The organism is Thalassolituus sp. UBA2009, from assembly GCF_002335285.1.
GTDB classification, from domain to species: domain Bacteria; phylum Pseudomonadota; class Gammaproteobacteria; order Pseudomonadales; family Oceanobacteraceae; genus Venatoribacter; species Venatoribacter alkanivorans.
Genome location: NZ_DDCJ01000043.1, coordinates 27315 through 84985 on the forward strand (window position 1 = coordinate 27315; position 57671 = coordinate 84985).

Annotated in this window: 56 protein-coding genes (1 of these 56 only partly in view); 30 read left to right on the plus strand and 26 right to left on the minus strand. The window is 53.1% G+C overall.

Annotated elements, in window-relative coordinates; translation table 11 throughout:
• A partial coding sequence (locus B3P58_RS04790) for a DUF917 family protein (RefSeq protein WP_286716356.1) occupies nt 1–1175 on the minus strand: 1175 nt, incomplete at its 3' end.
• A gap of 359 nt (nt 1176–1534) precedes the next feature.
• Here B3P58_RS04790 and B3P58_RS04795 point away from each other — a divergent pair.
• From B3P58_RS04795 to hemW, 7 genes are all read left to right on the plus strand, one after another.
• Nucleotides 1535–3145 carry an ATP-binding cassette domain-containing protein gene (locus B3P58_RS04795; RefSeq protein ID WP_286716357.1) on the plus strand — a complete coding sequence of 537 codons (1611 nt, stop codon included), beginning with the start codon at nt 1535–1537 and terminating at the stop codon, nt 3143–3145.
• 107 nt (nt 3146–3252) lie between these two features.
• A complete protein-coding gene (metX, locus tag B3P58_RS04800) occupies nt 3253–4413 on the plus strand; it encodes a homoserine O-succinyltransferase MetX (protein WP_145466993.1) in 1161 nt (386 codons plus the stop codon).
• Nucleotides 4410–5012 (plus strand): methionine biosynthesis protein MetW, encoded by a 603-nt coding sequence (metW, locus tag B3P58_RS04805; RefSeq protein ID WP_145466992.1) that lies wholly within the window; start codon nt 4410–4412, stop codon nt 5010–5012. The genes metX and metW overlap by 4 nt, the downstream gene beginning before the upstream one ends.
• A 2-nt stretch (nt 5013–5014) precedes the next feature.
• Nucleotides 5015–5482 (plus strand): DUF4426 domain-containing protein, encoded by a 468-nt coding sequence (locus B3P58_RS04810; RefSeq protein WP_286716358.1) that lies wholly within the window; start codon nt 5015–5017, stop codon nt 5480–5482.
• On the plus strand, nt 5479–6093 hold the full coding sequence (gene rdgB, locus B3P58_RS04815) for an RdgB/HAM1 family non-canonical purine NTP pyrophosphatase (RefSeq protein WP_286716360.1): 615 nt from the start codon (nt 5479–5481) through the stop codon (nt 6091–6093). The genes B3P58_RS04810 and rdgB overlap by 4 nt, the downstream gene beginning before the upstream one ends.
• Before the next feature lie 79 nt (nt 6094–6172).
• Entirely contained in the window at nt 6173–6517 is a 345-nt protein-coding gene (locus tag B3P58_RS04820) for a hypothetical protein (RefSeq protein WP_286716361.1), read from the plus strand.
• A 22-nt stretch (nt 6518–6539) separates the two neighbouring features.
• Nucleotides 6540–7682, plus strand: a complete 1143-nt coding sequence (hemW, locus tag B3P58_RS04825) for a radical SAM family heme chaperone HemW (protein WP_286716362.1) — start codon at nt 6540–6542, stop codon at nt 7680–7682.
• 60 nt (nt 7683–7742) lie between these two features.
• On the opposite strand, the gene B3P58_RS04830 is transcribed toward hemW, so the two are convergent.
• The 5 genes from B3P58_RS04830 to ectA form a co-directional block, all read right to left on the minus strand.
• On the minus strand, nt 7743–8690 hold the full coding sequence (locus tag B3P58_RS04830) for a TPR end-of-group domain-containing protein (RefSeq protein ID WP_225691421.1): 948 nt from the start codon (nt 8688–8690) through the stop codon (nt 7743–7745).
• Entirely contained in the window at nt 8666–10117 is a 1452-nt protein-coding gene (locus tag B3P58_RS04835; RefSeq protein WP_145466980.1) for an aspartate kinase, read from the minus strand. Before B3P58_RS04835 ends, B3P58_RS04830 begins: the two co-directional genes overlap by 25 nt.
• An 11-nt stretch (nt 10118–10128) precedes the next feature.
• Nucleotides 10129–10527, minus strand: a complete 399-nt coding sequence (locus tag B3P58_RS04840; protein WP_225691423.1) for an ectoine synthase — start codon at nt 10525–10527, stop codon at nt 10129–10131.
• A gap of 88 nt (nt 10528–10615) precedes the next feature.
• Nucleotides 10616–11881 carry a diaminobutyrate--2-oxoglutarate transaminase gene (gene ectB / locus B3P58_RS04845; RefSeq protein ID WP_286716365.1) on the minus strand — a complete coding sequence of 422 codons (1266 nt, stop codon included), beginning with the start codon at nt 11879–11881 and terminating at the stop codon, nt 10616–10618.
• Nucleotides 11882–11889: 8 nt separating this feature from the next.
• Entirely contained in the window at nt 11890–12432 is a 543-nt protein-coding gene (gene ectA, locus B3P58_RS04850) for a diaminobutyrate acetyltransferase (protein WP_145466974.1), read from the minus strand.
• A gap of 157 nt (nt 12433–12589) precedes the next feature.
• Here ectA and B3P58_RS04855 point away from each other — a divergent pair, with 157 nt between their 5' ends.
• From B3P58_RS04855 to B3P58_RS04865, 3 genes are all read left to right on the plus strand, one after another.
• Nucleotides 12590–13012 (plus strand): chemotaxis protein CheW, encoded by a 423-nt coding sequence (locus tag B3P58_RS04855; protein WP_230331376.1) that lies wholly within the window; start codon nt 12590–12592, stop codon nt 13010–13012.
• Nucleotides 13012–13560: a MarR family winged helix-turn-helix transcriptional regulator gene (locus tag B3P58_RS04860; RefSeq protein WP_328296342.1), complete on the plus strand. Its 549-nt coding sequence runs from the start codon at nt 13012–13014 to the stop codon at nt 13558–13560. The genes B3P58_RS04855 and B3P58_RS04860 overlap by 1 nt, the downstream gene beginning before the upstream one ends.
• Nucleotides 13561–13842: 282 nt before the next feature.
• The gene (locus B3P58_RS04865) at nt 13843–15024 is read left to right on the plus strand and encodes an acetyl-CoA C-acetyltransferase (RefSeq protein WP_286716368.1); all 1182 of its coding nucleotides are present in this window, start codon (nt 13843–13845) and stop codon (nt 15022–15024) included.
• 110 nt (nt 15025–15134) lie between these two features.
• Here the strand turns inward: B3P58_RS04865 and B3P58_RS04870 are convergent, their stop codons facing one another.
• Nucleotides 15135–16217 (minus strand): DKNYY domain-containing protein, encoded by a 1083-nt coding sequence (locus B3P58_RS04870; RefSeq protein WP_286716370.1) that lies wholly within the window; start codon nt 16215–16217, stop codon nt 15135–15137.
• A gap of 171 nt (nt 16218–16388) precedes the next feature.
• Nucleotides 16389–18314 (minus strand): carboxypeptidase regulatory-like domain-containing protein, encoded by a 1926-nt coding sequence (locus B3P58_RS04875; protein ID WP_286716371.1) that lies wholly within the window; start codon nt 18312–18314, stop codon nt 16389–16391.
• Nucleotides 18315–18860: 546 nt separating this feature from the next.
• Here B3P58_RS04875 and B3P58_RS04880 point away from each other — a divergent pair.
• Nucleotides 18861–20531, plus strand: coding sequence for a long-chain-fatty-acid--CoA ligase (locus B3P58_RS04880; protein ID WP_286716372.1), 1671 nt, complete (start codon nt 18861–18863; stop codon nt 20529–20531).
• A 52-nt stretch (nt 20532–20583) separates the two neighbouring features.
• On the opposite strand, the gene B3P58_RS04885 is transcribed toward B3P58_RS04880, so the two are convergent.
• From B3P58_RS04885 to hisI, 8 genes are all read right to left on the minus strand, one after another.
• Nucleotides 20584–21237 (minus strand): cohesin domain-containing protein, encoded by a 654-nt coding sequence (locus tag B3P58_RS04885; RefSeq protein ID WP_286716373.1) that lies wholly within the window; start codon nt 21235–21237, stop codon nt 20584–20586.
• A 50-nt stretch (nt 21238–21287) separates the two neighbouring features.
• Nucleotides 21288–23906 (minus strand): dockerin type I domain-containing protein, encoded by a 2619-nt coding sequence (locus tag B3P58_RS04890; RefSeq protein WP_286716374.1) that lies wholly within the window; start codon nt 23904–23906, stop codon nt 21288–21290.
• Nucleotides 23907–24068: 162 nt separating this feature from the next.
• Nucleotides 24069–24818, minus strand: coding sequence for a twin-arginine translocase subunit TatC (gene tatC / locus B3P58_RS04895; protein ID WP_225691432.1), 750 nt, complete (start codon nt 24816–24818; stop codon nt 24069–24071).
• Nucleotides 24815–25213, minus strand: a complete 399-nt coding sequence (tatB, locus tag B3P58_RS04900) for a Sec-independent protein translocase protein TatB (RefSeq protein WP_286716376.1) — start codon at nt 25211–25213, stop codon at nt 24815–24817. The genes tatC and tatB overlap by 4 nt, the downstream gene beginning before the upstream one ends.
• Nucleotides 25213–25473, minus strand: coding sequence for a Sec-independent protein translocase subunit TatA (gene tatA, locus B3P58_RS04905; protein ID WP_145466952.1), 261 nt, complete (start codon nt 25471–25473; stop codon nt 25213–25215). Before tatA ends, tatB begins: the two co-directional genes overlap by 1 nt.
• Before the next feature lie 35 nt (nt 25474–25508).
• Nucleotides 25509–25841: a histidine triad nucleotide-binding protein gene (locus B3P58_RS04910; protein WP_145466950.1), complete on the minus strand. Its 333-nt coding sequence runs from the start codon at nt 25839–25841 to the stop codon at nt 25509–25511.
• A 33-nt stretch (nt 25842–25874) separates the two neighbouring features.
• Nucleotides 25875–26207, minus strand: a complete 333-nt coding sequence (locus B3P58_RS04915) for a phosphoribosyl-ATP diphosphatase (RefSeq protein WP_145466948.1) — start codon at nt 26205–26207, stop codon at nt 25875–25877.
• Nucleotides 26208–26234: 27 nt separating this feature from the next.
• Nucleotides 26235–26615 (minus strand): phosphoribosyl-AMP cyclohydrolase, encoded by a 381-nt coding sequence (gene hisI / locus B3P58_RS04920; protein ID WP_145466946.1) that lies wholly within the window; start codon nt 26613–26615, stop codon nt 26235–26237.
• A gap of 319 nt (nt 26616–26934) precedes the next feature.
• On the opposite strand from hisI, the gene B3P58_RS04925 reads away from it, so the two are divergent.
• From B3P58_RS04925 to B3P58_RS04955, 7 genes are all read left to right on the plus strand, one after another.
• On the plus strand, nt 26935–28134 hold the full coding sequence (locus B3P58_RS04925) for an amine dehydrogenase large subunit (protein ID WP_230331063.1): 1200 nt from the start codon (nt 26935–26937) through the stop codon (nt 28132–28134).
• Nucleotides 28127–28672, plus strand: a complete 546-nt coding sequence (locus B3P58_RS04930; protein ID WP_286716379.1) for a MauE/DoxX family redox-associated membrane protein — start codon at nt 28127–28129, stop codon at nt 28670–28672. The genes B3P58_RS04925 and B3P58_RS04930 overlap by 8 nt, the downstream gene beginning before the upstream one ends.
• Before the next feature lie 9 nt (nt 28673–28681).
• Nucleotides 28682–29269, plus strand: a complete 588-nt coding sequence (gene mauD / locus B3P58_RS04935; protein ID WP_230331065.1) for a methylamine dehydrogenase accessory protein MauD — start codon at nt 28682–28684, stop codon at nt 29267–29269.
• A gap of 76 nt (nt 29270–29345) precedes the next feature.
• Complete coding sequence (locus B3P58_RS04940; RefSeq protein ID WP_145466938.1) at nt 29346–29900, plus strand: methylamine dehydrogenase light chain; 555 nt, start codon at nt 29346–29348, stop codon at nt 29898–29900.
• A 13-nt stretch (nt 29901–29913) separates the two neighbouring features.
• A complete protein-coding gene (locus B3P58_RS04945; RefSeq protein WP_230331066.1) occupies nt 29914–30387 on the plus strand; it encodes a c-type cytochrome in 474 nt (157 codons plus the stop codon).
• Nucleotides 30388–30400: 13 nt separating this feature from the next.
• Nucleotides 30401–30916: a c-type cytochrome gene (locus tag B3P58_RS04950; RefSeq protein ID WP_230331067.1), complete on the plus strand. Its 516-nt coding sequence runs from the start codon at nt 30401–30403 to the stop codon at nt 30914–30916.
• 136 nt (nt 30917–31052) lie between these two features.
• Complete coding sequence (locus tag B3P58_RS04955) at nt 31053–32093, plus strand: 1-aminocyclopropane-1-carboxylate deaminase/D-cysteine desulfhydrase (RefSeq protein WP_230331068.1); 1041 nt, start codon at nt 31053–31055, stop codon at nt 32091–32093.
• 94 nt (nt 32094–32187) lie between these two features.
• Here B3P58_RS04955 and B3P58_RS04960 read toward each other — a convergent pair whose 3' ends face one another.
• The 7 genes from B3P58_RS04960 to gshB form a co-directional block, all read right to left on the minus strand.
• Entirely contained in the window at nt 32188–33456 is a 1269-nt protein-coding gene (locus tag B3P58_RS04960) for a dihydroorotase (RefSeq protein ID WP_225691440.1), read from the minus strand.
• Between the two features lie 2 nt (nt 33457–33458).
• Complete coding sequence (locus B3P58_RS04965; RefSeq protein ID WP_230331069.1) at nt 33459–34502, minus strand: aspartate carbamoyltransferase catalytic subunit; 1044 nt, start codon at nt 34500–34502, stop codon at nt 33459–33461.
• A 38-nt stretch (nt 34503–34540) separates the two neighbouring features.
• Nucleotides 34541–35035: a bifunctional pyr operon transcriptional regulator/uracil phosphoribosyltransferase PyrR gene (pyrR, locus tag B3P58_RS04970; protein ID WP_230331070.1), complete on the minus strand. Its 495-nt coding sequence runs from the start codon at nt 35033–35035 to the stop codon at nt 34541–34543.
• 9 nt (nt 35036–35044) lie between these two features.
• Complete coding sequence (ruvX, locus tag B3P58_RS04975; RefSeq protein WP_230331071.1) at nt 35045–35506, minus strand: Holliday junction resolvase RuvX; 462 nt, start codon at nt 35504–35506, stop codon at nt 35045–35047.
• Entirely contained in the window at nt 35506–36063 is a 558-nt protein-coding gene (locus B3P58_RS04980; RefSeq protein WP_145466921.1) for a YqgE/AlgH family protein, read from the minus strand. Before B3P58_RS04980 ends, ruvX begins: the two co-directional genes overlap by 1 nt.
• Nucleotides 36063–36938 carry an energy transducer TonB gene (locus B3P58_RS04985; RefSeq protein WP_230331072.1) on the minus strand — a complete coding sequence of 292 codons (876 nt, stop codon included), beginning with the start codon at nt 36936–36938 and terminating at the stop codon, nt 36063–36065. Before B3P58_RS04985 ends, B3P58_RS04980 begins: the two co-directional genes overlap by 1 nt.
• A gap of 129 nt (nt 36939–37067) precedes the next feature.
• Nucleotides 37068–38027: a glutathione synthase gene (gene gshB / locus B3P58_RS04990; protein WP_286716380.1), complete on the minus strand. Its 960-nt coding sequence runs from the start codon at nt 38025–38027 to the stop codon at nt 37068–37070.
• Nucleotides 38028–38241: 214 nt separating this feature from the next.
• Between gshB and pilG the strand changes: the two genes are divergently transcribed.
• The 12 genes from pilG to B3P58_RS05050 all read left to right on the plus strand — a co-directional run bounded on the left by pilG (nt 38242) and on the right by B3P58_RS05050 (nt 54400).
• A complete protein-coding gene (gene pilG / locus B3P58_RS04995) occupies nt 38242–38625 on the plus strand; it encodes a twitching motility response regulator PilG (RefSeq protein ID WP_145466915.1) in 384 nt (127 codons plus the stop codon).
• Nucleotides 38626–38663: 38 nt separating this feature from the next.
• On the plus strand, nt 38664–39029 hold the full coding sequence (gene pilH, locus B3P58_RS05000; protein ID WP_145466913.1) for a twitching motility response regulator PilH: 366 nt from the start codon (nt 38664–38666) through the stop codon (nt 39027–39029).
• Between the two features lies 1 nt (nt 39030).
• Nucleotides 39031–39555, plus strand: coding sequence for a chemotaxis protein CheW (locus B3P58_RS05005; protein ID WP_145466911.1), 525 nt, complete (start codon nt 39031–39033; stop codon nt 39553–39555).
• 97 nt (nt 39556–39652) lie between these two features.
• A complete protein-coding gene (locus tag B3P58_RS05010; protein ID WP_225691444.1) occupies nt 39653–41707 on the plus strand; it encodes a methyl-accepting chemotaxis protein in 2055 nt (684 codons plus the stop codon).
• A 26-nt stretch (nt 41708–41733) separates the two neighbouring features.
• Entirely contained in the window at nt 41734–42624 is an 891-nt protein-coding gene (locus B3P58_RS05015; protein WP_145466907.1) for a CheR family methyltransferase, read from the plus strand.
• Nucleotides 42621–49367, plus strand: coding sequence for an Hpt domain-containing protein (locus tag B3P58_RS05020; protein WP_286716381.1), 6747 nt, complete (start codon nt 42621–42623; stop codon nt 49365–49367). Before B3P58_RS05015 ends, B3P58_RS05020 begins: the two co-directional genes overlap by 4 nt.
• A gap of 1 nt (nt 49368) precedes the next feature.
• Nucleotides 49369–50409 (plus strand): chemotaxis protein CheB, encoded by a 1041-nt coding sequence (locus tag B3P58_RS05025; RefSeq protein ID WP_230331075.1) that lies wholly within the window; start codon nt 49369–49371, stop codon nt 50407–50409.
• Nucleotides 50390–50863, plus strand: a complete 474-nt coding sequence (locus B3P58_RS05030; protein ID WP_286716382.1) for a chemotaxis protein CheW — start codon at nt 50390–50392, stop codon at nt 50861–50863. The genes B3P58_RS05025 and B3P58_RS05030 overlap by 20 nt, the downstream gene beginning before the upstream one ends.
• A 57-nt stretch (nt 50864–50920) precedes the next feature.
• Nucleotides 50921–51946: a lipopolysaccharide heptosyltransferase I gene (gene waaC / locus B3P58_RS05035; protein WP_145466899.1), complete on the plus strand. Its 1026-nt coding sequence runs from the start codon at nt 50921–50923 to the stop codon at nt 51944–51946.
• Complete coding sequence (locus tag B3P58_RS05040) at nt 51939–52595, plus strand: putative nucleotide-diphospho-sugar transferase (RefSeq protein WP_286716383.1); 657 nt, start codon at nt 51939–51941, stop codon at nt 52593–52595. Before waaC ends, B3P58_RS05040 begins: the two co-directional genes overlap by 8 nt.
• A 119-nt stretch (nt 52596–52714) precedes the next feature.
• On the plus strand, nt 52715–53314 hold the full coding sequence (locus B3P58_RS05045) for a polysaccharide deacetylase family protein (protein ID WP_286716384.1): 600 nt from the start codon (nt 52715–52717) through the stop codon (nt 53312–53314).
• A gap of 45 nt (nt 53315–53359) precedes the next feature.
• Nucleotides 53360–54400 carry a hypothetical protein gene (locus B3P58_RS05050; protein ID WP_286716385.1) on the plus strand — a complete coding sequence of 347 codons (1041 nt, stop codon included), beginning with the start codon at nt 53360–53362 and terminating at the stop codon, nt 54398–54400.
• On the opposite strand, the gene B3P58_RS05055 is transcribed toward B3P58_RS05050, so the two are convergent.
• From B3P58_RS05055 to B3P58_RS05065, 3 genes are all read right to left on the minus strand, one after another.
• Nucleotides 54360–55628: an O-antigen ligase family protein gene (locus B3P58_RS05055; protein ID WP_286716386.1), complete on the minus strand. Its 1269-nt coding sequence runs from the start codon at nt 55626–55628 to the stop codon at nt 54360–54362. The genes B3P58_RS05050 and B3P58_RS05055 overlap by 41 nt on opposite strands.
• A gap of 92 nt (nt 55629–55720) precedes the next feature.
• Complete coding sequence (locus B3P58_RS05060) at nt 55721–56785, minus strand: polysialyltransferase family glycosyltransferase (protein WP_286716387.1); 1065 nt, start codon at nt 56783–56785, stop codon at nt 55721–55723.
• Nucleotides 56786–57046: 261 nt separating this feature from the next.
• Nucleotides 57047–57671, minus strand: the 3' portion of a protein-coding gene (locus tag B3P58_RS05065; protein WP_286716388.1) for a glycosyltransferase. Its footprint extends 449 nt past the window's final position; only the last 625 of its 1074 coding nucleotides appear in the window; the start codon falls outside the window, past its right edge — the gene reads right to left on this strand; the stop codon is at nt 57047–57049.

Here is a 57671-nt window from a genome sequence, read left to right on the forward strand (position 1 = left end):
GACACCGCAACGTGGTCTTCCGGGAAGGCACTGAGAATATCGTTCAGGTCATCCATAAACTGGCTGATCACCGGCGTGATGCGGATGGCTTCCGGACAGGCGGTTCCCCACAGAGTACAACTCTGACCTTCGCGGATATCGGCGGTCGACAGTGGCGTACCGGCCGGTGTTGTACCATCGGCTGCCGCCAGCATGATATTGATGCAATCCGGTGCGATGGCATGTGGCCGCCCTTGTTTTACATCCCAGGCCAGCAGGCTTTCGTTTTTGTAATACACCCAGTAATCACCTGCAGGTGCACTGAAAATAATTTTGCCGACATCAAAACCACCGTGGGTACGGTTAATGATTTTGCTGATTTTACCTTCGGTAAATATGTAGTTATGGATATGCAGCAGATCGAGCAGCATTGATAACGCCGGGACGGATGAGGAACTGAGAATCTGCCGGCCGATAATCAGTGCCCGGCCGACGGAGTTATAGACCAGCGAGTTTTTCGCGGCCGGACTCTGCAAAAAGTTGGTGTCCAGTGGATAGCAGGCCATACCACCGACCTGATGATACTCCGGCTGACTGACGGTTTCGCGGGCCTTTTCTTCCAGTTCGGCGGCGCTCAGATCGAGGAACAGGGTTGAAGCAAAAGGTTCGGCCGTCCAGTCGCAGCGCAGGCCGGCGCCGGTCTGTGTGTCGGAGGCAATCATGGCCGGACAGCTCGGTGCGTTGGTTGCGGCCAGCAGGGTTTCGGTCAGGCGCGGGTCGGCACGGCCCGAGGGATCGGCGTCGATCACGGCAATTTTGCCATCCATCATGGAGGCGATATAAAACGGGATCAGGGTATTCACCGCACCAATTTCACCGGGCAGCAGGTAAGCAATGGTTTTCTGTTCTTTTTCTTTCAGGTAAGCGCTGAGGCTTTTGAAAGCATTGACCGGAGCAGTGAAGCCGTGCCCCTCGGCGGCGGCATCGGGAGAGCCCAGATCAACCACCATCAGCGCTGTTTTATCCCGTTCCAGTTGCGTGACCGGCAGCAGGCTGACGGTACCACTCATGCGTTGCAGAAAATCGAGCGCCATACTGATCGGGCCACCGCCGCCTGAGGCAAGAAAACAGGCGCCATAAACCATGGCTTTCAGATCATCGGTATTGAGCGTGGCAGGTGTGGCAATGGGCTGCATAGCGGACTTCCTTTTCCTGAGATCTTTCAACTTTAGACCAAAGGTGAAACCACTGTATAGCGCGAAATGCCCCGTTCGCTCTGAGAATAACGACACAGAAAGCGTCAACAAAGCGAAAACGCAGCAGGAAAAGACAGTCATAATCTTGTCAGCAATGCCGCTTTTTCTTAACCTGCCACTTCTGAATTCTTCTGCGGAGTCCGCACCGACATGATTTAAACGCCCTGCTTCCGTCATTAACCCTTTTCTTTTGGTTTTAATCGGCGGGCAGGACTGCGTATGTCGGGTCTGGCAGTACCTCTCTCTTCTTACACGACCTCTGTGTACCCGCTATGCGCCTGCTGCCGCAGGAGTAGCTTATGTCCCAATCCGTTCTTCTTGAGTGCGCACATCTGTGTGCACAAAGTGCTGCAGGTGAGCATATCCTGCAGGATATTCAGCTGTCGCTGACGGCCGGCCGTTACGGTTTGTGCGGCCGTAATGGCAGTGGAAAATCATGGTTGCTGGAACTGCTGGCCGGGCAGCGCCAGGTGCAGCAGGGCCATATCCGCTGCCGCGGGCGCTGCGTCTGGTTACCGCAACAGCAGGCTGATGGCCCCCGTAACGCTCAGAGCCTGGCGGACTACTTAAATCTCAGTCAGCGGTTACAGGCCTTGCAGCGGGTGGAAGAAGGCATAGCCACCGCCGCCGATTTTGAGCTGATCGGTGATGACTGGAGCCTGCCGCAGCGTTTGCAGCAGATTCTGCAGCCTTATGGTCTGGCGTATGAGTCAGATACTTCGGCAGCGCAGTTAGTGCAGCGTTTACAAAGCCCGGCACAGGCGCTGAGTGGTGGGCAGCGTATGCGCCTGCAGCTGGCGCTGCTGTTTGCATCAGAGCCCGCAGTCCTGTTACTCGACGAACCGGGCAATCATCTGGATGACAGTGGCCGGCAGTGGCTGATCGGGCAGATGGCGGCTTTTCGCGGCGTGCTGATTCTGGTCAGCCATGATGTGCAGCTGCTGCAGGCAATGGAGCATATTCTGGAACTGCGCAGCGGCCATCTGTATCAGTACGGTGGCAACTATGATCAGTTTTTGCTGCAGCGTCAGCAGGAGCAGCAGGCATTGCTGCAGCAGCTGGAAGGCAGCCGCCAGCGTCTGCAACAGGTAGAGCGCGCCACCCAGCGCAGCCAGGAAAAAGCAGCCCGCCGGGCGCAAAGCGGTAAGCGTCAGCGCCGTGATGGCAGCCAGAGCAAACTGCTGCTGGATAACAAACAACAAAGCGCGGAGCAGCAGCAGGGGCGGCAGAGCCGGGCACGCAGCCGTCAGCATGAGCAGGCTGCCCGTCAGCTGAAAGAGCGTCAGCAGCAATGGTTGCGGGAAGACAGTCCGCTCGCCCAGTGGTATCTGCCCACGACCGGAAAACTGCGCAGTGGTCTGATTCTGCAGGTAACGGATCAGCCACTGCCGTACCGCCCTGAGCAGCGCCTGACCTTTGCCTTACAGCAGGGCGAGCATCTGTGGTTACGCGGTGCTAACGGCTCCGGCAAAAGCAGCCTGCTGCAGTTGCTTGCGACAGCGGATCAGCAGCCAACGATTCTGCGCCGCAGCGAAATACGTCTGCTCGATCAGCACTGCAGTCTGCTGCATAACCATCTCAGTGCGCTGGATAACCTGCTGCAGGCAACATCACTGGATATGACCAGTGCGCGCACCTTGCTTGCCGGGGTTGGGTTAAATGCAGATGCCTGTCTGCGCCCGGCCGGCATCCTGAGCGGCGGTGAGCGTATGAAGCTGGCGTTGTTACTGGTCACCCAGCAAACTCCCGGAGCGTTGCTGTTGCTCGACGAGCCGGACAACCATCTGGACAGGCACAGCCGTGAACAGCTGGCACAGGCCTTACGGGCTTATCCGGGGGCGCTGATTCTGGTCAGCCATGACGGGCACTTTGCTGCGGGCTGCGGGATCAGCCAGACGCTGGTGCTGTAACAGCAACGGCGTGTTCAGGCTTGCTGCCGCTGCTGTCTTCTGGCGGCAAGCCTGATAAACTCCGCGCCTTAATTGTCAGCTTTCACCAACGCGGGAAACGAACGCTCATGCCGGATGTTATTCCCGACGACTCCGTCGGTCTGGTCACTCCCCAGTTACAGCATTTTGATCAGCCACTGACTCTGCGCAGTGGCCGGGTTCTGCCGCAGTACGATCTGATGTACGAAACCTATGGCAGCCTGAACGCCGATAAATCCAACGCGGTGCTGATCTGTCACGCCCTGAGCGGCGATCATCACGCCGCCGGTTACCACAGCATGGACGATAAAAAGCCCGGCTGGTGGGATACCGCCATCGGTCCCGGCAAAGCCATCGATACCAACCACTTTTTTGTGGTGGCGCTGAATAATTTAGGCGGCTGCTCAGGTTCAACCGGCCCGACCAGCATTAATCCGGAAAGCGGTGAAGTGTACGGCCCGGATTTTCCGATTATGGCGGTGCGTGACTGGGTCAACAGTCAGGCGCGGCTGGCCGATGTGCTGGGTATTCAGCAATGGGCCGCCGTGGTCGGTGGTTCGCTGGGTGGCATGCAGGTATTGCGCTGGTCGATTCAGTTTCCTGAGCGCGTACGCCATGCGGTGGTGATTGCTTCGGCACCGAAATTATCGGCGCAGAATATTGCCTTTAACGAAGTTGCGCGTCAGGCGATTGCCAAAGATCCGGATTTCCATGACGGCTGGTATCACAAATTCGGCACTATTCCGAAATCCGGTCTGATGCAGGCGCGCATGCTGGGGCATTTAACCTATCTGTCAGATGATGCGATGCGGCAGAAATTCGGCCGTGAGCTGAAAGAAGGCAAACTGAATTACAGCTTTGCGCCTGAATTTGAGGTGGAAAGCTACCTGCATTATCAGGGCGAAAAATTCAGTACGCGCTTTGATGCCAACACCTACATGCTGATGACCAAAGCACTGGATTATTTTGATCCGGCCGCTGACTTTGATAACGATCTGGTGAAATGTCTGAGCCGCTCGCAGTGCGACTATCTGGTGGTTTCTTTTACCACCGACTGGCGCTTCTCTCCGGCGCGTTCGGAAGAAATTGTGAATGCCCTGATGCACGCCGATAAAAACGTCAGCTATGCCTGTATTGAATCCGACAACGGTCACGATGCTTTCCTGCTGCCGATTCCGCGTTATATGGATATTTTCAAAGCCTATATGCAGCGTGTGGCTGACGGTCTTGGCGTGGAGGGGAAAGTATGACGGTATTACGTGATGATCTGGCCATTATCCAGCAGTGGGTTAAGCCCGACAGTCAGGTACTCGATCTTGGCTGCGGTGAAGGCTCGTTGCTGAGCTACCTGAAGCGCCATAAAAATGTGCGCGGATATGGTCTGGAAATTAATCCGGAAAAAATCACCGCCTGTATTGCTAATGGCGTCAATGTTATCGAACAGGATCTGGATAAAGGTCTGAGTAATTTTGAAGATAACAGCATTGATACCGTCATCATGACCCAGGCACTGCAAGCGGTGCAGCGCCCGGATTTATTGCTCGATGAAATGCTGCGCATCGGTGACGAAGCCATTGTCACCTTCCCGAACTTTGGTTACTGGCGTACGCGTTTTTATCTGTTGCTGAAAGGCCGTATGCCAATGTCGGAAACGCTGCCGTATAACTGGTACGACACGCCCAACATTCATATGTGTACCTTCCGCGATTTTGAGATGCTGTGCCGTGAAAAAGGCATCCGCATCCTCAATAAAACCGTGGTCGATGACCAGCATAAAGAACACTGGACGATTCGCCTGTGGCCGTCCATGCTGGGTGAAATAGCCGTTTATCACATCACAAGGAAATGATCATGAAAGCACTGACTCAGGTTTTTACCGCATGTTTATTCACCCTGTGTGCCGCCTTCAGCCCACTGCTGCTGGCCGCCGACCGTGGTGAGCAGAAGCAGGTATTTGGTGACTACGAAGTTCACTATATCGGCCTTAACTCCAGCTTCCTGCCACCGGAAGCGGCTGAAGCCTATGGCATCAGCCGTTCACGGGCGCTGGGCTATATCAGCGTGTCGATTCTGCATAACGAAGAAGGCAGCGATGTACCGGCTGCGGTCAGCGGTAAAGTGACCGGCACTATCCGCAACCTGCTCGGTCAGAGCCGCGAACTGGAATTTCAGGAAATCAAAGAAACCAATGCGGTGTATTACATCACCACTTTCCGTTTCGATGATGAAGACATGTATAACGTTAACCTGAAAGCAACTCCGGAAGGCCAGAGCCGCACCTTTGATGTGAAATTCAGCCAGCGATTTTACGAAGAATGAACAAAATAGTACTCGCCAGCGGTAACGCCGGAAAACTGCGGGAATTTTCCGCACTGTTCGACACCCATTTTGCCGGGCTGAATATTGAGCTGATTCCACAGACCCGGCTCAATGTGACAGAAGCCGAAGAAACCGGTCTCAGCTTTGTTGAAAATGCCATTCTTAAGGCACGCAATGCCTGCGCCGCTACCGGCCTGCCGGCACTGGCCGATGACTCCGGTCTTGAAGTCGATGCCCTGCAGGGCGCACCGGGTATTTACAGTGCCCGTTATGCCGCAGCCGACGATGGTTTCGGCCAGGGCGACAGTGCCAACAATGCCAAGCTGCTGGCGACGCTTAAAGACGTTCCAGAGGCGCAGCGTACTGCCCGTTTCCAGTGCGTACTGGTGTATATGCGTCATGCCGCCGACCCGACGCCACAGGTGTTTCAGGGCTGCTGGGAAGGACGTATTTTAACCGCGCCGGAAGGCAGCGATGGCTTTGGCTATGATCCGCTGTTCTTTGTTCCGGGCGAAGGTTGTGCAGCAGCCAGTCTGAATAAAGAGCGTAAGAATCAGCTCTCTCACCGTGGTCAGGCAATTCAGCAACTTCTGGCGCGCTGGCACGTCTGATATTTCCCCGCTCAGGGATGCAAGTCTGGCCCGCGCTTATGGTGCGGGCTTTTTTATTATTTTTTAAAAAGAGTGATGTGTGGATATTTTTGATCAGTTAGAACAGAAAGTGTTACGTACTATCAGCAGCATCGAAACCCTGCAGCTGGATAATATGCAGCTGCAGGAAGATGTGCAGAAACTGAACAACGAACAGCAACAGACCCGCCAGCAACTGGCTGAAGCTGCTGCGCAACTGGTTGAACGCGATGCTGCAGTGCTGGCGCAACAGCAGCAGATTGAGCAACTGAATGCGCAAATACTACAAATGCAGCAAGACAACGAGCGTCTGAAAAAAGACAATACCCGACTGTCACACGAAAATAATGAATGGGCCGCCAAGGCGGAAGCTTTGTTGCAGGCCCTGGATCTGGCTGAAGTCTGAGCCGGAATTTGAGGAAGTAGTCATGCTGCATCTGCCGCCGCTGAGCCTGTATATCCATGTTCCCTGGTGTATCCGTAAGTGTCCGTATTGCGATTTTAACTCGCATCAGGCTGAAGGTGATCTGCCGGAACGGGAATATATCCGCGCATTGCTGGCCGATCTGGATGAAGACCTGCGCTGGGTGCAGGGGCGTGAGATTCACAGCATCTTCTTTGGCGGCGGCACGCCGAGCCTGTTGTCGGCCAGGGCTTACGAAGCGCTGTTTAAAGGACTGAAGCAGCGCCTGACCTTTGCCAAAGATATCGAAATTACCCTCGAAGCCAACCCGGGTACGTTCGAAGCTGAAAAATTCGCAGCGTACCGCAAGCTGGGAATTAACCGTTTATCCATCGGAATACAGAGCTTTCAGCCAGAACATCTGCAGAAGCTTGGCCGGGTACATGATCGCGAGCAGGCACTGCGGGCCATTAAACTGGCGAAAAAAGCCGGTTTTGATAATTTTAATCTCGATTTAATGCATGGTCTGCCGGGGCAAACTGTCGAACAGGCGCTGGACGATCTGCAACAGGCTCTGGCGTTTAAGCCCACGCATTTATCCTGGTACCAGCTGACCATAGAACCCAATACCGAATTTTATAAACGTCCGCCGCAGTTACCGGAAGACGACGCATTATGGGATATTCAGGAGGCCGGGCTGGCATTACTGACGGAGCACGGTTTTGACCACTACGAAATATCGGCGCATTGCCAGCCGGGCAAAGCCTCGAAACATAATCTGAATTACTGGCAGTTTGGTGACTATCTTGGCATTGGCGCCGGAGCGCACGGCAAAATCACCCTGGCCGATGCCAACGTAATTTACCGCACGCAGAAAACCCGCCTGCCACGGGATTATCTCAATCCGGATAAAACCTTCCTGACCGGTAAGCAAACCATTGAGCCGGAAGATATTGGCCTCGAGTGTTTAATGAATGGCCTGCGCCTGCGTGAAGGTATGCTGGTTGATGATTTTGAATACCGCACCGGCCTGACACTGGATGCTGTAGAAGAACCTGTGGCAAAAGCTCAGCAGCTGGGTTTATTGAATGTGGATAAACGTATTTATCCAACGGAAAAAGGCCAGCAATATCTGAATGAACTGCTGGCGCTTTTTTTAACGGAATAAAATTCAGACCGTCCGGTCTGAATTTTTCCGGTTTTTGCTATGGTCTTTTTCTCCGCTTGCTCAGCTGTTTTCTTCACCGTCTTCATCCGGCGGCAGTACCACCATTTCCAGAAAACGCTCATTCTGCAGCAGGCTTTCAAAGCTGATGTCGCGGCCAGCCTGCAGGCGCAGTGAGTCGGCTTTATCGATGGCGTTCTGCAGATCGCGCAGGGCTTCTTCGGTTGCACCGCTTTCGGCATGGGCACAGGCACGCTGATAGAGCGCGTGGCTGTTTTCCGGGTCGACTTCCAGGGCGCGGTTGGCAAGGCTGGTTGCCCATTGTGCCTGACCCAGTAATAACGCTGCATCGGCTTTGTAAGTCAGGGCTTCAACGTCGTCCGGACGCAGTTGCAGAATCTGATCGTAAATGGCGATTTTGCTCTGCGGTGTATTTTCCTGTGAGGCTTTCAGCCACAGCGAGTGAATTTCGTTGGTGAGTTCAATTTCTTCCTGCGCCTGGGCAATATGCCGTGATTTACGGTGCAGTTCGTCTTCGAGTTTATCAAGGCGTTTTTCATAGCTGGCGGTGATACGGCGGATTTCGTCGTTGGCAAAAGCGCCAACCCGTTCTTTGATATCACGTAATGAATTCCAGCCAATTAATACCAGCAGCGTGGAAGCACCGGCAATCAGATAGAAAAAATAGGTGACGGTATCGGTGGCATAGGTCAGAGCCTTGCTGGATACATCAATTTCTTTATCGACAATTTTTTCGGTCAGTTCAACCCGCGCATCAGCAATCTGCTGACGCAGATTTTTAACCTCATCGAGCAGATAGCGTTCGGTAAAAGCGCTGTACAGCGGCGCCTGTAATTCTTCGATCGTCTGCTCTGCCTGCTGGTCATTCTGTTGCTGTTTTTTATCGTCGCTGTCAACGGACTGTGCAGCCGCTGGCATGGCCAGGGCTGCACAGAAGGCGCTGATGCTCAGCAATAAAGTCAGGGTCAGGCGGTTTTTTGGTCTGGCCATGTATCGGATTGCTCAATCAGTTTTGAATGAAGTGCTTTTACAGCACTGGCGTAGTCGCTGTCGCTGACCAGGAACATGATGTCCACCTGACGCATGGCCTGGTGTACCGAGTGAATATTCACCCCGGCATCGGACAGTGCTCCGGCGGCCTTTTGCAACAGACCGGTAATTTTCATGTCGCTGCCGATGGCGCTGACCATGGCCAGTTTTTCGACGCGGATATCGGCCTGCTGATAGGCTTGCTGTACGCGTTCCATCAGCCAGTTAATCCGGCGTTTATTACCTTTTAAATAAAAGGTAACGGTGTTGGCGTTAAAGTCTTTGGTCAGTACCCGTACCCCGGATTCCAGTACCAGATCATTCATGCGCTGGCTGTAGGACGGATCGCCGACCATATCCTGATCGAAAATCTCCAGAGCCCAGACATTGCGTGTTCCGGCAATAATTTCCACTTTAGGGGTACTACTACAGTAGTCGCTGTGAATCACAGTGCCACTGTGTTCCGGCTCAAAGGTGTTTTTAATGCGCAGCAGAATATTCTGTTTGCGCAGCCCGGCAGCGGCACGCGGGTGAATGGCTTCCATCCCGAGGTTGGCCAGCTGGTCGGCCACGTCGTAGTTGGTCTGGCCGATCGGGTGCACTTTGCCATCACCGACCAGCACAGGGTCGGCGGTGCTTAAGTGGTATTCCTTGTGAATAACGGCTTCGCGCGCGCCGGTAATGGTGGCGATTTTGCTGAAGGTCATTTCGCTGTAGCCACGGTCAAAGGTGCGCATCAGCCCTTCGCGGCACTGGGTGTAGCCGGTGACAATGGGCATTTCTGTGCTCATATCGACGTCGCTGAAGGCCTGGGCAATATGGTCATCCAGACTCAGCTGTTCGTCGGAGCGCCAGTTGGTGAGGTCGATAAAGCGCGCGTTCACATCGTGGCTGCGCAGCAGTTGCACGGAATTAAAGGCACTGTGTGCTTCACCCAGTGCACTGAGCATTTCGCGTACACGATGCAGGTGATCATCCAGCTGGAAATGGCCGAAGCTGCACACCACTTCCAGATGCTCGAGGCATTCCTGCACATCACGCATACGCTCCTGAATAAACTGGTCCGCGCGTTTATGCATCATGCTGTCCGGGGCAAACATTTCAGCATTGACTGCCAGCATGTTGTTCAGCACTTCATGCAGTTTGTCCTGCCATGGGCGCTTCTCATCCATTTCGGCAAACAGGGCATACACACCCGGTTCACCACTTTTTTTATGCTCGAGCAGACCATTGGTCATACCGGCGTAAGCAGAAACGACAAATACGCGCTGGTACAGGGTTTCGCCCTGCGTCTGGTGCTGGTACGGACGCAGCCAGATATTGTGCAGAACATCCTGGTACTGACTCATCGACGTGCCGCCGATTTTTTCTACCGTATGCAGAGTCATGGGGTCTCCTTTCAGGCTTTCAGAGGGTCGGCATCCAATGCATAAACGCCGTCTTTGTCGTGTACTTCGTTGCCGATTAATGGCGGATTAAAGACACAGGCCATCTGCATATCGCTGAAACCGCGCAGCAGGTGCTGATCGTGTTTGTCGAGCACGTACAGGGTGCCGGGCTTGATCGGATAAACCTTGCCGTCGGCGGTGGTTTCGATTTCGCCTTCGCCGCTGATGCAGTACACCGATTCAAGGTGATTCTGATACCAGATAGGGGTTTCGGTTCCGGCAAAAATGGTGGTGATGTGGAAGGAGAAGCCCATGTTGTCTTCTTTCAGCAGCATACGCACACTTTTCCAGTTGCCGCCGTTGATATTACGTGGGGAGTTTTCGCATTCTTCCAGAGTTCTTACGATCATAGTGATTACTCGTTATCGGTTGGATAAACCGCCAGGCGGGTTTCCCGGCGGCTGGCGGTTTTCTGATAGGCAATTAGGAGGGAGATGCTCAGGAGGCTTTGGAAATCTGCTCCGCCATCACATCGCCGATGCACTCGGCAAGAATGCCAAGGCCGGCTTTCAGGGTGTCTTCTTCGATGGTCAGTGGCGTCAGGATTTTTACCACCTGGCCGTCGGAACCGCTGGTTTCAATAATCAGGCCGCGCTTGAATGCCAGTTCGGTAATGCGGCTGGCAACCTGACCGTTCACACATTCCAGACCCTGCATAATGCCGCGCCCTTTGTGCTTCATCTGGCCACCGTGCTCGGCCTGAATTTCTTTCAGGCGGCTGCGGATCAGCTGCGCTTTTTTCTTCACGCTCTGGCTGAAGCTGTCATCGGCCCAGTAGGTTTCCAGCGCCATGCGCGCGGTAATAAAGGCATGGTTATTACCGCGGAAGGTACCGTTGTGCTCGCCTGGCTTCCAGGTATCGAGTTTTTCTTTCAAAAGCACAATGGCCATTGGCAGACCGTAGCCGCTGAGGGATTTGGACAGGGTGATAACGTCCGGCTCGATACCGAATTCTTCAAAGCTGAAGAAGGTACCGCTGCGGCCACAACCCGCCTGAATATCGTCGACAATCAGCAGCATGTTGTAACGCTTACACAGCGCCTGCAGGCCCAGCATCCAGGCGGCAGAAGCGCTGTTCAGGCCACCTTCGCCCTGAATACATTCAACGATCACGGCGGCCGGGTGTCCCAGACCTGAAGAGCCGTCCTGCAACGCTTTTTCAAAATAATGCAGCGTATTGAAATCGCCGAGATAACCGTCGTACGGCATAAACTGCACACCCGGCAGCGGCATGCCGATGGCGTTTTTGTAGTAGTTATTGGCAGTCACAGCCGCGGCGCCCTGAGTCACGCCGTGGAAACCATTGGTGAACGACACAATGGTCTGACGGCCGGTATTTTTGCGCGCAATCTTCAGTGCCGCTTCCACCGCATTGGTACCGGTCGGGCCGGTAAACTGCACTTTGTACTTCATTTTACGCGGCTTGAAGATGCGCTCGTTGAAGCTTTGCAGGAACGCTGTTTTAGCCTCGGTATGCATGTCCAGGCCATGGGTGATGCTGTCCGACTCGATGTATTCCAGCAGGGCTTTCTTAAACACCGGGTTGTTGTGCCCGTAGTTCAGCGTGCCGGCGCCACCGAGGAAGTCGATGTATTCATTGCCTTCGTTGTCAGTGAGGATGGCGTTCTGTGCCTTGGTGAAAGTCACCGGAAAAGAGCGGCAGTAGCCACGCACGTTGGATTCGAGTTCGTGATAGATATCCATGGTGTTTTTTACTCCTGTGCAAAAAGCATGAAGGGACCAATATGAACCAGCGTTTCGCTGTCGTGAGCGCCGCCAAAGTGTTGTTCGCGGTCAAACAGTTCGCTGGTCTGGAGAGGGGCGCCAAGGCTGTGAGCCAGGCGACGGAAGGTATTCCACGAGGCATCGTTGCCCGGTGTGATACTGGTGTGCAGGTGATGCACAACGTGTTGATGGCGCTTAAGCAGCGCGTGCAGCATGCGACTGGCAAGACCCTGACCGCGGGCTTTGCTGTCGACCGCAACCTGCCAGACGAACAGCGTGTCGGGCTGGTGCGGCAGGCGATAGCCGGAGATAAAGCCGACCATGTCGCCGTTCTGTTCTGCCACGATGGCAGTGTCGGCAAAGTGCGAACACTGCAGCAGGTTGCAGTACATTGAATTGACATCTAAAGGCTTGCAGCGCTCAACCAGAGAGAAAACGGCATGGCCGTCGGTTGCTGCAGGCTTCCGGAAGGTAATATTGTTTTGATCTGTAATGTTTTTTTCTGACGTTTCTGTCGAAAAAGTATCCATTTCTCGCTTTCAGTTGCCACGTACCGATTAATCAGCCTGAATTTTATTCAGTTTGGCTAAGAATTAATCATTACGGCAACTGCCATTTACTTAGAACCCTAAACAATTTAGCATCGTGGTAATTTATTTACAACTCTAAATAAAACGAGGTGAGCTGATGAATGCTCAGAAATGGCTCACATTCCGCCTGGATGAAACCTGTTACTGCCTGCCGGTGCGTCAGGTGCGTGAAGTTGCGCACTTTCAGCCGCCGGAGCCTGTTCCCGGTGCGCCGGCCGTGGTGTCGGGCATCATTAATCAGCGCGGTGATGTGGTCACGGTACTGGATGGCAGGGCGCTGCTGGGGCTGGCTGCTCAGGAAGCCACGGATGACAGCCGTATCATGACGCTGGAGCTGGAGCATGAAGTGGTCGGCATGGTGATTGATCAGGTGCAGGAAATCATAGAGCTCAATGAATCGGATATTGAGCCGCCAGCGCAGACGCAGGCACTGATTCTGGGGACTTATCAGCAGGGTGATGAGTTGCTGGTTGCTCTTAATGCCGATCAGCTGGGAAAACTGCCGGAGGCCGATGGATAATGAATGTTTTGAACCCTAACGATGTTAGAATCGGCTCTTATCAGAATGATCCGGACAACGACATGAACCGCTATGATGAGGTGCTGGTAGCCCTGCGCCGTATTATCCGCGCCACCGATCTGCACTCGCGCCAGCTGAGTAAAATTGCTGGTCTGACGGCCCCGCAGTTATTGATTCTGCAGCTGCTGCGCCAGCACACCGAATTAACGGTGGGTGAGGTTGCCCAGCGCGTGAGCCTGTCGCAGGCGACGGTGACCACCATTATCGACCGTTTGGAAAAACGCGGTTTTGTTAAGCGTGAGCGCGGCAGTGCCGATAAGCGCAAAGTCTACGTGTATCTGACGCCGGAGGCGGATGCGGTGTTGCTGAATGCCCCGAAACCGCTGCAGGAAAGCTTTGTGCAGCAGTATCAGGATCTGCACGACTGGGAGCAGACGATGATTCTCAGCTCGCTCGAGCGGGTCGCCTATATGATGGATGCCCAGCATATCGACGCTTCGCCGGTACTGGATGTGGGCGCTCTCGACCGCGTAGACCGCGACGCCTGAGTCGCGACGCCTTATCCGAATCCCCGATCTTTACCCCTGCCAAACGTGCCACTTATGGCCTGATAAGCACAAAGCCTGTTCCTGACCTGCACCAATGGCGGACGGCATCAGGCCGTCTTTCGGGTATAATGGCGCGCCTGCACCTGCCCGGCGTCCGGTTTTCACTGCGCCCGACAAAGAGGACAAGCGCCAGCCGTTGGACTGAATTAGCGGCTGAGGTTCATGAATTCGTCATCCTCGCTGTGCTACTCAATGCAGGCCCTCATATTCTGGAGAATTTCTATGACTGACGTAGTAATCGTTGCCGCTACCCGTACCGCTATTGGCTCATTTGCCGGCTCACTGGCCAGTGTTCAGGCGGTGGATCTGGGTGCGACGGTAATCCGTTCATTGCTGGAAAAAACAGGCATCAATCCGGCCGAAGTCGATGAAGTGCTGATGGGCCAGGTATTAACCGCCGCAGCGGGCCAGAACCCGGCACGTCAGGCGGCGATCAAAGGCGGTCTGGCCGATACCACGCCGGCGATGACCATTAACAAGGTGTGTGGCTCCGGTCTGAAAGCACTGCATCTGGCGGCTCAGGCAATTAAGGCCGGTGATGCAGACCTGATTATTGCCGGTGGTCAGGAATCTATGTCCAATGCGCCCCACGCTCTGCCAAATTCACGTAACGGTCAGCGTATGGGGCCGTGGAATATGGTCGACACCATGATTGTGGATGGCCTGTGGGATGCGTTTAACGATTACCACATGGGTATCACTGCCGAAAATATCGCTGATGAGTATCAGATTTCCCGTGAAGAGCAGGACGCATTTGCCGCCGCTTCACAGGAAAAAGCGCTGGCTGCGATTGCTGCCGGTAAATTCAAAGATGAAATCACTCCGGTAGTAATCCCACAGCGTAAAGGCGACCCCAAGGTATTCGATACCGACGAAAACCCACGCGCTGGCACTACGGCTGCCAAGCTGGCTGAAATGCGTCCGGCCTTTAAGAAAGACGGCAGCGTTACCGCGGGTAATGCGTCTTCGCTGAATGACGGTGCCGCCGCAGTGATGCTGGCCAGCCGTGAAAAAGCCGAAGCGCTTGGCCTGCCGATTCTGGCCACCATCAAAGCCTATGCCAATGCCGGTGTTGATCCGAAAATCATGGGTACTGGTCCGGTTCCGGCGACGAAAAAGTGTCTGGAAAAAGCCGGCTGGACTCTGGCCGATCTGGATCTGGTAGAAGCTAACGAAGCTTTTGCCGTGCAGGCGCTGTCGGTTAATAAAGGTCTGGGCTGGGATGCAGACAAGATCAACGTTAATGGCGGTGCTATCGCTCTGGGTCACCCGATTGGTGCATCAGGCTGCCGTATTTTTGTATCGCTGCTGCATGAAATGATGCGCCGTGATGCGAAAAAAGGTCTGGCAACCCTGTGTATCGGTGGTGGTATGGGTGTGGCTCTGGCGGTAGAGCGTGCTTAAGCACGGCTTTTGCTGTTAATTCGGAGATTGAAATCCGGGGACTGAAATCCGGGTTCTGAAACCCGGAAAATAAAAAGGGCAGCTAAGGCTGCCCTTTTTTATTCAGCGCATTATTGCGCGGCTTTTTCGGCGAGTTGTTTTACAACCTTGCCGTTCATATACAACGCATAGCGGTCACGGGCTTCGGACTGAGTTTCGTCATCCCAGTCGGTGACCACAAAGCTGTCGTAATCGACATCGTGCAGTATCTGCGTCGGCTCGTAGCTCTCGCGGTGATAAATATGTCTGGCGTCTTTCAGATAGCCGCGGTTCAGAACTTCCATGGTTTGCGGATCGGCTCCGGCAATCGGTGCTGAACGCTCACCGATCAGGTCGTAGACGGCGGAACGGTCACGGGCGTAGCCATCGGTATCGGGCAGCAGTGTAAAACTCGGAGCATCGGCCATCGGCAGGATGGTTTTTTCCAGGTAATAAATGCGCTGACTGTCTTTGGCCAGAAACGGCGTGACAATACTGATTTCATCCGGGTTAACCTCGCCAATGCGCTTGGCATCGTAATACAGCGTCGTGCCGGACAGGGCATAGGCGGACGGGCTGCCCCAGGCATCCGGTACCCGTTTGAACTGTGCCGGGTCAGCATCGGGAATGGCCTTGCCACCGAGGTAAATCTGTTGGTTATCGACCCAGTATTCCTCGTCACTGTCCATTGGCCGGAACGAGGCCACGTCGGCATCTGCCAGCAGCTCACCGCGGAAATACACCTGTTTATTGTCGCGCGCATAACCTTGGGAATAATAATTGTTACCCAGCACCTCAAAGGTTTCGCTGTCGGCCCCGGCAACCGGGCGGGCGTTGTAATACACCTGATTATTGACGTTGGAATAACCACTGCTGGCGATGCCGTTTAAAGCGTTTTTCAGCAGCGAGCCGTAGCCGAATACACTCATTGCCAGCACGATAATAACGGTGGCGCCCAGGGTCAGGGTACGGCCGGAAATACCGAACAGCTCGGCACCGAATATCCAGTACAGCGCGCACAACGGAATGGGGTAACAGAGGAAGATCATCATGCCGATGATATGTTCGCGGTTATTTTCTGAACCCGGTGCATCGAATGCCATCGGCGACATCATCATCACCATTGGCCAGAACAGCAGCATCATGGTGGTTATGATCTGAAAAATTAAAAGCATCGGAATATCCTTTCCGTAAGAGTGGTCATGTTGTCTGCCGGGCGCATGCCGGAGCAAAAAAACATCATACAAAAAACAGCGACTGGCAGCCGCTGATATTATTCACAGATTTGAGCATGAAATAAAAAGGGCAGCCGGAGCTGCCCTGTTGTGTACCGGTTGGCTGATGGATTATTCCGGCACGGTTTCCTCTTCCGGCGGCAATTCATCGCTCACCGGGTAATACAGGTCGTACTGCAGAAACGGCGCGGTATCTCCGTCTCTGATCATCTGCAGCGCCAGAAGAATCATGCCATCGGCCGGAGTAACAATATTAGCTGCCAGATCGATGCCGTCGTTCTGGGTAACCTGCTGGCTGTCCAGTACGGTCTGGGAGCCATCGCCATTAATCCGCACCAGCTTCAGGGTTGCGGTTTCGTTGCCGACGTAGGTGCCGCTTATATCGAAATCCCATGACTCGTTAGCCGGTACCGGATTACCGGAGTTCAGACTGAAGTTGGGCTGCAGATAATCCCTGCGTTCTATATAGCGTGGGAAGGTACCTGCTTCGCGTTTGATGCTGATGTCATCAACCAGCCAGCCGCGGAAGCCGTTATACAGTTCGTCCTGGGTGTTAAAGCGGAAGCGCAGTTTGATTTGCTCGCCGGCCAGATCTGAGATATCAATCGGCTCCTGCCATAACCACGCTGGCGCCTTGTTATAGCCGCGGTTGGAGTAGGGCAGCGGTGCACGGTCCTGATCATCCAGACCCACCGGATCTGACAACGGATTCAGACGGGCAATGGGTGTCCATTGAATATCATCGGTGCTGTATTCAATGGTCATCAGATCAAAGCCATTTTCATTCGGATTAACCGCCTCAATTTCCCACCAGGTACGGAAAGTAAGAGACAGTGGGCCGGTTTCAGCGCTCAGATCAATATCGGGTGAAACAATTGCGCCACCGTTCGGCGTTAGCGATGTCCCTCCGTCGAGTTCCTCTTGTGGTTCTTCCGGCTCACCGAGGAAATTCCCCTGAGTGACACCTCCGGATGCGGCCTGGCCATACCAGCAGGCGCGGTTGCTCAGTGGGTCTGGGACTTTACCGGCAGAAGTATCATCCGGAGCAAGGAGCACCAGATCACTGACCAGTGCCTGGTTTATGATGTTAAGACCGGCATTGTGGCTGTGCCAGAGATTCTGCAGTTCTTCATCTGCTTCTTCTGCCGGGGTTTCTTCTGCATTCAGTGTAGCCAGTGGCCCCGGCCCTTCTCCAGCACCGGTATAAGATTGCGAAACGCTGACGGTCATCCAGCTACCACAGGCCGCTTCGCTGACGGGCTGCTCAAAATTTTCACTGTAAAGAGCATCACTGTTGCCAGTGGCTGCCTGCAATGAAAAATTCAGACCGCTGAGGGCAGATATCTGGGTCAGATCCAGAGGAATTACCCGTGTGCCATAGCCATCGCGGCTGATACGGATGGTGGCCGTTTTTATAGCTAATAATTTGCTTAGCGATACGTTAACGATCAGTACGAAGTGGCCGTCGTTATCGGTGGTCGCTGTGGCAATGGCACCGTTGGTCGCCGCGCCGCCGGAAATCTCAATCTGAGCATTATTCAGCGGACCATCGGCATCAAAAATAATACCGCTAAGAGAAGCGAAGAATCCCTGGCCTTCGAGGCTTTCGGCGCCGTTGTCAGTGATGACCAGAGGGGCCGCTACAGTGCTGCTGCCGGAGGCATTTTCTGCACGGATTTCCAGTGTCGTGGTTACTGTGACACCGGAGATGGTAATGGTCAGGGTATAACTTCCCGGAGCGAGATCAGGGAAGGTGATATGACCGTTGCTGTCTGCCGTCAGTTGTACACTGTTGCTGGCGAGAACTGCGGCTACCGCGATGCCGGCAGTGTTTTTCGGGCTGATGGTTACCTGGGCCTCTGAAAGAGGCTTGCCGCTGGCATCCAGCAGAGACAATTGGCTCAGATTCTGGGTGACAGGAGTGTAATTGCCGGGTGGAGTACCGTTGTCACCACCTCCTGAATTGCCTGAACTACCCGAACCGCCGCCGCAAGCTGCCAGAAGGCCAGCCAGTATAAGAATGGAATAAGCTTTCATAGGGTAACCCTCCTTTGGTTAACGCGCTGAATCCTATCAGGCAGGAGGGAAAAATTCACAGACCCGAAGGTTTGTCTTACCAGACGTTTACTGTTTTTTTATCGTAGGTTTATGTCGCCGGCCACGGATAAAAACAAATGGCTCAATTTGCCCGGAGCGGTGAAAAGTGCCTAGGGCCTGTTAACACTAATTAAACAGGCCTGTTATCGGCTAAAAATTCCTCAGGCAAGGCGCTGGGAGTGTGGCCTAACGGGTTCAGCGAGCGAACAGCAACACAGGATGAGGGATTTTTAGCCATAACCCTTCGGGCTGAGGCCAGTTTTCCCCATTAACGTCGTCGTTCGTTATTCATTTAACCCGTTAATATCCCTCCTCACTCCTTGTTCTGAGAAAAACTGGCTCTCAGCAGGCCCGATTCAATTAGTGTTAACAGACCCTGGCATCTCATTCTATGGGAGGAGACACACTAACAAAGCGGCCTTTGCCTCTGGCTAACAGGCGCTAAGGCTTTTAAGCTGGAGCAAACAACTCGCCATGGAACGCATTATGACACTCACTGCTTCTTCTGCTTTGGCCCATGCCGGCCAGATGATGACTCAGCCACTGATTATTTCAGACCTGCTGGAATACGCTGCTGCGCATCATGGTACGCGTGAAATTATCAGCCGTCGGCTGGAAGGTGATATCCACCGCTATACCTACCGCGATGCGTTAAAACGCAGCAAGCAGCTGGCCAATGCATTGCTGGCTTTGGGAGTTCAGCCCGGTGACCGGGTGGCGACACTGGCCTGGAACGGCTACCGCCATTTTGAATGTTATTACGCGATCTCCGGTATCGGTGCCATCTGTCATACCGTCAATCCACGGCTTTATACCGAGCAGGTGGAATACATTATTAATCATGCCGAAGACTGCTATGTCTTTCTGGATGCCTGCTTCGCAAAATTACTGGAACCGGTGGCGGATAAATTAACCTCGGTCAAAGGCTTTATCTTTATGATCGATGCCGACCAGATGCCGCAAACCAGCCTGCCAAATGCCATTAATTATGAAGATTTAATGACAACATACAGCAGCGAACTGGTATGGCCGCGGTTTCCGCAGGATACCGCCTCCGGCCTGTGTTACACCTCGGGCACTACCGGCAACCCTAAAGGCGTGTTGTATTCCCATGCCTCCACTGTGCTGCATGCCTATGCCAGCCGTAATCCGGATGCACTGAATGTTTCTGCCGATTCGGTGGTGATGCCGGTGGTGCCTATGTACCACGTCTGCGCCTGGGGTATGCCTTATATTGCTCCGATGAGTGGTGCGACGCTGGTGCTGCCCGGTGATGGTATGGATGGCCAGAGTCTGCATGAATTAATCGAGCTGGCCGAAGTGGATTTAATGCTGGGCGTACCAACGGTTTGGCTGGGTCTGATCGATTATTTAAAACGTAACAATAAACGCATGGATTCGGTTAAAACTGTCGGCGTTGGTGGCTCAGCCTCACCGAAATCCCTGGTGGAAACACTGGATAAAGAATACGGCGTGTATTTATTACCAATCTGGGGCATGACCGAAACCTCACCGCTGGCGACACTCGGCGCACCAACCAAAGCCATGCAGAAAATGAGTGACGATGAACGCTATCGTCTGCAGACTACCGCCGGCCGGCCAATGTTCGGCATCGAGCTGGAAATCTTTGGTGAGGACGATCAGCCGCTGCCACACGACGGAACATCACGCGGCTATCTGCGTGTGCGCGGCCCCTGGGTATTGACGGCGTATTATAAAAATGAAAAACCGGATTCGTTCTTTATCGATGCGCATGGTAAGCAGTGGTTCGATACCGGTGATATTGCCGTGATTGATGAAAACAGTTATCTGCAAATTGTTGACCGCGCCAAAGATGTTGTGAAGTCCGGCGGTGAGTGGATTTCCAGTATCGATCTGGAAAACGCGGCGGTAGGACACCCGGACGTAAAAGAAGCCTGCGTGATTGGTGTGCGTCATCAGAAGTGGGATGAGCGGCCGTTACTGTTTATTGTAAAAAGTGAAGAAAGCGATATCGATAAACAGGATATCTATAACTATCTGGAAAGCCGAGTTGCCAAATGGTGGCTGCCGGATGACATCCTGTTTGTTGAGGAGCTGCCGCACACTGCCACAGGCAAGCTGCAGAAACGTACGCTGCGTGATGAGTATATTGATTATCTGGTGGAGAAGGCCTGAGGATATCTCCTCCGTCTGAATGAATAAACAGCCCGGCAGTAGCCGGGCTTTTTTATATTGCAGGACGTTTTACTTTCTGACGCCAATACATAAAGAATACGATGTTGATCAACAGCAGAAATGCAAAAACTCCGCCGAGAATATACATCAGATTATTATCTCTGCCAGAAGCAGAATAGTCGGGTATGGCCAGCGCGGGTGTAGATACTTTGCCTGAAGTTGTTGCAGCGCTCCGAGCTGGTTCAACGAGTACAGGTTGCGGTAATTCTGCGCTGATTAGACGGCCTTCTTTGGTCCCAAACTCCAGTTGCTTAACCTGAACAATACCTGGCTTGGTATTCTTAAACGCAATTGTGGCAAGGATGCCAGAGCCGCTGACTGCAGGTGCCGGATTAAGCAGGCTGAGAGCAAGGCGAATGCTGTGCTTTCGAGTATCAACGCTGTTGCTGACCTCAAAGGCGGACGTACCGAACAGATTCCCGCTTTGGATCTGTATCCCTGATTTTCCGGAATCCAGATCAACGACCTCAAGCGCGGCTGCATCGTAGTCGAGAATCAGGTCGGCACCATAGATATCATCCAGTGCAGTTGCTTCCAGAATCAGCCAGCGAATGCCTTCCTTGTCCTGAGTTGAAAAACTCAGGACCGGAGTTCCGGCAGAGGATGTGCTGGCTATCAATGTGAAAATTAAAAGAAGAATTCGCATGAAATATTCCAGATAATTATGAAGCAGGCGGGGCTTCCCCCGCCTGAATTTTATTGCGGGTTACACTGAACAGAGCCGAAGTGGCTGGCAAGAATAGCCAGATCCTGAACATTGATTACACTGTCTTTATTCAGATCTGCTTTCTGATCGTACAACTCATCACCATTGGCAGAGCCATACTTTCCGGCAAGGTAGGTGAAATCTGCGATATTGATTTCACCATCATCGTTGATATCACCGGCAAAGAGAGTTATCTGGCCAACATCAATATTCGCACCTTCGGAAATACTGTGATTCATGCAGCTTTGAACATAGTTGTCAGCATTGAAAGCGATGGTAAAGTCGCCGTCGCGCAGTTCGTCAAAACTGAAGTTTCCTGCACTATCAACACCGGTGGTAATCGTCCGGCCATTGATGGTTACCGATACGGTAATGTCTTCAGGATTGACCCCAACCGGAATTTCAATGCTGCCACTGAATCCGCCATTACCACCGTGAATGCCATCATCGATAGTGATCGTCGCATTCTGGACTGTCACCGGAATCAGATTACCCGAAGCGTCTGATAAGGCTGCTGAACAAACAACATTCGCGGTTGTTGTTGTCATGTCCGCAAACAGATCCGCGCTAAGCAGCGTTCCGTTTTCTTCCAGCTCTGCATTCCCGGTATGTGTAATCGCCCCGGACATGTTCTGGCTTCCCCAATTAAGAGGCAGAGTCAGACGATTCTCACCGCCCCAGTCACCATAGTTACTGCCAGTAATATTCAGAGCGGTAGTATCTACAGAACAGGATACTTCGGTGGCATAGGCCTGGCCCTGAATATCGATGGTCAGTGAGGAATAAGCGTTCTGGTATGGGTCTATAACATCCTGGTCCGGATTTACTTTCACCTGTACTGTTTTTTCAGGATTGAATAACGTGTACCGTCCACCATTAAAATCAAAGTAACCATTTGCCATACTAAATTTAGAAAGAGGAATAAGCCCTGTGTAATACGAAGGGTTGACTACGGTAGATTTGAATGGGATATCGTTGAGGACGAAATTAGCAACAAATGCTCTGTAATCAAATTCATTCCTGAATTCAGGCAAGCCGTCAGCTGTTGGAAGGTCTGGGTAGTTATCCATAATTCCAGGATAGTGCGAAGCTATTTTTGCCATTGACCGGTTAAATGCGTGGTTGTATTCCGACTGACGCAACTCGTTAAATAACAACTCATTCAATGTTCCTGTTTGAATGCCATTTTTATCAAAGGTAGGCACAGACAAAGCTATAATTCCAGGAAGGTTTGGCATTCGATTAAGACCAATGAATATCGGATTTTCGGATGTCGGATTATGGGCTTGAAGAGCACCAGTCTGGCTGTCTCCGATTGCTTTCGTCGTTCCGGAAATACAACCAATGGCATTAAGACCGGAGACCCCTTCCTCATAGCCGGAAAGCAGTAGATCATCCGTTATTTTTTTAAATTCTGCGTCGCTGATGCCAGATGGGAATGTCGCTGTTGCGTCCATTTGTACAATTAGCTCTTCATAATTGTCCGGCTTATTTGGATAGTTTTTAAAAATCTCATAGTCACTATTTTCAGATAGTGTTCTCAAGTATAAAGTAAATGACATGTCTTCTTGGGTGACAATGTCCTTTTCGCAAATATATTGCTGGCCTTCATTGTAGAATAGAATGCGGTCTTTTGTGATGTCGATGATTGTTCCTGTAATAGACTCTGATGTTGAATGGAAATCATTGATATTACCTGACGCTTCAAGTAACTCCCCATTTTTAAATTGATAGGTTCTTGTTGTGTTATTAATATCCTGAATGAATATATATGGCTCCGCTCCAGAGGATATATGAGTTGTCCCATTGCTGTAGGCAGAAATTTGCTTTTGTGCAAATACAATAGGAGGCTGATTTGGTGTTAACAGTACGAGATCTGCCTCACCGCCTGTGTAGCTATCCGGCTGCTGTTTGATCAGGCCGATGCCACTGTCGTTGAATACATCCTGGTATCCGGGTTGAACTGTATTACTACCATTCATATCGATAGGGTATTTTTGGTAGCCGATGTTGGTGCAGAATGGAATATTATTCGAGAATGGTTGACTCATATCCCATAGCTGTAAATCGCAGTAGTACATATTGCCGGGTTGATTCGATGTGCTGGCGACTTGATCAGAGATTAATACGTGGCTTCCACTTACACCACGGGCAATGTAACCCGGAATTTCATCATAAATATAATTCATACCACGCAATGTTGATTCTGCCATGGATAGAATACTGTCGGCGATGGCCTTATATTCAGCGGAGGTTGTTGCAGCATCGACACCAAGGGGAACGAAATTATCCGGTGTATTTGGTAAATCCGGATAGTTAGCGAAAAAACTACCGGGGTAGCCGCTTGGCCAGTCAGCGATTGATGGCAAAATTCTCTCACTTTGCGTGATTATGGCGCTTAGGGCTGGAGTAGTATTTGTATCCACGAACGTAATTTTCATCTTACTTTGATCGTAGACTTGAGATAATACGGATATTCCGGATGTGGTTGTGCCTACATAGTTATATTCTAAGGCGCTCGGGCTGGTGCCTATATAGCGGATAGGGGTATATTCGGCCGACATGGCGGGAGCTGCCATGATAGTAGCGATGAGAAGTATTTTTTTCATTGTTATTATCCATATAAACAGGACTGGTGATGCTAATTATGTACTCATGTACCAGTCAAACGCTTCATCTTCACTTAGTACATAAGTATGAGATCTGTTTATTTCACATAATAAAAAGCCCGGCAGTAGCCGGGCTTTTTATGCTCGATAAAGTCAGGAAAATCAGCTTTCCTGAATTTCCTCTTCGCCATCTTCCTGCGGCTTTTTAATCAGCCTTGAGGCCAGTACACCGGCCTCAAACAGCAGCCACATCGGTACGGCCAGAATGGTCTGGGAGATAACATCCGGTGGCGTAACCAGCATGCCGACAACAAAGCAGCCAACAAAAATATAAGGGCGCTTTTCTGTCAGGGCGGCAACGGTGGTAATGCCGCTGAGCACCATCAGAAAGGTCGCAATCGGTATTTCAAAGGCGATGCCAAAAGCAAAAAAGATTTTAAGAATAAAATCGAGAATATTGCTGATGTCCGGCATAAAGGAAATACCTTCTGGTCCGGCGGCGGTAAAGAAGCCGAATGCCAGCGGCAGCACTACAAAGTAGGCGAAGGCAATACCGGTATAAAACAGGACAACGCTGGAGACCAGCAACGGAATACCGAATTTCTTTTCGTGCTGATACAAACCGGGAGAGATAAAACTCCATACCTGATGCAGCAGAAAAGGCACTGCCAGCAGTACCGCCAGAACCAATGTCAGTTTAAACGGCACCAGAAAAGGCGAGGCTACACCGGTGGCGATCATATTGCCGCTGTCGGGCAGCAATACTGACAGTGGTTTTACCAGAATCAGGTACAGGTCGTTGGCAAAGTAGAACATGCCAAGAAACAGCACCAATACCACCAGTACCGATTTCAGTAAACGGTTTCGCAGTTCTATCAGGTGGGCAATCAGGGGTTGTTCATGATCGGTCATGATGACGCATCGGTATTATCAGGTTTTGAATTGGCGGCAGGCTGCTGCGGGCCAGATTGTTGTGGCGCTGGTTGTTGTGGACCTGGCTGCTGAGGACCAGCGACAGCTGCCGGTTTATTGTCCGGCTGCGTTTCTGCTTTAGGCTTGGGCTGAATGCTGTTAGCCGATGGCGAATCGTCATCGAGAAACGTGGCATAAGGGTCTTTCAGCTTTTCGCGTAATTCTTCGGTGCGGACCTGGCGCTCAAGATCATCCTGGATATTGCTCATGGTGCGGCGCATACGGCCAAGAAACAGACCCACTGTGCGGGCTGCTTTTGGCAGACGTTCCGGGCCGAGCACCAGCAGGCCCAGAATGGCTACCACCATTAATTCCAGAAAACCGATATCGAACATCAGATTTTATCTTGGTCTTTGTTGGTGCTTTTGAATTCGGCGTCTTTGGCTGCGCCTTCTTTATGCTCCAGTGTTTTTGCCGGCTCTTTACTGTCGTCTTCATCGGCTTTTGCACTGCTGTCGTCATTCACAGCTTTTTTAAAGCTCTTGATTGCTCCGCCCAGGTCGCCACCCAGGTTGCGCAGTTTTTTGGTACCGAAAATCATAATGACGATGGCCAGAACGATTAATAATTGCCAGATACTGATTCCGCCGAGCATAGGAAAATCCTCTTATTCTTAATTTAAAAATTACATCAGAAACCGGGCAGCTGATCGCCGCCCAGTATATGAAAGTGCATATGGAAAACTTCCTGCCCACCTTCTTTACCGGTATTGGTAATGGTGCGGAAGCCAGTCAGGTTTTGTGTACGGGCAATAGCCGGCAGGCTGAGCATTAAATGGCTCATCAGGCTGGCATCAGCCTCGCTCAGATCATTCAGGTTAACGATATGGCGCTTGGGAATGACCAGCAGGTGGGTGTCTGCTTTAGGCGCAATATCGTGAAACGCCAGCAGGTGCTCATCTTCATAAACGACATTGGCCGGAATCTTTCCGGCGACAATCTGGCAAAACAGACAGTCCGGCATACTCAATCTCTCAGTTCTCTGGTCTGTACCGATTTACTTGGGCGTACGTGACGCCTTTTCTTCCAGGCCGGACATATTAAAACGCCGTGCCAGTTCGTTAACCACGGCTTCCGGGCGCTCACCCAGCTTGGCCAGTGCCACCAGGGTGTGGAACCACAGGTCGGCGGTTTCGTAGATAACATCGCTGTTATCGCCACTGGTCTCGGCGTCTTTGGCGGCCAGAATGGTTTCGGTGGCTTCTTCGCCAACCTTCTCCAGAATCTTGTTCAGGCCCTTGTGATACAGGCTGGCCACATAGGATGAATCGGCGGCCGCGCTCTTACGTTCTTCAAGGATATCGCCGAGGGCGGAAAGTATATCGCTCATAGCTGTTTCAGTTTCGTTAAGTAGCAATCAATAAATGTCTTTCGGATCTTTCAGAACCGGATCAACGCTGACCCATTCGCCATCCTGATAGACCCGGTAGAAGCAGCTTTCGCGGCCGGTATGACAGGCGATACCGCCAATCTGTTCCACCTGCAGGGTGATGACATCGGCGTCACAGTCAAGGCGCACTTCGTGCAGCTGCTGCACATGGCCGGAAGACTCGCCTTTACGCCACAGTTGCTGGCGCGAGCGGGAATAGTAGATGGCGCGGTTTTCCTGCACCGTCAGCGCCAGTGCTTCCCGGTTCATCCAGGCCATCATCAGGATACGGCCGGTCTTATAATCCTGCGCAATGGCCGGTACCAGACCATCGGCGTCCCACTTTACGGCATCAAGCCAGTTACTCATAACATCCCCCGCGTTCAGAGGTCGCAGGATACCCCATGCCTGGGGTTTCGGGTAGGGCTTCACCGCCTGTGGATACGGGTGACGAAGGCAGCAAACAATACGCACCAGAACAACGCCGGCGTTATTGTCCGGCGCGCCTTTATAGTGCTGACGGTTTTATCGTTAATAGCGGGCACTAACAGTACGTAACAATTCTGATCAAATTGTCAGTATTGGCCTCTTTAGGTACCTCATCAGAGGTAGGTTTGGCCTGTTAACTCAGGCATTGGCATGGGCGCTGCTCTTCACTCCTGCAGACTCACAACAAGAGCTGCAAACCATGACGTTAACCAAGCAAAAAAGTAAAACCAGAAACCTGTCCCGCCGCGTATTCACTCCGGCACCGCTGGCGGCCTGTATCGCAACCCTGCTGTTGTCGGCGGTGATGCCGGCGGCGCAGGCAGAGCCCTTTAAGCCGGAAGTTTTTACGGTCGAGAAAACCATTCAGCCCGGGCCGAATGTGTTTATGAACGAAGCCGCCTGGGGGGGCGCCAGCCAGATTCACGTCTTCGCTCAGGATGACCTGCACTATAAAGGCTCGATGCCGGCGGGTATTACTTCGCAGATGAAAGTCTCGAAAGACGGCAAAACCGTTTACGTGCTGTCCGACTTTGCCAAGCGCATTACCTATGGTCCGGTAGAAAGCGTGGTGCAGGTGTATGACGTAGAAACCCTGAGCCGTAAGAAAGAAATCATCGTGCCTAATAAAGCCGTAAAAGCCATCGGCATGACCCAGCTACTGGAATTAAGCGCCGATGAAAAACTGCTGTATGTGCAGAATGCCACACCGGCCACCTCAGTTTCGGTAATTGATATTGCCGCCGGCGAAGTGATTACTGAAGTGCCGACCCCGGGATGTTACGGAGTTTATCCGGCACTGGAAGGCTCTAGCTTCAGTACGCCCTGTGGTACCGGACAGCTGAAAACTTTCACCCTGAAAGGTAAGGAATACAGTGTTGAAGCATCGGGCAAATTATTCGATGTGGATGCCGACCCGATTTATATCCACAGCGAACGCCGTAAAAACGGTGAGCTGATCCTGACCACCTTCGGCGGAGCCCTGTACCTCGCCGATGACAGTGGCAAAACCGTAAAAATCAAAGAAAAACTGCAGGTGAATACCGGCATCGAAGGTGACTGGGCTCCGGGTGGTTATGCCATCACGGCTTACAGCAGCACGCTGGATATGGTGTTTATGCTGATGCATTCAGGCGCTTATGACGGCAGCCATAAAAACGGCTCTGAAGAAATCTGGGCTTACAGTCTGAAAAAGAAAAAACTCATCAGCCGTTCTCCGGCACCGCACATGGTGGCGCTGAGTGTGACTGAGGGCAAAACCCCGGTGCTGTTCGGCTCCAATGAAGAAGACGAAACCATCGATAAGTACGTACTGAGCGGCGATGGCGACTTTATGTTTGAGAAGGCGGCGGCCGACGAAAAAGCCGGTTGGACCACCTCGCTGGCGGTGTCTCATGACTGAATTACTGCCACTGGCGAGCCTCACGCTGCTGGTGTTTACCCTGCTGGTATTCCTGCGCGCAGCACTGCACAAAGCACTGGATTTTCTCGAATTCCAGGGCTTTGTCGCCGACTACGAGTTGCTGCCGGAAGCTTTGGTTAAGCCCGCTGCTGCTGCCTTGCTGGCCCTCGAAGGCGCGCTGGTGCTGATGCTGTTATTCAGCGCCAGCCGTGCTGCCGGACTGGTGCTGGCGGCGCTGTTGCTCGGGGGATATGCCATCGCTATGGGCATCAATATCCGTCGCGGTCATACCCGCATTGAATGTGGCTGTGGCGGTACTCCGCAACTGCTGAGCAAAACCCTGTTGCTGCGTAATGCGCTGCTGATGGTCTTCGCTCTGCTGCCATTGCTCGGTCTGCCGGAAGCACTGCAGAGCGCCGAAATCGTGGTGGCCATCGCTGCTGCTGTCTTTCTGTGGCTCGCCTTCCTGTTATTTGAGCAGGTGAACGCCAACCTGCTGGCCATCAGTGAAATGGCCAACTCACTGAAACGAATTTAAGAGGTCGTTATGACTGCTTTGTATTTTGCTGTCGCATTTTTATTTGTTGCCGTAATGGCGCTGGCCCTCGCATTTTTTGTGCTGGCCCGCCAGATCGGCGTGTTGTTTGAACGTATCGCGCCGATGGGTGCGTTGATGAATGACTCCGGGCCGAAAGTCGGTGATTTAACCCCGGCCTTTACCCTTAACAGCCTGACCGGTGGTGCCGTGCATATTGGTCGCGATAAAGAAAAAGCCATGCTGGTGTTTTTCCTGTCGCCGACCTGTCCGGTATGTAAAAAACTGCTGCCGATTCTGCGCTCGGTAAAAGCCAGTGAAAAAGACTGGCTGGATGTGGTGCTGGCTTCCGATGGCGAAGAAGAAAAACACCAGCGCTTTATTCAGCACGTTGGCCTGCAGGATTTTCCATACGTACTGTCGACCGAACTGGGGCTGGGTTACCGCGTATCGCGTCTGCCGTTTGCGGTGCTGATGGATAAGCAGGGCGTGATCCGCTCGAAAGGTCTGATCAACAGCCGCGAGCAGCTTGAGAGTCTGTTCAATGCCATGGAAATGGGTGTTGGCTCGGTACAGAGTTTTCTTGAACAGCATTCCTGAACAAGCCACTCCTGAGCAAACAACTCCTGAGCATCACTCAGTAGGCAACGATTTTTAGGCAACAAGAGATATCACTATGAAACGATTTTTCGACAGCGTATTAACCGGCCTGGATAAAGGCACCGAACATTTAACCCGCAAAGTCGCACAGCGCAGCAGCCGCCGCAGTTTTTTAAGCCGCGCCGGGATGCTGATGCTGGGCAGCGCCATGCTGCCGGTTCTGCCCTTTGACCGTAATGCCGGCAAAGCCTGGGCCGGAGAAGCGGAAGACGAAGCCCCGGCCGATCCGAATGATCCGACCGCCTGTGAATACTGGCGCTACTGCGCGCTCGACGGCAATCTGTGCAACGACTGTGGCGGCACATTAACCAGCTGTCCGCCGGGCTCGGAAGCGTCCAAAGTGTCCTGGGTTGGCACCTGCCGCAACCCGAATGACGATAAAGATTATTTGGTGTCGTACAACGACTGCTGCGGCAAAGTGGAGTGCAACGGCACCTTCTGCTTTACCAGCGAGCGGGAGCGTCCGGGTTACCGTATGGGTCTGCATAACGACATTAACTGGTGTATGGCCAACGCGTCGCAGGGTTATCACTGCACCGTTGCTGTGCTGGTTGGTATGGCAGACGCCTGAAGCGGGAGCTGAGATGATGGTTCTGAAAAAATTCACCTTATCTCTGCTCTCGCTGGCAGCACTGGGAGCCGCGCTGGCGGCTCCGGTGTCTGCTGCCGGAGCAACTGAGAATAATGGCGAAGCGCTGTTTAACCAGCGTTGTGCGGCCTGTCACCAGCCGGGTGGTATTGGTACGCCGGGGCTGGCACCGCCACTGGTGAACAGCATGCTGTGGCCGGCACTGGCCGAACAGGCTCCGGCGTATTTCTGGGGCGTATTAAATAACGGTTTGTCCGGCACTATCGAAGTGGATGGCATCGGTTATTACGGCCTGGTGATGCCAGCGCAGGCGGATTTAACGGCGGCACAAATGAAAGCGCTGGCCGCCTATGTGCTGGACGATCTTAACGGTCTGAATGCAGTGCTGGCTGATGAGGTGCTGGAGCACGCCCGCAACACGCCTCAGTCTCACAGCCAGCTGCGCGGAGTACGGAAAAATGCACAATAAACAAGACGGGAAAATGCACACAAAAATGGCTGCGGCCTGGTTGTTGCGCGGCAGTCTGCTGCTGGCACTGTCAGCAGGGTCGTGCGCTTATAGTCAGGCTGCCGATGATGTTGCGCAGATAAAGTCAGCTCCGGCCCCACAGGGTGAACTCAGCCCGCAGGCTAACTATGTGCTGCGTTGTCTGGGCTGTCATCGTCCGGATGGCGCAGGTTCTCCGGCGGGAGGTATTCCCGATTTTAATAATTACGTTGCCTCATTTGCCGAAACCGAACGCGGCCGTGAATATCTGATGCACGTACCCGGCGTGGTGGGGGCCAGTCTGAGTGATAATGAAATTGCCGAGGTGATGAATTACATCATGCAACGTTGGGGCGGGACTTCCCTGCGGGCAAATTTCCAGCCGTTCAGCGCGGAAGAAGTGGCAAGGCTGAGACAAACGGACGTCGGCGATGTGGTGAAATATCGCCGTATTGTGGTGGCGGAACTGCAGGCAATGGGATTGCCGGTCGCGGATTATCCCTGGCCTTAATTCCTGATCTTAATTTTGGGCTTAATTTTGGGCTTAATTTTGGGCTTAATTTCAGAGCAGCAGCACCATTGGCATTGTAAGACCTGCGGAAGATTGCACCGTCGTCTTACAATGCACTTTTGGCCGGAGTCTGCTGGTGTCTTCATCTCCTTTATTCAAAGCTTATCCTGTGCTGCAAAAGCTCATTCCGCTGGCGGATATTCCCGGCCAGCAGATTCCGACACCTGTTACCCATAGCCTCGATACGCCGCAACTCTGGCTTAAGCACGATGATTTAACCAATGCGGTTTATGGCGGTAATAAAAGCCGCAAGCTGGCGTTTATTTTCGGCAAAATGCAGGCAGAAGGAAAAACCCGCCTGCTGACCTTTGGCGGCACCGGCACCAATCACGGTGTGGCCTGCGCCGTGCACAGTAAAGCGCTGGGTTTTGACTGTGAGATTCTTCTGTTCGATCAGCCGCAGAGTCCGTCCGTCAGAAAAAACCTGCAGGTGATGCAGCGCTATGGTGCGACGCTGCGTTATTGCGGCAGCCTGCTGAATACCGTACTGCGTTTTTATACTCTGCAGATCCGTGACCGGTTATTGCGCCGCAAACAGACCGAATATTTATTTGCCGGAGGCTCGTCGCTGCAGGGCGTTATTGCCTTTATTGATGCTGCGTTTGAATTACGTGAGCAGATTGAACGGGGAGAATGCCCAGTGCCGGAAACCATTATTTGCCCGGTGGGCTCCAGTGCGACCTTAGCCGGTCTGACGTTGGGCGTGGCGCTTGCCGGTCTGCCGTCGCGGGTTATTGGTGTGCGCGTGGCACCTGCGCATCTTGGCCCTTTTCCTGCCTGCACCGTGGCGACGGTGAAACAATTAATGCAGCAGACGCAGCAATATTTACTGCGTTTGCAGGGCGGCATTCCGCCATTCAATATTCCGCAACCGGTACTGCTCGACCAGTATTATGGCGAGGGCTATGGCGTTGCCTCGGCGGCCGGTGAGCAGGCTGAGCAATGGTTCCGTAATCAGCGCTGGGCCGATGGTTTAACCGTACAGTCTGAATGCACCTACACCGCTAAAGCGCTGGCGGCCTTGCGTGATGAACTGGCAACAGCCAATGGTCCGGTGCTGTACTGGCATACGCTTAATTCGGTGCAGGGGATTTATCGTGGACCGGATGCCGTCTAATGCATGCGAACCCGCATAGCGATCATTCACCACACATAAAAAAGCCGCAGATTCTGCGGCTTTTTTATTATTCAGCGTTTGGGTTTGTTAACGATCAGCCAAACACTTTCCGGCCATCAATAAACACGGCGTTAACCGCGCCTTTTAAGGTCTTGCCGGCCACCGGGCTGTTCCGTCCTTTTGACAGCAGCGTCGAGCGGCGGAAGCTTTGCTCAGCATCCGGATTAATCAGCACCGCATTAAACCAGTTACCTTCGCTCAGTGACTGATTCTGGCCCAGAACCTGCGCCGGTAAGGCGCTGGTGGCGCGGATAAAGGCCGATAATTCCAGCTCGCCGCGTTCCACAAGTTGCAGTGCCAGCGGCAGGAAACCATCAAAAATACTCATGCCTGGTTCGGCATCGGCAAAAGGTGCTTTCTTGGCGGCCACTTCATGCGGACGGTGGTTGGAGCTGATGGCCAGTTCACCGGCGTTAACGGCGGCAAGCAGGGCCTGACGGTCGCTTTCACTGCGCAGTGGTGGCTGCACATTGAACTGGCTGTTGTAGCCGGTAACGGCTTCGTCGGTATAAATCAGGTTGGCCAGCGGGGTGTCGGCACTGACGCGGATACCCTGCTCACGTGCCTGTGCCAGCATGCGCACACTGCGCGCGCAGCTGATCTGGCTGATATGCGCACGTACGCCGGTCTGCTCAACCAGTAACAGCATCTGCGCCAGGGCGATGGTTTCGGCGGTTTGCGGAATACCGGTCAGGCCCAGACGGGTAGCGGTCGGGCCTTCGTGCATACAGCCGCCATCCGACAGCGCAGCGTCGTCGGGGTTAAGGAATACCGGAATGTCGTAAGTCGCGGCGTATTCCATTACCCGGCGCAGTACATAACTGTCTTTGAACGGCGCGCGGGCGTTGCTCAGTGCCACACAACCGGCTTCGCGCAGGCTGAACATAGAGGCCAGCTGCTCACCGGCCAGACCCTGGGTCAGGGCGCCCAGCGGCAGTACTTTGGCAAAGCCGGCTTTGGCGGCTTTTTCCTGAATTAACTGAATCACTGCCGGGCTGTCGGCCACCGGTTTGGTGTCCGGTAAGGCGCAAACGTGGGTAAAGCCACTGGCGCAGGCGGCGCGGGTTTCGCTGGCGATGGAGCCTTTATGGGTAAAACCCGGTTCGGCCAGGTGAGCACCAAGATCGATCAGGCCGGGCACCAGTAACAGGCCACTGGCGTCGATACTGTGCTCAATACCGCCGCTCGCTGGTTTGTGGCCAATGGCGTGGATGCGTCCTTCAGCGACGTAAACATCGGTGACCTGATCCAGATTCTGTGACGGGTCGATCAGGCGGGCGTTTTCAATATGCAGGTATCTCATGCTTATGCCTCCTCCTGATCCGGCTCGTTATTGTGTTCGTTGTTCTGCTCGATGTTTTGTTCGGCGAGTTCGTTACGCTCCTGCTGCTGACCACTCATGGCCATGGCCATGACCGCCATACGCACGGCGATACCGTAGCTGACCTGATTGAGGATCACCGATTGCGGGCCGTCGGCGACGTTGGATTCAATCTCGACGCCGCGGTTAATCGGCCCCGGATGCATAACGATGGCATCGGGTTTGGCGTAGGTCAGCTTCTCTTCGGTCAGGCCGTAGAGCTTGAAGAATTCGCCTTCGCTCGGCAGCAGAGCGTTTTGCATACGTTCTTTCTGCAGGCGCAGCATGATGATCACATCGCAGTCTTTCAGGCCGTCTTCCATACGGTAGTAAGCTTTACAGCCCAGCGCTTCGATATCGCGCGGCAGCAGGGTGCCGGGGCCGATCACGCGGATTTCGGCGGCACCTAAAGTACGCAGCGCATGAATCTGTGAACGGGCAACACGGGAATGCAGAATATCGCCGACGATGGCAACGATTTTACCTTCGATAGAACCCTGATGGCGGCGGATAGTGAGCATATCCAGCATCGCCTGAGTCGGATGCGCGTGGCGACCGTCGCCGGCGTTGATGATGGCAACGTTGGGGGTGACGTGTTCGGCAATAAAGTGGGCGGCACCGGAATCGGCATGACGCACGACGAACATATCGGAATACATGGCCTCGAGGTTCCACAGCGTATCCATCAGGGTTTCGCCCTTGGCGGTCGCGGATTTGGCGATATCGAGGTTAAGAATATCGGCCGACAGGCGCTTGGCCGCCAGCTCGAAGGTGGAACGGGTACGGGTACTGTTCTCGAAGAACAGGTTGACCACGGTCTTGCCGCGCAGCAGCGGGACTTTTTTCACGTCCCGCTCCTGAGTGCTGATAAAAGAATCGGCGGTGTCGAGAATCTCGGTCAGGAGTTCACGGCTCAGGCCCTCGGTGGTGAGGAAGTGCTTCAGACGCCCGTCGGCGGTCAGCTGCACCTGGCTTGGGTCAGTGGTCATTGTTGCTACTCACAATATGTTGGTCAGTCAGGTGGTGATCAGGACAGGGTCAGCTGCAGTGGCTGCGGGCCACTTAACTTAACCAGCTGGCCTTCTTCCAGTTCCAGCCGGACACCGCACAGGTCTGGCTGGATAGGGAGTTCGCGGCGGCCGATATCCAGCAAACAGACCAGGCTGATGCTGGCCGGGCGGCCATAATCGAACAGCTCGTTCATGGCGGCGCGGATGGTGCGGCCGCTCATCACGACGTCGTCGATCAGAATAATGTGGCGGTCTTCGATGCTGTCCGGCAGCTCGGAGCCCATGACCTGCGGGTGCAGGCCGTGACGGGTGAAATCGTCACGGTAGAAGCTGATGTCGAGGGTGCTGACGCCGTCTTCGGTCTGCAGTTGTTGTTGCAGGCGTTCGGCAATCCATACGCCACCGGTACGGATACCGACCAGCAGCGGTTGTTCAATATGGTTCTGTTGCAGATAAGCCGCCAGACGCTGGCCCAGCTCGGTACAGGTTTGTTCGATATCAGGCAGATGCATAGGTGTCCTTTATTCAGGCGGCGTGTCGGTTAATGGCCAGGCCGCCATCCAGCTTTCGAGAATTAATTGTGCGGCAATACCGTCCACCGAGTTGGCGCCAAAATCGCGGCTGCCACCCTGGGCGATTACCATGCCTTTGGCTTCGTAACTGCTCAGGCGCTCGTCATGGGTAAACGACGGGCGGTGAAAACGGCCTTCGAGACGCCCGGCAAACTTCTTCGCGCGGCGGCTCATATCGCTGGCTGTGCCATCCATATTCAGCGGCAGACCAACGACAAAGGCATCGGGCTGCCACTCATCAATAATGCGCTGCAGTACATCCCAGTCGGGTACGCCGTCGCGCGCTTTAACCGGATTCAGTGGGCGGGCGGTGGCGCTGATGCGCTGGCCGGTGGCGATGCCGATCCGCTGGGTGCCGAAATCAAAAGCCAGCAGGGTTTTAACCCGCGCCGACGGTGCCGGGCTGCTCATCAGGCATGCCCCGCATCGGAACTCAGAAATTCGGCACTGACGCCAAGCTGGCTGAGCGCGGCCTGATACAGCTCGTCGTGGGGCACTTCAAACAACAGATGTTCGGTGGCTTCAATGGTGAGCCAGGAGTTGGCCAGTATTTCTTCGTCCAGCTGCTGTGCATCCCAACCGGCGTAACCCAGAGTCAGGCGGTAATCCTGCGGGCCGGAACCGGCGGCGATGGCCTTGAGAATATCTTTTGACGAGGTCAGGTGTGCCTGTTCGGTGACATTCAGCGTCGCCCCCCAGTTGCCCTGCTGACGGTGCAATATAAAGCCATGTTCCTGGCTGACCGGGCCGCCGGCGTAAATCTCCGGATCGATACCGGCCAGGCGGGTGATTTCCAGCTGTTCACAGATCTCGTGAAAGGTAACCGGCAGCGGTTTGTTCAGCACGATGCCCATGGCGCCGTCGGCGTTGTGTTCACACAGATAGGTGACGGTGCCGGCAAACCAGGAGTCTTCCAGTTGTGGCATGGCAATCAACAGATGGTTTTTCAGGCTGTTAAGCTGTTGCATTAATTGGCGTCCGAAATGTAGCGGTTACCCTTGAACTGCCAGGTACGGATAATTTCCAGAATATCGGTCTGCTTGCGCATTTCTTCGGTAAAAGGAGCGAAAGGGGCAGACAGGCGCACAATGCGCAGCGCGGCATCATCGAGCACTTTTTTACCGGATGATTCGAGAATGCGCAGCTCGTTGATGGTGCCATCGGGGTTGATGGCAACCAGCAGACGCAGGCGGCAGTTGTCGAAGCAGCTTTCCGCTTCGCGTGGATAGTTCAGGGCACCCATCTGTTCAATCTTGTGCCGCCAGCTGTTCACGTAATAGGCATCGTTGGCCTTCATGGTGGATGAGGCTGTCAGGCGCTGAATACGTGGTTTTTTAGCATAAGCCTGCCGTTCAGAGTCGAGCTTGGCTTCAAGGCTGGCCATTTCCAGGCTGCGTTCCAGTAAGGTTTTTTCCGGACCGTCGGGCTTATCAGTCTGCACGCTGAAGCGCTCCTGCCTGCTGGGCGCTCTATTGCGGCTGCTGCCGCTGGTGGTCACCAGCTGGCGATCACCCTGTACCTGACGCGGCGCGCTGGCCTGTTGTTCCTGCGGTGAGGTTTCGTTGATTTCGTTGGCGTGGAAGGTGGCTTCGACATCGGTGGTCAGCATGCGCGCTTCATCTAAGGTGCCGCTGCCTTCCTGATTTTCCTGAGCGAGAAAATCGGCCTGTTCCGGCGCTTTGTCGCTTTTGTAGGTCGCCAGGGTGACTTCCAGCGTCTTGGACAGGTTATCGCGGTCGCTGGCGGTGAAGCTGATGCCGAGAATAAGAACGGCATGGATCAGCAGAGCCAGAAACAGGGCGAAGGACAAGCGATCGGAGCTGGTCACGGCGGTGGCTGACATGCGTGCGGAAGTACCTGTTTAAAGTCCGGAAAACGGGTGCAAGTCTGCGCTTTCAGGGCGGATTTGTCCATAATCGGCGGCAGTAAGCTGGAGGCCTGACGCCGGCTGCAGGACGTCAGGCTTCAGACCTCAGACTTCTGGCGTGTTCAGCTTGGCCAGCAGGCAGTCGATCAGCAGACCGGCCACGTCAATGCCGGAATCACGGCTGATTTCACGCACGCAGGTTGGGCTGGTGACGTTAATTTCCGTCAGGTTGTTGCCGATGATGTCGAGGCCAACAAAATACAGGCCTTTTTCTTTCAGGACAGGTCCGACTTTTTCGGCAATGGCGCGGTTTTCATCACTCAGAGGTTGGGTAACGCCCTGACCACCGGCGGCCAGGTTGCCGCGGGTTTCGCCCTGCGCCGGAATGCGCGCCAGGCAAAAAGGCACAGGCTCGCCATCAATCATCAGGATACGTTTGTCGCCGGCGGTGATTTCCGGGATAAAACGCTGCGCCATGATTTGCTGGCTGCCATGGTTGGTCAGGGTCTCAATGATGACGCTGACGTTCGGGTCGTCGGCGCGCAGACGGAATATAGAGGAGCCGCCCATGCCATCGAGTGGTTTGAAAATGACATCACCATGCTCTTTATGGAAAGCCTTCAGCAGATCGGCGCGGCGGGTAACGATGGTCGGGCTCATCAGTTCCGGGAATGCCGTGGCGAATACCTTCTCATTGCAGTCGCGCAGACTCTGTGGCTTGTTGGCAACCAGAACGCCTTCCTGTTCGGCACGCTCAAGGATGTAGGTGCTGTAGATAAACTCGCTGTCGAACGGTGGGTCTTTGCGCATCAGAATGATGTTCAGCTCAGCCAGCGGCTGCTCGCGGTAGTCACCCAGATCGAACCAGTGATCCGGATTCATGGCGACTTTTAACGGCGCCATGCGCCCCATGGCTTTGCCGTTCTGAATCGACAGGTCGCTCTGCTCCATATAAAAGAGTTCACAGCCACGTTCCTGAGCGGCGTGCAGCAGGGCAAGTGAGGTGTCCTTTTTAAAGGCGATGTCGGCGATGGGGTCCATCACCACACCCAGTTTAATGCTCATATAAAGGCTCCGTAAGATCAGGTGCTCAACGATGGCGCCAGTGTAACCTATGCATTGTCCCGGCGGCGTAACTTAATTGTGTGACGCAGCGCAGCGCGCCGGCCTAGCCTTTGTTGCATAATCTGTGATACAAACGTGCGCAATGGCGTCTCCTGCGATTGTTGAACACAACCGCTCACTAAAACATAAGAAATGGATGGTTAAAGGCCTCCCTATGGACGATAACTTTCAGAATATTAAAGTCATGGTCATCGACGACAGTAAAACCATTCGTCGTACGGCTGAGACTTTGCTTAAAAAGGTCGGCTGTGAAGTCATTACCGCCACAGACGGTTTTGATGCGCTGGCCAAGATTGCCGATACTCACCCGGATATCATCTTTGTCGATATCATGATGCCGCGTCTGGATGGTTATCAGACCTGCGCCCTGATCAAAAATAACTCCAAATTCAAATCGACACCGGTAATCATGTTGTCCAGTAAAGACGGTTTGTTCGATAAAGCTAAAGGGCGCATTGTTGGATCTGATGAATATTTGACCAAGCCTTTCAGTAAGGAAGAGCTGTTGGGTTCAATTCGTCAGTACGTAAAATCCTGAGCCAGCGACAGCTGAAAGAGTTTTAAGAGGTAACAGGCATGGCCCGTATTTTGGTAGTAGATGATTCTCCGACAGAAACTGAAGCGTTCCGCTCCATGCTGGAGAAAAATGGTCACGAAGTTCTGACCGCAGAAAACGGTGCTGATGGTGTGGCACTGGCGCGCAAGGAAAAGCCGGATGTAGTGCTGATGGATATCGTGATGCCGGGCCTTAATGGTTTTCAGGCAACGCGTCAGCTGACCAAAGATCCGGAAACTCAGCATATTCCGGTGATTATTGTCACCACCAAGGATCAGGAAACTGACCGTGTATGGGGTAAGCGTCAGGGCGCCAGTGGTTATCTGGTTAAGCCGGTTGCAGAAGCAACCCTGCTGTCCGAGATTGCTTCCGTAATGGCTGGCTGATATGCATCCGTACGCGCAGCTGCTGGACATCGCCGAACGTAGCCGACGCAACGCGTCGGCTTTGCCGCAACAGGTGGAAGCGGTTTCTTACTGGCGTGGCGTAGGCTTTATGCTTGCCGGTCAGACCTTTGCTGCAGACATGATTGATGTCGCGGAAATTCTGCAGCCGCCACGTCTGACCAAAGTGCCGGGTGTGCGCAGCTGGGTTCTGGGTGTGGCCAATGTGCGTGGGCGCATGGTGCCGGTTATGGATCTGGCGGGCCTTCTGGGTCTGCCATCCAAAGCCAACTGGCGTAGTCGCCGGGTTTTGGTCGTCGAACAGGACGACCACCTGACGGGCCTGTTGGTGGATGCTGTGTTGGGGATGCAGCAATTTGCAGTCGATCGCCGGGTGGATGTTTCCGAACTTGATCCGGCTTTCAGAAAATTTGTAGAACATGGTTTCGAGCGGGATGGGCGCGAGTGGCCGGTATTTCAGTTGCGTGAGCTGATCCGGGCGCCGGAGTTCCTGCAGATTGCGGTATAACAATGCCCGCGCAGCGGGTATGGTTAGGTAATCTGATCGAATCTGCCATCAGGCAGATAATAATTAAAATACATGCAGTGAGTGTGGAGAGAACGGCATGAGCGGAAATACAGGAAGCGTCTTGTCGACGGTCTTCAGAAACCGGATTAACGGTGTTCTGGCAGGTCTGTTGTTCGTGTTTCTGGCGGTGTTTATCGGTATTACGGTGTACGTAAACCGCTTGGCGAACCAGGATGAGCAATACATTGATCACGCCGGTGAGCTGCGCGTACTGTCGCAGGAACTGGCAAAGAACGCGGTAGAAGCCGCGGGTGGTAAACGGGAAGCATTCGGTCAGTTGAAAATTGCCCGTGATAACTTCGCGACCCGCTGGGGTTACCTGACCAAGGGTGATTCTGCTAACGGCCTGCCGGCAGCAGAAGTTGCTACCATGACCAACGTAGAAGGCGTCTGGAATAAGGTTCAGGGTAACGCTGACCAGATTATCCGTGCTCAGGATATTATTCTCTCCCTCCACGAAGTTGCCGCGACGCTGGCAGAAACCATTCCGCAGCTGCAGGTGGAATACGACGAGATTGTAGAAATTCTGCTGGATAACGGTGCGCCGGCCGATCAGGTTGCGGTAGCACAGCGTCAGTCCTGGCTGGCAGAACGTATCGTACGTTCCGTTAACAAAGTACTGGCCGGTGGTGAAGATGCGGTAATGGCCGCGGACGCCTTTGGCCGTGACGCCTCGCTGTTTGGCCGCGTACTGAACGGTATGATTCAGGGCAACGTGGCCATGAACATCTCTCAGGTAAAAGATGAAGAAGCAATTTACGCATTGGCGGAAGTTGCTGAACTGTTTGAATTCGTATCCGGCTCCGTTGATGAGATTCTGGAAACCTCTCCTGAACTGTTCCAGGTGCGTGAAGCATCGGACTCTATCTTTAACGATTCCCGTACGCTGCTGGACCAGACGTCCAAGCTGACTGAAACCATTCAGGCGGGTGCCGGTGAGCGGGGCATTCTGCAGGCCGTTGGTTATATCTCTGCGGTACTGGCACTGGTAATGATGATGGCGTTTGGTGTGGTGTCTTACCGCGAAACCCGTCGCGACCTGGATGCAACGGCGAATAAGAACGAACAGAACCAGATGGCGATTCTGCGTCTGCTGGACGAAATTGCTGACCTTGCGGACGGTGACTTAACAGCCTCTGCGACGGTAACCGAAGACTTTACCGGTGCGATTGCTGACTCCATCAACTACGCGATCGACCAGATGCGCTCTCTGGTATCGGCGATTAACGAAACAGCGGTACAGGTATCTTCGGCGGCCCAGGAAACTCAGGCAACAGCGATGCACCTGGCGGAAGCTTCTGAACACCAGGCGCAGGAAATTGCCGGTGCTTCTGCGGCGATCAACGAGATGGCGGTGTCCATTGACCAGGTATCGGCCAACGCCTCGGAATCATCTGCGGTTGCGGAGCGGTCGGTAGCGATCGCCAACAAAGGTGCGGAAGTGGTACAGGCGACCATCAACGGCATGGATAACATCCGTGAACAGATTCAGGAAACCTCCAAGCGTATTAAACGTCTGGGTGAATCCTCACAGGAGATTGGTGACATCATCTCCCTGATTACCGATATTGCTGACCAGACCAACATTCTGTCCCTGAACGCTGCGATTCAGGCATCCATGGCCGGTGACGCCGGCCGGGGCTTCGCGGTGGTTGCGGACGAGGTACAGCGTCTGGCAGAACGTTCAGCCGCTGCGACCAAGCAGATTGAAGCACTGGTTAAAACGATTCAGAACGATACCAACGAGGCGGTAATCTCGATGGAAACCACCACCTCCGAGGTGGTGCGCGGTGCACGCCTGGCGCAGGACGCGGGTGTGGCACTGGAAGAAATTGAAAACGTATCTAAAAACCTTGCGGAACTGATTCAGAACATTTCCAACGCAGCCCGTCAGCAGGCATCGTCTGCGGGTCATATTTCCAACACGATGAACGTTATTCAGGAAATTACTTCGCAGACTTCTGCGGGTACTACTGCAACCGCGAAGTCGATTGGTAATCTGGCGGAAATGGCCAACAAGCTGCGTGAATCCGTAGCCGGCTTCAAGCTGCCGGAAGCAGAGCTGGACCTTCATCAACGACAGGTGCTGTAACCTGACAGATGGTTGGATGACTTTTAATGAACCATCAGTTACGTACAGGTTTGAGCACCGTTCCGGAAATGGACGACGCTCAGTTCGTTCGCTGGCAGAGTCTGCTGGAAGAGCGCACCGGGATGTGCCTGGCGCCACAACGCCGCTCGTTTCTGCAGACCAGTCTTGGTCTGCGGATGCGCGAAGTCGGCTGTGACAACTATCAGGAATACTACGAGCGCATTGTTAATGGTGCCTCGGGTGCGATTGAATGGAGCACGTTGGTCGACCGTCTGACCGTTCAGGAAACCCGCTTCTTCCGTGATCCCGATGCTTTTGCTTTTGTTGAACAATTTGTGCAGCAAAAAGCAGCAGAAGCTGGCAGCGATGACACGCTGGAATTCTGGAGTGTCGGTTGCTCTTCCGGCGAAGAAGCCTACAGCCTGGCCATGGTGGCAGAGCGTTACCTGACTCCACAGGGTAAACGTTATGCCGTCACCGGCACTGATATATCCACCATCGTATTACGTAAAGCCCGTGCCGGCCGTTATCAGCCACGTGCCCTCGATTGGGTTGCGGATGAATACCGCCAGCTGGGGTTCAGGGATCTGCAGCCGGGCAGCCCGGTGCAGGTATCCGACACGCTGCGTCAGCGCTGTTGTTTCAGTCAGGTTAATATCCTGAATCTGGCCAACTGCCCGCTGCAGTCTCAGCATGTTATTTATTGCCAGAATGTACTGATTTATTTCCGTCGCTGGCGTCGCCGTGAAATTCTTAATGTCCTCGCCGAGCGTCTCGCTCCCGGTGGCATATTAGTGATTGGTCTTGGGGAAATGGTGGACTGGCAGCATCCGTTACTGGAACAGGTTCATAGCAGCCGGGTATCCGCGTTTGTGCGTAAGCAATCGAATTCGACAGGGGAGACCACAAGGCGATGAGCCAGGACTACATCGCCCTGGAATGGGTAAAAGGGGAAATCGAAGAGACTCTGCAACAGGCCCAGCAGGCGCTGGAAGCTTATGTGGAGAATCCCCAGGACAAAAGCCGGCTGAAATTCTGCCTGAGTTACCTGCATCAGATTCACGGTACTCTGCAGATGGTCGAATTCTATGGTGCCGCTCTGCTGGCTGAAGAGATGGAGGCTATCGCGTCAGCGCTGGCCGACTCTGCGCTGGGCAATGAGCGCGACGGTCTCGAAGTGCTGATGCAGGCCATTATTCAGCTGCCGCATTACCTTGAGCACGTCAAAGTCGGTCGCCGCGATCTGCCGGTGGTACTGCTGCCAATTCTTAACGAACTGCGTTCAGCGCGGGGCGAAAGCTTCCTGTCTGAAACGGCTCTGTTCGCCCCGAACATTCAGCAGAATGCTGCACTGACCGACGCTCAGGCGGCGACTTATGCCAGTGATGATTTCCGTAACTGGGCACGCAAAATCCGTCAGATGCTGCAGACTGCCACCCTGCAGTTGCTGCAGAACAAACAGCCGGATGTCGCCAAACAATACCTGAACAAAGCCTTCGCCCGACTGCACAAAGCGCTGGGTAAAACGCCACAGGGTCTGGTGTGGTTGCCGGCGCTGGCATTCAGCGAATGGCTGCTCAAGCAGCAGCATTTGCCAAACAGTGCGAAACAACTGCTGCGTCAGTTGGATCATTTGCTGAAAACCGCCATTGAAGAAGGCGCGGCGGCCATTAATCAGCCGCCATCGGATGAGCTGCTGAAGAACCTGCTGTTTTATGTCGCCCGTACAGATGTCAGTGGTGAAGCTATCCGTCAGGCACAGGAACAGTTTGGTCTGCGTCAGGCGCTGCCGACAGAAGCAGAAATCCAGCAGGAACGTGATGCGTTATCCGGCCCCGACCGCGATACCGTCGGTCATGTGCTGGGCGCACTGGTGGAAGAAATTGCGGCTATTAAAGATCGTCTTGATCTGCTGGTACGCAGTGACGATGACCGTAAAGATTCTCTGGCAGCGATTGCGCCAAACCTGAAACAGGTTGCCGATACCATGGGTATGCTCGGTCTGGGCATGCCGCGTAAGGTGATGCAGGAACAGCAGAGTCTGGTTGCCCGTCTGCTGGACAGTGGTGATATTGATGACAGTCATCTGCTCGATATGGCCGGAGCCTTGCTGTATATCGAAGCCACCCTCAGTGGCATGCAGCGTGAGGGTGACCTGAATGCCCATGCCGGTGAAAGCACCCTGTCTGATGCTCAGAAGGCGGTACTGCGCGAAGCGCGTAATGTGCTGGAGCAGGTAAAAGACGCCATCGTTGAATACATCGCCAAACAATGGTCGGTTGACGAGCTGCAGGATGTTCCGGGCTTGCTGCACACCATTGAAGGTTCGCTGAACATGATCCCGCTGCCACGGGTGGCGGGTATCCTGTCGCGTGCTGCCGCTTTTGTGCAAACGCAGCTCATTGATGAACGTCTGAAGCCACAATGGTCGGTGCTGGATATTCTGGCCGACGTCCTGAGTGGTGTTGAATACTTTATTGAGCGTTACTCTGAGAACCCGCGCAGTGCCGGTGCTGAGTTGCTGGATAAAGCCGAAGTCTCACTGCAGGACTTACCGGCGACAGAATCATTGAACGACTCGCTCGATGATATTTCCTTTGAAGGGGATGAAAACCTGCCGGAAGTAGATGTCACTTCGTTTGGCGAAGCACTTGCTATTGATGACGATGAAGACGCAGAGATTGTTCATGCAGAACCCGAGCTGCATCAGGCTGTACAGCTGGAAGAAGCCGATCTTGATCTGAGCGCCGACGATGTTGGCCCTGATGCCGTAACCGATATTGAATTGCCAGAGCCTGAAATTGACCGCGACGATAATGTGGTCAGCCTGGATAGTGTGGCTGGTGAGGATATCAGTTTCGATTTTGACGAGCTGCAGGCGGAAGATGATACGGCTGATTTGCATGAGCTGGTCGATCACCTGCGTGAAGAGCAGGCTGCAGAAGAACAGAGTGCTGCAGAATACGATATTACAGTTGCAGAGTCCGACAGTGCAGAGGTTGTTTCTGAAGCGGAAATTGTTACGGCAAACGTTGCGGATGACGATGACGACGACCTGATCGACGATGAAATTATCGAAATCTTCCTCGAAGAAGCTGAGGAAGTGACCGAAACCCTGAATGAATTCTGGCCACAACTGGTATCAGATCCCGCCGATAAGGAAGCGCTGACCACTGTGCGTCGTGCATTCCATACTCTGAAAGGCAGTGGCCGTATGGTCAGAGCCGAATTTATCGGTGAGCTGGCCTGGTCCATTGAGAACATGTTTAACCGTGTACTCGACAACACCATTGAGATTGATGCCAACCTGATTGCACTGGTTGACCATGTAATCACCCAGCTGCCATTGCTGATTGATGATTTCCGCCAGAAGCGTCCTGCATCCATCCCGACACAACCCCTGATGGATTACGCCACCGCTCTGGCCGCTGGTGAGAGTGTTGCTGCCTTTTCTCAGACACTGCAGCCGCAAGGCGGAGAAGAGCCGCTGGCCGTTGCCGATACTCAGACCGTCGCCGAGACGGAAGACAGCAGTGATGAAGATGAAGACGACGCTCTGCTGGAAGTGTTTGAAGGCGAAGCACGCTCGCATCTGGTGACGCTGGATGAGTTTGTTCAGGAGTCACGTACAGAAGACTTTATCAACGCCCTCAGCGATCAGCTGCAGCGTGCGCTGCATACGTTAAAAGGCAGTGCGCATATGGCCGGTATTACCGCCATCGCCAATGTGGCTTCGCCACTGGAACGCCTTGTTAAAGAACTGCGTGCCTACCAGATTAACAACAGTGCAGAAGTCGTCGGGCTGATTGCCACAGGTTCGGCGCTGATCGCCTCAGCACTGGAAACCCGCGAGCTGCTGCTGGCCGAACATATTGAGGGTGCCGACGCTTATGTTGAGCGTCTGCAGCAACTGGAAAAACAGCTGCTGGAACCACTGCGTGTTGAGCATTCTTCCCGTCGGGGGCCGAATCCACAGGCGATTGCCCAGTTCCTGGCGCAGGGCATGGATTCACTGCTGGATGCCGACCGCCTGCTGAACCGCTGGCATAAAGATCATGATGACAGCGTACTGACTGCGCTGGGGCAGGATCTGCAGGAAGTTGCTGGCGGTGCTGCCGAAGCGGAAGTTCCGCATATTCAGGCGCTTGCTGATGCACTGAATAATCTCTATCTGCGCATCCAGAATGAGCAGGCTGAGCCAACCGAAGATTTACTGGCACTGGCAGCTGAAGCTCATGAAGCCGTGCTGGCTATGATGGATTGCCTGGCGGCTGGTCAGGAAACCCAGAGTCCGGATGAATTGCTGATGCGCATCCGCAACTGGCAATTCCCTCTGCCGGAAGTCGCCGACGATGATCTGCCGGTACTGCAGCTGGATGACATCGTTGCCGATGAAACAGCTACCGATATCACCGACGCTGATGACGCCGACAGTACAGACCTGACGATTGATATCGACGAAGACGACATTACTCTGGCCGATATTGCCGATGATGTTTTGGATGCCGGCGATGATACGGATGCCGGGGTTGAAGACGTTGCCGGTTCTGCCTTCGACCTGAGTGATGAAATCGACGAAGAGCTGCTGTCAGCTCTGCCAGAAGAACAGGGCCTGCAGGATGAAGATTTGCCACGTGCGGAATCTGAATTGCAGCCTGCTGTCCCTCCTGTTGTTCAGCCAACAGCACAGACCGAAACGCGCAACGAAATGGAAATGCTGCCGCTGCCGGCGGTAGAAGATGGTGACGAAGACGAGATTCTGGAGATTTTCCTCGAAGAAGCGCAGGAAATCACCGAATCCGTCGAAACCGCTATCCAGCGCTGGCGCCAGCATCCGGATAACTTACTGCATGTTGCCCAGCTGCAGCGTGAACTGCACACCCTGAAGGGTGGCGCACGTATGGCTGAGTTGTCGGAAGTTGCTGACCTCTGCCATGAGCTGGAAACGCTGTACGAAAATATTAATGACGGCCGTCTGGCGGTTCAGGTGCAGATTTTCGATCTGCTGGACCGTGCCCATGATGAGCTGGGAAGCCAGCTGGATGCTGTGCGCGAAGGTGTACGCCCGCAGGCTGCGGATGAAATGATTGTGGCTATCCGCCAGTATCTGAAAGGTGAAGCCTATGGCGAGTTGCCGGAAGATCTGGATGAGCTGACAGCTGAAGAAAATGACGCTGATGAATTAAGCGTACAGCCTCCTGTGCCGGTGGTGCAGTCGGAAACGCTGGATGAGTCAGACCGTGAAATTCTGGAGATCTTCCTCGAAGAAGCTCACGAGCTGCAGGAGTCTCTGGATCGTGCGCTGCACAGCTGGGAACAGGAACCGGCCAACACCGAAGGTGCCGAAGAAGCCCAGCGGGTGCTGCACACCCTGAAAGGCGGTGCGCGTCTGGCCGGTCTGACTGAGATCGGCGATCTGGCGCACAACTTTGAAGCCAATATCCTGAAAGCTCAGCAGGGGCAGATTGAGCGCTCCGCTGCGTTCTTCCAGTCGGCTTATCAGCGTCAGGATGAGCTGATCAATAAGATTGATGCTGTTGAAGCCATGCTGGCCTCGGACGGTCTGGTAGTGCTGGGTGAAAAATCCCTGGTTGTTGAGCCGCTGACCATTGATGCTGAGCCTGACAGCAGCGCTGACGCTGAGATTCAGCCGCAGGAAAGTGCAGCTGAAGAGACTCTTACTGAAGTAGCCCCGATTGAAAACACGGCTCCGGCAGCCGTCGATCCGGCTTCGAATGTTGTGCCATTGCGCCGTGCAGCGCCGGAAGCACCAAAACAGGATAAAGCTGCCGCTCAGCAGGCTGCGCGTAAGGCGCCGCAGGAGCTGGTGAAAGTATCTGCCGATCTGCTCGATAACCTGGTTAACCTTGCCGGTGAAACTTCCATCGGCCGTGGTCGTCTGGAACAGCAGGTTACTGACTTCTCCCATACTCTCGAAGAGATGGATATGACGCTTGATCGTCTGCGCGATCAGCTGCGTCGTCTGGATATGGAAACCGAGGCGCAGGTGATCTTCCGTCAGGAACGTCAGGGCCCTGATTATGAAGATTTCGATCCGCTGGAAATGGACCGCTATTCGGCCATGCAGCAGCTGTCGCGTGCGCTGGTGGAATCGGCTTCGGATTTGCTCGACCTGAAAGAGACGCTGAGTCACAAGACCCGCGATGCAGAAACCCTGTTGCTGCAGCAGAGCCGGGTTAACACGGAACTGCAGGAAGGTCTGATGAAGACCCGCATGGTACCGTTCCAGCGTCTGGTTCCGCGTCTGCGCCGTATTGTGCGTCAGGTCAGTCTGGAGCTGGACAAACAGGTCGAACTGCGCGTTCACAACGCTGACGGTGAGATGGACCGTACCATCCTCGAACGTATGATTTCGCCGCTGGAGCACATGGTGCGTAACGCGGTTGACCATGGTATCGAGAACCCGGCGCAGCGTGCTGCTGCCGGTAAACCGGATGTCGGTAATATCGAACTGGACATCAGCCGCGATGGCGGCGACGTGGTTCTGACCATGAGCGATGATGGCCGCGGTGTGAATCTCGAGGCGGTTAAACGCAAAGCGATCGAACGCGGACTGATGGATCCGGATGCTCACCTTTCCGATCAGGAAATTATGCAGTTTATTCTGCAAGCTGGTTTCTCTACAGCCGAAGCGGTGACCCAGATTTCCGGTCGTGGTGTGGGGATGGACGTTGTATCCAGCGAAATCAAACAGATGGGCGGCAGCGTTGAGATTCAGTCGGAAGCCGGAGCCGGTACCCGCTTTATTATCCGTCTGCCGTTCACTGTGTCGGTTAACCGTGCGCTGATGGTACGGGTTGGTGACGACCTGTACGCGGTACCGCTGAATAACATTCAGGGTATCGTACGGGCGCCGGTGGCGCAGTTGCAGTCACTGTACGAGCAGCCGCAGGCCGAACGCAAATATCACTATGCCGGTACCGACTATCGTATCGAATACCTGGGCGTGATGCTGGAAAACGAAGCGCAGCCAAAATTCAGTGCTCAGCATATGCCGTTACCGGTACTGCTGATCCGCGGCGCGATACCTTTTGCTCTGCAGGTGGATTCGCTGCTCGGCTCACGTGAGATCGTGGTAAAAACCCTCGGTCCGCAGTTTGCCAGCGTAATGGGCGTATCCGGCGGTACCATTCTGGGTGATGGTAGCGTGGTTATCATTCTTGATCTGCCGGCGATGATCCGTACTCAGGCGAGCCTGGAATATCAGCAGGCGAAACTGCTCGACAGCCAGGCGGCCGAGCGTCGTCACGAACTGGAAAACCGCTTGCCGCGTATTCTGGTAGTGGATGACTCGGTGACGGTACGTAAGGTAACGACCCGCCTGCTGGAGCGTAATGGTATGGAAGTATTCACAGCCAAAGACGGTGTGGATGCGATGGCGACGCTGCAGGATCACAAACCGGATCTGATGCTGCTCGATATCGAAATGCCACGAATGGATGGTTTCGAGGTTGCCTCGCTGGTGCGCCACGATTCCCGTCTGAGAGATATTCCGATCATTATGATCACCTCGCGTACCGGTGATAAACACCGTGAGCGGGCGATGTCGATTGGTGTGAACGAATATCTGGGTAAACCTTTCCAGGAAGACTTGCTGCTCGGCACTATGAACCGTCTGCTGGGGCGCGAGGAACACTGACATGGCCTTGCCCAGGGTAGGCATCCTGGCCGACGACCGGCTGCAGCAACACCTGCTCAAATCCGCTTTGATTCATTTCGGGTTTGATGTGGTGATTAACACTGATCCGCAGCGTTTTGTGCTGCTGGATCACAGTGAGCTGCAACTGGACGCCTGGCTGGTGGATCTCCGTCAGGAAGACGACGAAGAAAATATGCAGTGGCTCGAACAGCTGCTGGATGGCGATGTGCCGGTCTTGCTGGGCCTGGAAAAAGCGCCGCAAAAAACCTGCACCACGTATCCGAAATGGGAAAAACGCCTGTACGGCAAGATGCGTGAAATCATCAAAGTGACGCCGGTGGTGGCCGAAGATGTTTCCGTGCTGGATCGTCTGAATACACCAACAACGTCCCCCCGTATTCCGCTCCCCGGTGTGTTTGCCAATCAGGATTTTACCGGCAAAGCCGCGGCTCAGGTCTGGGTGCTGGGAGCGTCATTAGGCGGGCCGGGAGCGGTCAAAGATTTTCTTGACGCCTTACCCGGTGGTTTACCAGTGGCGTTTATTTACGCTCAGCATATCGATCCGCGCTTTGAAGAATCGCTGTGCAAGACTATTGGTCGTCATGCGCAGTATCAGTTGAAAAACTTTGTTGCCGGTGAAGTGCTGAACTGCGGTGAAGTGCTGGTAGCGCCCATCAGCGATGAATTCCGTTTCGACAGTAACGGGCTGCCACACAGTCTGGAACGTGCCTGGCCTGGCCCTTATGGACCATCCATTGATCAGGTGATTCTGAATGTGAACGACTACTTCGGCCAGCGGGCCGGGTATATTTTGTTCAGCGGCATGGGCAATGATGGCTCTGAAGCGGTAATGAGCCTGAATGACAGTAAAGTGCCGGTATGGGCGCAGGCACCGCAGAGCTGCGCTAATGCCTCTATGCCGGAAAGTGCGATTGAAACCAATCGCGTTAACTATATCGGCGACCCTTATCAGCTGGCACTGCAGCTGGTGAATTGCGTTAAACACAGCTGGATAAATATTCATGAGCCAATCCATCACTAAAACCAATACACCGGATCAGGTCGATTGCCTGTTGATTCCGCTGAAGGATAAAAACCTGCTGCTGCCTAACGTTTCGGTGGCGGAAATTATTCCTTTTTCCCATCTGTTAACTACAGCTTCCAGTGTTGACTGGATTCTTGGCCGTATCGACTGGCGTGGTACTCCGGTGCCGGTGTTATGTTATGAAATGCTTAACCGCCAGGCTGCTCCGGCTCCCAACCCCAATGCCCGCTTTGCCATCGTGAATGGTGTGGGTGCCCACCCGAAGATGCCTTTTTATGCGGTGCTGGTTCAGGGGATTCCAAGTCTGGTGCATATCCGCGAAAGCGAAATTCAGGAAGTAGAAGCCATGCATATGGGGGACTATGACCAGAGTGCAGTCAGCATTGGCCAGGATGCTGCCATGATTCCTAATCTGGAGCTGGTTGAACAGGCACTGTTACGGCATATCTGACACAGACAGTCATCATGCCTTTATTTTCGTAGCAGTTGCTTACGAATGCGCGGATCTATGAAACGAATTCTTATTATTAAGATGTCTGCTTTGGGGGATATCTTACATACGCTGCCGGCTGTAACCGACGCCTTAAAAGCCAATCCTGATATCTGTTTTGACTGGCTGTGTGAACAGCCCTTTATGGATGTTGCCCGTTTGCATCCGGCTGTCAGGCAGGTTATCGGACATCCGCGCTTACGCTGGAAAAAAAATCGCTGGTCGATGCAAACGCTGCGCGAGCAGTTGTCGTTTTATAAAGCGCTGCGGCACGAAAAATACGATCTGGTGATTGATGCCCAGGGCCGTATTAAATCGGCACGGGTCGGCTGGCTCAGCGGCAGTCCGGTGGTCGGACTCGACAAAGATTCAGCTACGGACTCTGAAACACGCTTATTTTACCGCCAAGGGTACAACGTACCACGCGATATGAATGCTGTGGAGCGGGTGCGTAAATTGTTCGCACAGGCGTTGGGCTACCAGTACCAGGGGGAACCTGATTTCGGTATTCAGGGTCACAGGCTGGATAATGCTTTTCCTGAATATACCGGTGCCTGGATTTGTTTTCATGGAACGACCTGGGCGTCCAAGCACTGGCCTGAAGCTAACTGGATTGACCTTCTGGCTCAGGCAAAACAGGAACAGCAAATGGTGTTGCTCCCCTGGGGGAGTGAACAGGAAAGACAAAGGGCGGAACGGCTGACCACGGAGGCGCAGTGGGGTGTGGTGCTGCCGAAACTGTCGCTGTGGCAGTTATCCGGAATTATCAGTCGCTGCGCTGCTGCTGTTGGTGTTGATACCGGCCTGATGCATATTGCGGCTGCCTGTGGTGTGCCTACCGTTTCAGTATTCGGCAGCACCAGTATTGCCTTAACGGCTGCCCATGGTGAGCGGGTGATTAATCTGGCGTCTTCGTATTCATGCTCTCCCTGTCTGAAAAAAGTATGTCCCCTGAATGAAGAATCACCGCCCTGTTATGCAGAATTAAATGCGACCAGAGTCAGGGACACAGTAAGAGAACTGTCAGGTAAATATTGTGAATAAACTGCTCGTGTGTGGTTTCTATACCGAGAGCTATCGTGACGACATTGAGCGTCTGGAAATATCTCTGAAACGTTTTTCGATGGACTATCAGTTCACTCCGGTTGAGCCACAAAGCTGCTGGGAAGCAACTACAGGTCTAAAGCCCAAGGTGCTGCGCCAGTGTTTACTGGATAACCCTGAGCGCGATGTTCTGTACATCGATGCCGATGCATTTGTGCGGCGCGAAATTACCGGCTTTGATGACTTTGACGGTGATATTGGTATTCACTTTAATGAGCAGGGTGGTAAACGCGCGTCACACAGTATCCGCACCGGGACGATTTTTCTGCGTAATACTCCGGCTACGCTGGAGTTTCTTGATCAGTGGATTGCCAAACAGGCACTGAATGAACACTACTGTGATCAGGACAGTTTTCAGCTGGCCTACGACGAACCCCATACCGCGACCTTCTTTAACCTGCCGGTTGAGTACGTAAAAATTTTCGACAAGGATAATGTGAAATCCTATATCGAACATTTCCAGGCCAGTCGCCGCAATGAAGACAATAAAGCGGTCAGCCGTAAACGGCAGAAAAAAGTCCGCAATCTGATTCTGCTGCTGGTGAATTTTGCGCTTTATGGTCTGTTTTATTATCTAGGGGGGCTGTAGGAATGGCAGAGAACAGAAAGCTAGCTATCCTGATGTACCACCAGGTGGGTGATTTCAGAAACATAAAAACGCTGAAGGCAAACTATTGCCACTATAAGCGTTTTGCCCGACAGATGCTGATGCTGAAACTGACCGGGCAGCATGTTATTCCAATGAGTGAAGTGCCTCGTTTTCTGAGTGGTGAGGGGGAATACCCTGAGCGCTGTGTCGCCATTACCTTTGATGATGGCTACGAGAATTTTTATCAGTATGCGTACCCGGTTCTGAAAAAATACCAGCTTCCTGCCATGGTTTATATAGTATCCGGTGAGCTGTCCGGACGATCGGAATGGCTGAAAGAGGATGGCCATCAGCCGCAGCCATTAATGAGCCGTGAGCGGATCTGTGAGGTATATGCCAATGGTATTGAAATCGGCAGCCACAGTGTCACTCATCCAAGACTGGCTCAGCTGAATGCAGATGCATGCTTTCAGGAATTACAACAGAGCAAAAAGGATCTTGAAGAGCTTCTCGGTGATACTGTTGATCATATCTGTTACCCCTATGGCAGTTTCAGTGAAGAGGTCGGGCAGCAGGCAGCCAAAGCTGGGTATCGGGTCGGCACAACCACCGTAAAAGGTCTGGCACTGCCTGATCAGAATCTCCTCAGTTTACCGCGCAAAGCGGTGTCGTTTAATGATGGCGTACTGAAAACCTGGAAGAATATCCACAGACTGTGAGATACGGCTTCTGCTTCCCGGACGAATACTGGATATGGTTTATATATGACAGGGCATCTTTTTATCGTCGAGACTGAACTGCAGTTACTGGCAGCGATGGCGATAGAGCACCAGTATTTATCAGCGGGTAACGATGTCGCTTATTACTTTGTGACATCGGATAAGTTGCTGAGTGCTGCAACTGAACGGGGAAAAGAAAATCTGACCTTGCTGAACCGGAATCACCACGGCGGTCTGCTGGGTAAGATCCGTTTTATTAAGGAAAATACCCGCACAGTGTTGAATGTTGCCGAATCTCTTTCAGTGGGTAGTGATTCCTGCGTTTTATATATCCCCCGTATAGACGATATTTATAACAATGTTCTGACTGCTCAGTTCAGGAGAAAGAAACTCGGCAAGGTCGCACTGTTACCGGATGGTGCATTAAATATCTTCAGCAGTAATATCACTGCCGCCTGCCGTAAGAATTTAAAAAAGTGGAGTCTGAAACTCAGGCTTCTGGCGCCGGGCTACCGCGTTCTGCAATATGACGGCGACGAGCTTGGGGCAGATTCTGAGTGGGTTGATGTTATTTATTCGTTTAATGGTCTGAATACGGGTTATTGTGCGGATAAAGAGCGTTATATAGAGTTTCCTGTACAATTTTCAAAGACAGGTGAATCTGATAGCGCAATGATTATCGGACAAAATTTTCTTGCCTATCATCAGGCCAATCATGACTTTGTCGCCACAGTTACTGCTGAGATACATAGCCTGCTTGGTGTATTGAAGCCGCAACGTATTTTTTATGCTCCTCACCCTCGCGCTGTAACAGCAGAGTTCAGAACAGATGGGATGGAACCGGTTTCCGGTCCTTACCTCTGTATTGAGGAAATGATTGCTGTGCTTGGCTGCCGTTATGTTATTTCCTGCAACAGTACAGCTCTTTTTACTGCCCGTCTGATTGATCCATCCATCCGGTGTTATGCTGTTGGTGCAGAGAGCTCTCCCATTCAGAATCAATATCAGCGGGAGAGTCTCCTGAGTGCTATGCAGGATGCCGGGATTAACGTTGTAACGCTGCCTTCTGCTGTCCATGCAACATAATACCGAGCATTACTCCCAGTAACGTCAGATGTTTTTCAGCAATAAATCGTATAAAGAACCCATCGACGGTTAAGGAATAACCGGCGATTGTCAGCGTGATAATCACCACCGCATATTTGTGTGGATAGTCAGGCCGGACATTCAGGCTTTCCCTGCACAGGAAAAAACCAAACAGCATCAGGCAAGTAAGGCCTGTCAGTCCCATAGTAGCCAGAGTGTTAAAATACAGACTGTGGGCCTGAACAAAATAGCGTCCTCCCCCTGTGTCGTAATCGCAACCTAAGCTCTGGTCCTGGCTTGCTGGGCGGAACTGATGCGTTCCAATACCGAACACAGGCTTCTCTTTGGCCATACAGATTGCGGTTTCCCAGAGTACCAATCTGGCACCGGTAGAGTTTTGGTTGTTGCTTTCACCTTTAACGTAGCTGGTTACGTTTTTTACTGCCCGATCAATGCCGGATTGTAGTGGTGAATAATAAACAGCAGTGGATAGGAGAGTGAAGATTGCTAGGCTGACCAGCGTTACTTTCAGGTTCCTGAAATGAAAAATAAAAAAAGTAAAAATCAGCGGAATTGCGAGAAAACTCCCGCGGGTGCCTGAGGCTATTGCAGAATACAGGTACAGAATGGCCGCAATTGCAGCTGTTATTGCAAAAAACTTACTGCTTTTCCAGCATGACAGTAAAAAGTAAGCTGAAGTCGCTGCCAGCAAAAAAGCACCATTACCAAAGCCGACGGAATTTTCATTTCCAAAGGCTCTCTGAAAGAGCTGTAGCCCTCCCGATTGTTCACAGGTGATCCAAGCATAGCTGATGCTGCCCAGAAGCAGGGAAAATACCAGCTGCTGGGTGCGGAAGCCTGAGAAATAAATACCGGCGATTATCAACGGCAGTAACAGCAGACGAAATTCAGGTTCCAGAGTTTGCAGGCCTGCCGGGTAGTCCGACAGCAGTAATGACATCAATGCCACAAAGAAAAAAGCAAAACCTGCCAGGATGGTTTTACGATAGGGCGCCAGAGTGCGGATTTTTACTTTGCCGGATATCAGAACAATTAAGCCAAGAATCCAGAGTACAATGCTGACGTCGGTTGCTACTGATTTTTTGATGGGTTGTGCGATCAAAAAAATTGCGACAAATAATGCAATAACATAAGACAGAGGATTAGCAGAAATATCGCGCCAGAGATTTTTAAATGGGCTGGTCATATAGTCATTAACGTATGTCATTCTGTTCCTGCAAATATGTAAGTTTTACTATAGTGGCGATGTTATAAGAGAAGAGGCGTCATGATAAAAAGAGCGCCAATACACCGTGTGTATCAGCGCTGGTCAGGATGAGAGGTGGCTTCCATTGTAGTAATGCCAATATTTTCAAACAGTTTGTAGAAATCAGGCTTTTCAGAAGTAAATGCTGTCACTTTTAAGGTCGGTCGGAGCCAGCGTGCCATGACCATTGTTGAAGATAAATCGCCCCACACTTCACATTGATCTGACAAATAGGGGAGCAAAGCCTCAAAACTGACCTGAGAAGGTAACAGGCAAACACCTTCAGCTGCGAGTGACAATGGATCCGGCTGTTTATTACGGGGATGGTATTTGACGGCAACCCGCTTACCTTGTGTGCTCTGTTGCCGGATGATAGCGAGGATGCGTTTCTTATAGTCCGGGTCTCGCTCAAATAATGACTCATGAGGCAGTGTGACAAAAGTATCTATCTCTGCCAGAGCGGCTGGCTCAACTCCGTTATTCAGCATCATCGTTTCTGACAGCTCCAGCATGGCCGGGCTGTTGAAACGGGAAGCATCAAGCGGTGTTATATGCTTCCCGCGTAATAACGGATGTACCAGGTCGGGAAAAGCCGGATGTATATAACTTATCCAGTCGGAACCGCCGATGGTTGGAGGATTTTTCCACCACATACCATAGCTGATTTTTTTAATAAAATTATCAATGATCATGTCCTTGAATGAACGGGAGGCTTTTCTGCCCACATAGGTGAATACTCCCTCGTCCATATAATGACCAACAGGATTGCAACCAAGGGTTGTGGCCGCGTGCATAGCAAACTGGAATTCAATACGGCGGTCATTGCCGACAAATATATGTTCCGGTAACAATTCGGCCAGTTTACTTTTCAGGGTGCTAAACAGCTGTCTGCGTCTTTTCAGTTTATTCAGCAGGCCGGGAAAACGGCCATAGTACAAATTGACAGAAGAAAAAGGGGAACCGGGCCAATTGCGGACAATATCGTACAGCGCATACGGTTTCCCCTCGGGCTGATCGATGAATATCAGATGAGCATCCTCACCGGGACGTCCGGCAGCGATAGCTGCGGCGGTATAGAGGTGGAGAGTTGTTGATGCGAAGTAAACTGAGTTAGCCATACGGGGTCCATGTACAGTTAGCGCTGCAGTCTACCTGTCCGGGCTGGCGAGCGGCAAATGTTTCTCTGCAGATATTCAGAGTCTTACCTGACCTATACGTACGGAATCAGAATTAATTCGCTTTGTACGAATACGGAATGCTTTCGGATCTGTTGATTTCCTGAGCAAAGAGTGTAGGCAACGAAATTACCCGAGCATGGCTGTTTATGCTGCTGGTTTTATATCTGCCGAGGAAACAGTGGCGTTAAGCCAGCGCGTCTTTCAGGCTGTGCTGCCGCTGAAAACCAGCTTTAAATATTGATTGGCAACGGACTCTACCGCATAGCGGCTGACATCCAGGCTGGACAGTTCGGGATACTGGTTCAATGCCCGGGACATCGCCTGACTCAGTCCGGCGACATCACCCACCGGCACCAGATAGGGTTGCAGATCGCCGGTCAGAACCTCTTTAGGTCCGGAAGGGCAGTCGGTTGAAACAACCGGCGTGCCTATAATCAAGGATTCAACCAGAACCCGTGGCAGGCCTTCGGCTTCAGATGCCAGCAGTGACAGGCGGGCGTTGGCGATTAAACGATAGGGGTTCGCATCCCAGCCCCAGAACTGGACCTTATCCTGCAAGCCATTCTGTTCACAGAAAGACCGCAGCCGCTGCTCATCATTACCTTTGCCGACCAGTACCAGCTTCAGGTTTTGTGCATTCATCATCTGAAATGCGCGGATAAGATCCTGCTGGCGCTTTCGTTTGTTCAGTGATGCTACATAGACAATATAATCGCCATCCGGCAGCGGACCATCCTGACTTGCGAGTGAGCGGATTTCTTCGATCTGGTAAGGGTTGGGAATAACGGTAATGTTATCCGCCTGACAACCCAGATTATTCACCAGA

Excerpts from the sequence above, each read along its gene's own strand:
- B3P58_RS04810 (WP_286716358.1), top strand. The coding sequence starts at position 5,015 with ATGAAAGCACTGACTCAGGTTTTTACCGCATGTTTATTCACCCTGTGT.
- B3P58_RS04915 (WP_145466948.1), bottom strand. The coding sequence starts at position 26,207 with ATGAGCGATATACTTTCCGCCCTCGGCGATATCCTTGAAGAACGTAAG.
- B3P58_RS04910 (WP_145466950.1), bottom strand. The coding sequence starts at position 25,841 with ATGCCGGACTGTCTGTTTTGCCAGATTGTCGCCGGAAAGATTCCGGCC.
- ectB (WP_286716365.1), bottom strand. The coding sequence starts at position 11,881 with ATGGATATCTATCACGAACTCGAATCCAACGTGCGTGGCTACTGCCGC.
- B3P58_RS05020 (WP_286716381.1), top strand. The coding sequence starts at position 42,621 with ATGAGCCAGGACTACATCGCCCTGGAATGGGTAAAAGGGGAAATCGAA.
- B3P58_RS04940 (WP_145466938.1), top strand. The coding sequence starts at position 29,346 with ATGAAACGATTTTTCGACAGCGTATTAACCGGCCTGGATAAAGGCACC.
- B3P58_RS05010 (WP_225691444.1), top strand. The coding sequence starts at position 39,653 with ATGAGCGGAAATACAGGAAGCGTCTTGTCGACGGTCTTCAGAAACCGG.
- B3P58_RS04835 (WP_145466980.1), bottom strand. The coding sequence starts at position 10,117 with ATGACTCTGCATACGGTAGAAAAAATCGGCGGCACGTCGATGAGTCAG.
- B3P58_RS04985 (WP_230331072.1), bottom strand. The coding sequence starts at position 36,938 with ATGTCAGCCACCGCCGTGACCAGCTCCGATCGCTTGTCCTTCGCCCTG.
- metW (WP_145466992.1), top strand. The coding sequence starts at position 4,410 with ATGACGGTATTACGTGATGATCTGGCCATTATCCAGCAGTGGGTTAAG.
- B3P58_RS04925 (WP_230331063.1), top strand. The coding sequence starts at position 26,935 with ATGACGTTAACCAAGCAAAAAAGTAAAACCAGAAACCTGTCCCGCCGC.
- pilG (WP_145466915.1), top strand. The coding sequence starts at position 38,242 with ATGGACGATAACTTTCAGAATATTAAAGTCATGGTCATCGACGACAGT.
- B3P58_RS05015 (WP_145466907.1), top strand. The coding sequence starts at position 41,734 with ATGAACCATCAGTTACGTACAGGTTTGAGCACCGTTCCGGAAATGGAC.
- hisI (WP_145466946.1), bottom strand. The coding sequence starts at position 26,615 with ATGAGTAACTGGCTTGATGCCGTAAAGTGGGACGCCGATGGTCTGGTA.
- B3P58_RS04930 (WP_286716379.1), top strand. The coding sequence starts at position 28,127 with ATGACTGAATTACTGCCACTGGCGAGCCTCACGCTGCTGGTGTTTACC.
- metX (WP_145466993.1), top strand. The coding sequence starts at position 3,253 with ATGCCGGATGTTATTCCCGACGACTCCGTCGGTCTGGTCACTCCCCAG.
- B3P58_RS04880 (WP_286716372.1), top strand. The coding sequence starts at position 18,861 with ATGACACTCACTGCTTCTTCTGCTTTGGCCCATGCCGGCCAGATGATG.
- B3P58_RS04875 (WP_286716371.1), bottom strand. The coding sequence starts at position 18,314 with ATGAAAGCTTATTCCATTCTTATACTGGCTGGCCTTCTGGCAGCTTGC.
- B3P58_RS04870 (WP_286716370.1), bottom strand. The coding sequence starts at position 16,217 with ATGCTTTTAATTTTTCAGATCATAACCACCATGATGCTGCTGTTCTGG.
- B3P58_RS04890 (WP_286716374.1), bottom strand. The coding sequence starts at position 23,906 with ATGAAAAAAATACTTCTCATCGCTACTATCATGGCAGCTCCCGCCATG.
- hemW (WP_286716362.1), top strand. The coding sequence starts at position 6,540 with ATGCTGCATCTGCCGCCGCTGAGCCTGTATATCCATGTTCCCTGGTGT.
- ruvX (WP_230331071.1), bottom strand. The coding sequence starts at position 35,506 with ATGAGCAGCCCGGCACCGTCGGCGCGGGTTAAAACCCTGCTGGCTTTT.
- gshB (WP_286716380.1), bottom strand. The coding sequence starts at position 38,027 with ATGAGCATTAAACTGGGTGTGGTGATGGACCCCATCGCCGACATCGCC.
- B3P58_RS04945 (WP_230331066.1), top strand. The coding sequence starts at position 29,914 with ATGATGGTTCTGAAAAAATTCACCTTATCTCTGCTCTCGCTGGCAGCA.
- B3P58_RS04840 (WP_225691423.1), bottom strand. The coding sequence starts at position 10,527 with ATGATCGTAAGAACTCTGGAAGAATGCGAAAACTCCCCACGTAATATC.
- tatB (WP_286716376.1), bottom strand. The coding sequence starts at position 25,213 with ATGTTCGATATCGGTTTTCTGGAATTAATGGTGGTAGCCATTCTGGGC.
- B3P58_RS04855 (WP_230331376.1), top strand. The coding sequence starts at position 12,590 with ATGAATGCTCAGAAATGGCTCACATTCCGCCTGGATGAAACCTGTTAC.
- B3P58_RS05030 (WP_286716382.1), top strand. The coding sequence starts at position 50,390 with ATGAGCCAATCCATCACTAAAACCAATACACCGGATCAGGTCGATTGC.
- pilH (WP_145466913.1), top strand. The coding sequence starts at position 38,664 with ATGGCCCGTATTTTGGTAGTAGATGATTCTCCGACAGAAACTGAAGCG.
- B3P58_RS05045 (WP_286716384.1), top strand. The coding sequence starts at position 52,715 with ATGCTGAAACTGACCGGGCAGCATGTTATTCCAATGAGTGAAGTGCCT.
- B3P58_RS05060 (WP_286716387.1), bottom strand. The coding sequence starts at position 56,785 with ATGGCTAACTCAGTTTACTTCGCATCAACAACTCTCCACCTCTATACC.
- B3P58_RS04960 (WP_225691440.1), bottom strand. The coding sequence starts at position 33,456 with ATGAGATACCTGCATATTGAAAACGCCCGCCTGATCGACCCGTCACAG.
- B3P58_RS04830 (WP_225691421.1), bottom strand. The coding sequence starts at position 8,690 with ATGGCCAGACCAAAAAACCGCCTGACCCTGACTTTATTGCTGAGCATC.
- B3P58_RS04865 (WP_286716368.1), top strand. The coding sequence starts at position 13,843 with ATGACTGACGTAGTAATCGTTGCCGCTACCCGTACCGCTATTGGCTCA.
- B3P58_RS04885 (WP_286716373.1), bottom strand. The coding sequence starts at position 21,237 with ATGCGAATTCTTCTTTTAATTTTCACATTGATAGCCAGCACATCCTCT.
- B3P58_RS05050 (WP_286716385.1), top strand. The coding sequence starts at position 53,360 with ATGACAGGGCATCTTTTTATCGTCGAGACTGAACTGCAGTTACTGGCA.
- ectA (WP_145466974.1), bottom strand. The coding sequence starts at position 12,432 with ATGGATACTTTTTCGACAGAAACGTCAGAAAAAAACATTACAGATCAA.
- tatC (WP_225691432.1), bottom strand. The coding sequence starts at position 24,818 with ATGACCGATCATGAACAACCCCTGATTGCCCACCTGATAGAACTGCGA.
- rdgB (WP_286716360.1), top strand. The coding sequence starts at position 5,479 with ATGAACAAAATAGTACTCGCCAGCGGTAACGCCGGAAAACTGCGGGAA.
- B3P58_RS04860 (WP_328296342.1), top strand. The coding sequence starts at position 13,012 with ATGAATGTTTTGAACCCTAACGATGTTAGAATCGGCTCTTATCAGAAT.
- mauD (WP_230331065.1), top strand. The coding sequence starts at position 28,682 with ATGACTGCTTTGTATTTTGCTGTCGCATTTTTATTTGTTGCCGTAATG.
- B3P58_RS05055 (WP_286716386.1), bottom strand. The coding sequence starts at position 55,628 with ATGACATACGTTAATGACTATATGACCAGCCCATTTAAAAATCTCTGG.
- B3P58_RS04965 (WP_230331069.1), bottom strand. The coding sequence starts at position 34,502 with ATGACCACTGACCCAAGCCAGGTGCAGCTGACCGCCGACGGGCGTCTG.
- B3P58_RS05005 (WP_145466911.1), top strand. The coding sequence starts at position 39,031 with ATGCATCCGTACGCGCAGCTGCTGGACATCGCCGAACGTAGCCGACGC.
- B3P58_RS04980 (WP_145466921.1), bottom strand. The coding sequence starts at position 36,063 with ATGCAACAGCTTAACAGCCTGAAAAACCATCTGTTGATTGCCATGCCA.
- B3P58_RS05025 (WP_230331075.1), top strand. The coding sequence starts at position 49,369 with ATGGCCTTGCCCAGGGTAGGCATCCTGGCCGACGACCGGCTGCAGCAA.
- B3P58_RS04795 (WP_286716357.1), top strand. The coding sequence starts at position 1,535 with ATGTCCCAATCCGTTCTTCTTGAGTGCGCACATCTGTGTGCACAAAGT.
- waaC (WP_145466899.1), top strand. The coding sequence starts at position 50,921 with ATGAAACGAATTCTTATTATTAAGATGTCTGCTTTGGGGGATATCTTA.
- tatA (WP_145466952.1), bottom strand. The coding sequence starts at position 25,473 with ATGCTCGGCGGAATCAGTATCTGGCAATTATTAATCGTTCTGGCCATC.
- pyrR (WP_230331070.1), bottom strand. The coding sequence starts at position 35,035 with ATGCATCTGCCTGATATCGAACAAACCTGTACCGAGCTGGGCCAGCGT.
- B3P58_RS04950 (WP_230331067.1), top strand. The coding sequence starts at position 30,401 with ATGCACACAAAAATGGCTGCGGCCTGGTTGTTGCGCGGCAGTCTGCTG.